This window comes from Bacillus haynesii, assembly GCF_014042035.1.
Taxonomy (GTDB): domain Bacteria; phylum Bacillota; class Bacilli; order Bacillales; family Bacillaceae; genus Bacillus; species Bacillus haynesii.
Window position 1 is genome coordinate 1384118 of the sequence record NZ_CP059494.1, and the last position, 57671, is coordinate 1441788.

58 protein-coding genes and 1 other annotated feature (1 of these 59 cut by a window edge) are annotated in these 57671 nt (G+C 46.8%); of the genes, 4 read left to right on the top strand and 54 right to left on the bottom strand.

Going from position 1 to position 57671, the window contains the following annotated elements:
* The 35 genes from H2R00_RS06800 to H2R00_RS06970 all read right to left on the bottom strand — a co-directional run.
* Window positions 1-161 carry the 5' portion of a TraR/DksA family transcriptional regulator gene (locus tag H2R00_RS06800; protein ID WP_154997773.1) on the bottom strand. Its footprint begins 205 nt before the window's first position, so the window shows 161 of its 366 coding nt (coding positions 1-161); its start codon is at window positions 159-161; the stop codon falls past the left edge of the window.
* Window positions 162-403: 242 nt separating this feature from the next.
* Window positions 404-3172 (bottom strand): isoleucine--tRNA ligase, encoded by a 2769-nt coding sequence (ileS, locus tag H2R00_RS06805; protein ID WP_182070713.1) that lies wholly within the window; start codon window positions 3170-3172, stop codon window positions 404-406.
* Between the two features lie 51 nt (window positions 3173-3223).
* Window positions 3224-3453: a binding site (T-box leader), on the bottom strand.
* 62 nt (window positions 3454-3515) lie between these two features.
* Window positions 3516-4010 (bottom strand): DivIVA domain-containing protein, encoded by a 495-nt coding sequence (locus H2R00_RS06810; protein WP_043928148.1) that lies wholly within the window; start codon window positions 4008-4010, stop codon window positions 3516-3518.
* 96 nt (window positions 4011-4106) lie between these two features.
* A complete protein-coding gene (locus H2R00_RS06815) occupies window positions 4107-4883 on the bottom strand; it encodes a YlmH family RNA-binding protein (protein ID WP_182070714.1) in 777 nt (258 codons plus the stop codon).
* Window positions 4884-5020: 137 nt separating this feature from the next.
* Window positions 5021-5296 carry a YggT family protein gene (locus H2R00_RS06820; RefSeq protein WP_154997779.1) on the bottom strand — a complete coding sequence of 92 codons (276 nt, stop codon included), beginning with the start codon at window positions 5294-5296 and terminating at the stop codon, window positions 5021-5023.
* 7 nt (window positions 5297-5303) lie between these two features.
* Window positions 5304-5756, bottom strand: a complete 453-nt coding sequence (sepF, locus tag H2R00_RS06825) for a cell division protein SepF (RefSeq protein ID WP_003181594.1) — start codon at window positions 5754-5756, stop codon at window positions 5304-5306.
* Window positions 5753-6448, bottom strand: coding sequence for a YggS family pyridoxal phosphate-dependent enzyme (locus tag H2R00_RS06830; RefSeq protein ID WP_182070715.1), 696 nt, complete (start codon window positions 6446-6448; stop codon window positions 5753-5755). The genes sepF and H2R00_RS06830 overlap by 4 nt, the downstream gene beginning before the upstream one ends.
* Window positions 6449-6455: 7 nt before the next feature.
* A complete protein-coding gene (gene pgeF / locus H2R00_RS06835) occupies window positions 6456-7295 on the bottom strand; it encodes a peptidoglycan editing factor PgeF (RefSeq protein WP_234112994.1) in 840 nt (279 codons plus the stop codon).
* A 222-nt stretch (window positions 7296-7517) separates the two neighbouring features.
* Complete coding sequence (locus H2R00_RS06840; RefSeq protein WP_011197962.1) at window positions 7518-7751, bottom strand: YlmC/YmxH family sporulation protein; 234 nt, start codon at window positions 7749-7751, stop codon at window positions 7518-7520.
* An 84-nt stretch (window positions 7752-7835) separates the two neighbouring features.
* The gene (locus tag H2R00_RS06845; protein ID WP_182070716.1) at window positions 7836-8723 is read right to left on the bottom strand and encodes a putative RNA methyltransferase; all 888 of its coding nucleotides are present in this window, start codon (window positions 8721-8723) and stop codon (window positions 7836-7838) included.
* A gap of 265 nt (window positions 8724-8988) precedes the next feature.
* Window positions 8989-9786, bottom strand: a complete 798-nt coding sequence (locus tag H2R00_RS06850) for an ABC transporter ATP-binding protein (protein ID WP_182070717.1) — start codon at window positions 9784-9786, stop codon at window positions 8989-8991.
* 135 nt (window positions 9787-9921) lie between these two features.
* On the bottom strand, window positions 9922-10701 hold the full coding sequence (gene sigG, locus H2R00_RS06855) for an RNA polymerase sporulation sigma factor SigG (protein ID WP_003181576.1): 780 nt from the start codon (window positions 10699-10701) through the stop codon (window positions 9922-9924).
* A 139-nt stretch (window positions 10702-10840) separates the two neighbouring features.
* The gene (gene sigE, locus H2R00_RS06860; RefSeq protein WP_006638262.1) at window positions 10841-11560 is read right to left on the bottom strand and encodes an RNA polymerase sporulation sigma factor SigE; all 720 of its coding nucleotides are present in this window, start codon (window positions 11558-11560) and stop codon (window positions 10841-10843) included.
* Between the two features lie 59 nt (window positions 11561-11619).
* On the bottom strand, window positions 11620-12549 hold the full coding sequence (spoIIGA, locus tag H2R00_RS06865; protein WP_182070718.1) for a sigma-E processing peptidase SpoIIGA: 930 nt from the start codon (window positions 12547-12549) through the stop codon (window positions 11620-11622).
* Between the two features lie 180 nt (window positions 12550-12729).
* The gene (locus H2R00_RS06870) at window positions 12730-17028 is read right to left on the bottom strand and encodes a S8 family peptidase (RefSeq protein WP_182070719.1); all 4299 of its coding nucleotides are present in this window, start codon (window positions 17026-17028) and stop codon (window positions 12730-12732) included.
* Between the two features lie 191 nt (window positions 17029-17219).
* Window positions 17220-18728: a S8 family serine peptidase gene (locus H2R00_RS06875; protein WP_154997793.1), complete on the bottom strand. Its 1509-nt coding sequence runs from the start codon at window positions 18726-18728 to the stop codon at window positions 17220-17222.
* 701 nt (window positions 18729-19429) lie between these two features.
* Window positions 19430-20563: a cell division protein FtsZ gene (gene ftsZ / locus H2R00_RS06880; protein ID WP_182070720.1), complete on the bottom strand. Its 1134-nt coding sequence runs from the start codon at window positions 20561-20563 to the stop codon at window positions 19430-19432.
* 34 nt (window positions 20564-20597) lie between these two features.
* A complete protein-coding gene (gene ftsA, locus H2R00_RS06885; protein WP_076789653.1) occupies window positions 20598-21896 on the bottom strand; it encodes a cell division protein FtsA in 1299 nt (432 codons plus the stop codon).
* A gap of 183 nt (window positions 21897-22079) precedes the next feature.
* Window positions 22080-22433: a small basic family protein gene (locus H2R00_RS06890; RefSeq protein ID WP_003181559.1), complete on the bottom strand. Its 354-nt coding sequence runs from the start codon at window positions 22431-22433 to the stop codon at window positions 22080-22082.
* Window positions 22433-23158 (bottom strand): DUF881 domain-containing protein, encoded by a 726-nt coding sequence (locus H2R00_RS06895; RefSeq protein WP_182070721.1) that lies wholly within the window; start codon window positions 23156-23158, stop codon window positions 22433-22435. The genes H2R00_RS06890 and H2R00_RS06895 overlap by 1 nt, the downstream gene beginning before the upstream one ends.
* Before the next feature lie 25 nt (window positions 23159-23183).
* Window positions 23184-23876 carry a DUF881 domain-containing protein gene (locus tag H2R00_RS06900; protein WP_182070722.1) on the bottom strand — a complete coding sequence of 231 codons (693 nt, stop codon included), beginning with the start codon at window positions 23874-23876 and terminating at the stop codon, window positions 23184-23186.
* A complete protein-coding gene (locus tag H2R00_RS06905) occupies window positions 23873-24661 on the bottom strand; it encodes a cell division protein FtsQ/DivIB (protein ID WP_020451304.1) in 789 nt (262 codons plus the stop codon). The genes H2R00_RS06900 and H2R00_RS06905 overlap by 4 nt, the downstream gene beginning before the upstream one ends.
* 204 nt (window positions 24662-24865) lie before the next feature.
* Window positions 24866-25777: a UDP-N-acetylmuramate dehydrogenase gene (murB, locus tag H2R00_RS06910; RefSeq protein ID WP_154997800.1), complete on the bottom strand. Its 912-nt coding sequence runs from the start codon at window positions 25775-25777 to the stop codon at window positions 24866-24868.
* 28 nt (window positions 25778-25805) lie between these two features.
* The gene (murG, locus tag H2R00_RS06915; RefSeq protein ID WP_154997802.1) at window positions 25806-26906 is read right to left on the bottom strand and encodes an undecaprenyldiphospho-muramoylpentapeptide beta-N-acetylglucosaminyltransferase; all 1101 of its coding nucleotides are present in this window, start codon (window positions 26904-26906) and stop codon (window positions 25806-25808) included.
* 71 nt (window positions 26907-26977) lie between these two features.
* Entirely contained in the window at window positions 26978-28078 is a 1101-nt protein-coding gene (gene spoVE, locus H2R00_RS06920) for a stage V sporulation protein E (RefSeq protein WP_154997804.1), read from the bottom strand.
* Window positions 28079-28130: 52 nt separating this feature from the next.
* Window positions 28131-29486 (bottom strand): UDP-N-acetylmuramoyl-L-alanine--D-glutamate ligase, encoded by a 1356-nt coding sequence (gene murD / locus H2R00_RS06925; protein WP_154997806.1) that lies wholly within the window; start codon window positions 29484-29486, stop codon window positions 28131-28133.
* Entirely contained in the window at window positions 29487-30461 is a 975-nt protein-coding gene (gene mraY, locus H2R00_RS06930; RefSeq protein WP_154997809.1) for a phospho-N-acetylmuramoyl-pentapeptide-transferase, read from the bottom strand.
* Between the two features lie 128 nt (window positions 30462-30589).
* Window positions 30590-32056 carry a UDP-N-acetylmuramoyl-L-alanyl-D-glutamate--2,6-diaminopimelate ligase gene (locus H2R00_RS06935; protein WP_182070723.1) on the bottom strand — a complete coding sequence of 489 codons (1467 nt, stop codon included), beginning with the start codon at window positions 32054-32056 and terminating at the stop codon, window positions 30590-30592.
* 207 nt (window positions 32057-32263) lie between these two features.
* Complete coding sequence (locus tag H2R00_RS06940; protein ID WP_182070724.1) at window positions 32264-34198, bottom strand: stage V sporulation protein D; 1935 nt, start codon at window positions 34196-34198, stop codon at window positions 32264-32266.
* Window positions 34199-34341: 143 nt separating this feature from the next.
* Entirely contained in the window at window positions 34342-36477 is a 2136-nt protein-coding gene (locus H2R00_RS06945; protein WP_182070725.1) for a penicillin-binding protein, read from the bottom strand.
* A 6-nt stretch (window positions 36478-36483) separates the two neighbouring features.
* On the bottom strand, window positions 36484-36837 hold the full coding sequence (gene ftsL, locus H2R00_RS06950) for a cell division protein FtsL (RefSeq protein WP_020451295.1): 354 nt from the start codon (window positions 36835-36837) through the stop codon (window positions 36484-36486).
* Window positions 36838-36868: 31 nt separating this feature from the next.
* The gene (rsmH, locus tag H2R00_RS06955; protein WP_154997819.1) at window positions 36869-37807 is read right to left on the bottom strand and encodes a 16S rRNA (cytosine(1402)-N(4))-methyltransferase RsmH; all 939 of its coding nucleotides are present in this window, start codon (window positions 37805-37807) and stop codon (window positions 36869-36871) included.
* 65 nt (window positions 37808-37872) lie between these two features.
* Window positions 37873-38304, bottom strand: coding sequence for a division/cell wall cluster transcriptional repressor MraZ (mraZ, locus tag H2R00_RS06960; protein ID WP_009328555.1), 432 nt, complete (start codon window positions 38302-38304; stop codon window positions 37873-37875).
* Window positions 38305-38429: 125 nt separating this feature from the next.
* Window positions 38430-40046, bottom strand: coding sequence for a bacillithiol biosynthesis cysteine-adding enzyme BshC (gene bshC, locus H2R00_RS06965; RefSeq protein ID WP_182070726.1), 1617 nt, complete (start codon window positions 40044-40046; stop codon window positions 38430-38432).
* 84 nt (window positions 40047-40130) lie between these two features.
* Window positions 40131-41012: a 2-dehydropantoate 2-reductase gene (locus tag H2R00_RS06970; protein ID WP_154997823.1), complete on the bottom strand. Its 882-nt coding sequence runs from the start codon at window positions 41010-41012 to the stop codon at window positions 40131-40133.
* Between the two features lie 182 nt (window positions 41013-41194).
* On the opposite strand from H2R00_RS06970, the gene H2R00_RS06975 reads away from it, so the two are divergent.
* The gene (locus tag H2R00_RS06975; protein ID WP_182070727.1) at window positions 41195-41674 is read left to right on the top strand and encodes an N-acetyltransferase; all 480 of its coding nucleotides are present in this window, start codon (window positions 41195-41197) and stop codon (window positions 41672-41674) included.
* A 36-nt stretch (window positions 41675-41710) separates the two neighbouring features.
* Here H2R00_RS06975 and gerR read toward each other — a convergent pair whose 3' ends face one another.
* The 3 genes from gerR to H2R00_RS06990 all read right to left on the bottom strand — a co-directional run bounded on the left by gerR (window position 41711) and on the right by H2R00_RS06990 (window position 43184).
* A complete protein-coding gene (gene gerR, locus H2R00_RS06980) occupies window positions 41711-42316 on the bottom strand; it encodes a sporulation-specific transcriptional regulator GerR (RefSeq protein WP_182070728.1) in 606 nt (201 codons plus the stop codon).
* 155 nt (window positions 42317-42471) lie between these two features.
* The gene (gene rpmF / locus H2R00_RS06985) at window positions 42472-42645 is read right to left on the bottom strand and encodes a 50S ribosomal protein L32 (protein ID WP_003181522.1); all 174 of its coding nucleotides are present in this window, start codon (window positions 42643-42645) and stop codon (window positions 42472-42474) included.
* 23 nt (window positions 42646-42668) lie between these two features.
* Window positions 42669-43184 carry a YceD family protein gene (locus H2R00_RS06990; RefSeq protein ID WP_043927555.1) on the bottom strand — a complete coding sequence of 172 codons (516 nt, stop codon included), beginning with the start codon at window positions 43182-43184 and terminating at the stop codon, window positions 42669-42671.
* Between the two features lie 217 nt (window positions 43185-43401).
* Between H2R00_RS06990 and H2R00_RS06995 the strand changes: the two genes are divergently transcribed.
* Complete coding sequence (locus H2R00_RS06995; RefSeq protein WP_154997829.1) at window positions 43402-44652, top strand: nucleotidyltransferase; 1251 nt, start codon at window positions 43402-43404, stop codon at window positions 44650-44652.
* A 19-nt stretch (window positions 44653-44671) separates the two neighbouring features.
* Here H2R00_RS06995 and H2R00_RS07000 read toward each other — a convergent pair whose 3' ends face one another.
* Window positions 44672-45694, bottom strand: coding sequence for a SepM family pheromone-processing serine protease (locus H2R00_RS07000; protein ID WP_154997831.1), 1023 nt, complete (start codon window positions 45692-45694; stop codon window positions 44672-44674).
* Between the two features lie 324 nt (window positions 45695-46018).
* On the opposite strand from H2R00_RS07000, the gene ylbJ reads away from it, so the two are divergent.
* Window positions 46019-47239 (top strand): sporulation integral membrane protein YlbJ, encoded by a 1221-nt coding sequence (gene ylbJ / locus H2R00_RS07005; RefSeq protein ID WP_182070729.1) that lies wholly within the window; start codon window positions 46019-46021, stop codon window positions 47237-47239.
* Between the two features lie 8 nt (window positions 47240-47247).
* On the opposite strand, the gene coaD is transcribed toward ylbJ, so the two are convergent.
* The 10 genes from coaD to H2R00_RS07050 all read right to left on the bottom strand — a co-directional run bounded on the left by coaD (window position 47248) and on the right by H2R00_RS07050 (window position 52088).
* Window positions 47248-47742 carry a pantetheine-phosphate adenylyltransferase gene (coaD, locus tag H2R00_RS07010; RefSeq protein ID WP_003181508.1) on the bottom strand — a complete coding sequence of 165 codons (495 nt, stop codon included), beginning with the start codon at window positions 47740-47742 and terminating at the stop codon, window positions 47248-47250.
* Window positions 47735-48301 carry a 16S rRNA (guanine(966)-N(2))-methyltransferase RsmD gene (gene rsmD, locus H2R00_RS07015; RefSeq protein ID WP_154997835.1) on the bottom strand — a complete coding sequence of 189 codons (567 nt, stop codon included), beginning with the start codon at window positions 48299-48301 and terminating at the stop codon, window positions 47735-47737. The genes coaD and rsmD overlap by 8 nt, the downstream gene beginning before the upstream one ends.
* A gap of 48 nt (window positions 48302-48349) precedes the next feature.
* Complete coding sequence (locus H2R00_RS21365; RefSeq protein ID WP_261763598.1) at window positions 48350-48484, bottom strand: hypothetical protein; 135 nt, start codon at window positions 48482-48484, stop codon at window positions 48350-48352.
* A 109-nt stretch (window positions 48485-48593) separates the two neighbouring features.
* Window positions 48594-48866 (bottom strand): YlbG family protein, encoded by a 273-nt coding sequence (locus H2R00_RS07025; protein ID WP_009328559.1) that lies wholly within the window; start codon window positions 48864-48866, stop codon window positions 48594-48596.
* Window positions 48867-48937: 71 nt separating this feature from the next.
* Window positions 48938-49387: a regulatory iron-sulfur-containing complex subunit RicF gene (gene ricF, locus H2R00_RS07030; protein WP_003181503.1), complete on the bottom strand. Its 450-nt coding sequence runs from the start codon at window positions 49385-49387 to the stop codon at window positions 48938-48940.
* Window positions 49388-49456: 69 nt separating this feature from the next.
* The gene (locus H2R00_RS21370) at window positions 49457-49588 is read right to left on the bottom strand and encodes a hypothetical protein (protein WP_261763599.1); all 132 of its coding nucleotides are present in this window, start codon (window positions 49586-49588) and stop codon (window positions 49457-49459) included.
* Window positions 49589-49665: 77 nt separating this feature from the next.
* Entirely contained in the window at window positions 49666-49905 is a 240-nt protein-coding gene (locus tag H2R00_RS07035; RefSeq protein WP_154997840.1) for a YlbE-like family protein, read from the bottom strand.
* A 14-nt stretch (window positions 49906-49919) separates the two neighbouring features.
* The gene (ylbD, locus tag H2R00_RS07040) at window positions 49920-50318 is read right to left on the bottom strand and encodes a YlbD family protein (protein ID WP_154997842.1); all 399 of its coding nucleotides are present in this window, start codon (window positions 50316-50318) and stop codon (window positions 49920-49922) included.
* 138 nt (window positions 50319-50456) lie between these two features.
* The gene (locus H2R00_RS07045; protein ID WP_154997844.1) at window positions 50457-51500 is read right to left on the bottom strand and encodes a CAP domain-containing protein; all 1044 of its coding nucleotides are present in this window, start codon (window positions 51498-51500) and stop codon (window positions 50457-50459) included.
* A 141-nt stretch (window positions 51501-51641) separates the two neighbouring features.
* Window positions 51642-52088 (bottom strand): CBS domain-containing protein, encoded by a 447-nt coding sequence (locus tag H2R00_RS07050; RefSeq protein ID WP_182070730.1) that lies wholly within the window; start codon window positions 52086-52088, stop codon window positions 51642-51644.
* Between the two features lie 167 nt (window positions 52089-52255).
* On the opposite strand from H2R00_RS07050, the gene H2R00_RS07055 reads away from it, so the two are divergent.
* Window positions 52256-52615 carry a YugN family protein gene (locus H2R00_RS07055; protein WP_154997848.1) on the top strand — a complete coding sequence of 120 codons (360 nt, stop codon included), beginning with the start codon at window positions 52256-52258 and terminating at the stop codon, window positions 52613-52615.
* A 56-nt stretch (window positions 52616-52671) separates the two neighbouring features.
* On the opposite strand, the gene ctaG is transcribed toward H2R00_RS07055, so the two are convergent.
* From ctaG to coxB, 5 genes are read right to left on the bottom strand one after another with little or no spacing between them, the layout of a single operon-like run.
* Window positions 52672-53571, bottom strand: a complete 900-nt coding sequence (ctaG, locus tag H2R00_RS07060) for a cytochrome c oxidase assembly factor CtaG (RefSeq protein ID WP_244958320.1) — start codon at window positions 53569-53571, stop codon at window positions 52672-52674.
* Window positions 53572-53604: 33 nt separating this feature from the next.
* Window positions 53605-53934 carry a cytochrome c oxidase subunit IVB gene (ctaF, locus tag H2R00_RS07065; RefSeq protein ID WP_154996627.1) on the bottom strand — a complete coding sequence of 110 codons (330 nt, stop codon included), beginning with the start codon at window positions 53932-53934 and terminating at the stop codon, window positions 53605-53607.
* 2 nt (window positions 53935-53936) lie between these two features.
* Window positions 53937-54560 (bottom strand): cytochrome c oxidase subunit III, encoded by a 624-nt coding sequence (gene ctaE, locus H2R00_RS07070; RefSeq protein WP_020451275.1) that lies wholly within the window; start codon window positions 54558-54560, stop codon window positions 53937-53939.
* Window positions 54560-56428: a cytochrome c oxidase subunit I gene (gene ctaD, locus H2R00_RS07075; RefSeq protein WP_411802189.1), complete on the bottom strand. Its 1869-nt coding sequence runs from the start codon at window positions 56426-56428 to the stop codon at window positions 54560-54562. The genes ctaE and ctaD overlap by 1 nt, the downstream gene beginning before the upstream one ends.
* Before the next feature lie 32 nt (window positions 56429-56460).
* The gene (gene coxB / locus H2R00_RS07080; protein ID WP_154996631.1) at window positions 56461-57528 is read right to left on the bottom strand and encodes a cytochrome c oxidase subunit II; all 1068 of its coding nucleotides are present in this window, start codon (window positions 57526-57528) and stop codon (window positions 56461-56463) included.
* Window positions 57529-57671: the final 143 nt, after the last annotated feature.

The window sequence follows — 57671 nt, forward strand, 5'->3', positions numbered from 1 at the left end:
TCCTGAAGCTCTTCTTTGACATGATACATAAGTGTTGCCTGCTGATACGAATTGATGCCTTGAGAATCCTGCTGAAAAAAGGAGTATTCAAAAAGCCTTGCTTCCAGTTCTTCCTTCATTTGAAGAAGTTCGGTATGAATTGCCGCCAGCTGATCGTTCACGCCTACATCAACTCCTGCTCTTATCGTTTGTGACCTTAGTGTTACCGACAATGCCGGTATCCAAGCCCAAAAGATTTTTCCTGACGTACAAAACGATGACAGCAATGGCATCCTTTCTGAGGACTTTCACAGGATGTGATGGCGGCAGCGTTCAGGCAGGACGCCGGGGAGGCCTGACAACGAGTGATAGGGTTTGGCGGAATGCTAAAAGCGGTTCGGAAAAACTCCGAACCGCTTCGTGGTTAATTTTGATAATACGTCTTCACAATTCCAGCACAGCGAGGGCAAAGTTCCGGATGATCGGCATCCTGGCCGATTTCTTTAGAAACCATGCGGCACCGCTCACAAGTCTCGCCTTCTGCCTGAGCAACGACGATTTTTCCTGTTTCAAACGTCTGCGCTTCTTCAGGCGCATCGGCTTCCGTTCCGCCGATGGCAAGCTCTGACACGATGAACAGCTGTTTGACGTCTTCCTTGATTGAAGAAAGCAGCGCTTTTGCTTCTTCATTCGGATACAGCGTCAAGCTGGCAACCGAAGATTTTCCGATGATCTTTTCATTCCGCGCAGTTTCAAGCGCTTTAAGAACATCGTCGCGAAGCTTCATGAAGCTGTCGAACTTCGCTTCCGTCTCTTTTGCATTCGGAATGTCTCTTGTTTCCGGCATATCGGTAAGCTGCACGCTTTTTTCCGATACGAATGTGAAGTGGTTCCACATTTCGTCAGCAGTATGCGGCAGGATCGGCGCAATCAGCTTGACAAGCGCAAGCAGCGTTTCGTAAAAAACGGTCTGCATGCTGCGGCGGTCTTTATGATCGGCGTGTTCAATATAAACGACGTCTTTAGCAAAATCCATATAGAATGAGCTGAGCTCGATCGCACAGAAGTTGTGGACAGCATGGTAAATGACCGCAAAATCGTATTCTTCATACGCTTTTTTGACTTTTTCAATGAGGCTGTTCAGCTTGATCAAAATGTACTGATCGACTTCGCGAAGATCTTCCACAGCGATTGCATCATTCGCCGGGTCAAAATCGGCAATGTTTCCGTGAAGGAAACGGAACGTGTTGCGAATCTTCCGGTACACTTCTGCGACTTGTTTTAAGATCGCGTCAGACACGCGGACATCTGCTTGATAGTCGACAGACGCAACCCACAGCCTTAAAATATCGGCCCCAAACTGGTTCATGATTTTTGCCGGTACAACGACATTGCCGAGCGATTTACTCATTTTGCGGCCTTCTCCGTCAAGGGCAAAACCGTGTGACAGCACGCCTTTATAAGGTGCTTTACCCGTTACGGCAACCGCTGTCGAAATCGATGAGTTAAACCAGCCGCGGTATTGGTCAGATCCTTCAAGATACAAGTCCGCAGGTCTTACAAGATCATCACGTTCTTCCAGTACGGCCTGATGTGACGATCCTGAATCAAACCAGACGTCCATGATGTCCTGTTCTTTTGTGAACTTGCCGTTCGGGCTTCCCGGGTGTGTAAAGCCTTCCGGAAGCAGTTCATTCGCTTCTTTTTCAAACCAAATGTTCGAACCGTGCTTCCTGAATAGTTCAGAAACGTGGTCGATCGTTTCATCCGTGATGATCGGCTCCCCGTTTTCGGCATAAAATACCGGAATCGGCACGCCCCATGCGCGCTGTCTTGAAATACACCAGTCACCGCGGTCGCGGATCATATTGTAGAGGCGCGTTTCGCCCCATTCAGGCACCCATTTTGTTTCTTTTACCGCGTCAAGAAGCTCGTCTCTAAAGTCTTTGATAGAAGCGAACCATTGGGCGGTCGCACGGAAAATGGTCGGTTTTTTCGTTCTCCAGTCGTGCGGATAGGAGTGTGTGATGAAATCGAGCTTCAGCAAAGCGCCTTTTTCTTCGAGCTGTTCTGTAATCGGCTTGTTGGCCTGATCGTAAAACAGTCCTTCAAAACCAGGGGCTTCGCTCGTCATATGTCCTTTTTCATCAACTGGGCAAAGCACGTCAAGTCCGTATTTCTGACCGATGATAAAGTCGTCTTCTCCGTGTCCCGGAGCGGTATGAACGCAGCCTGTACCGGCATCTGTTGTTACGTGTTCACCGAGCATGACAAGCGAATCTCTTCCATATAAAGGATGAACCGCAACAATATGTTCCAGGTCTTTTCCTTTAACGGTCTGAACAACTTCATGATCTTCAAAGCCGATCGCTTTTGCCACGCTTTCAATCAATGCGCTTGCCATCACGTAGCGCCCGCCTCCGGCAGCAACGACGCTGTATTCCAATTCAGGGTGTACGGCGATGCCGAGGTTGGCCGGGATCGTCCATGGCGTTGTCGTCCAGATGATGATTTTTTCGCCGTTTTTCAATACACCTTTTCCATCTTTTACATCAAATGCAACATAGATAGACGGCGAGCGTTTATCATGGTACTCGATTTCAGCTTCAGCCAGAGCTGATTCGCTTGAAGGGGACCAGTAAACCGGCTTCTTCCCTTTGTAAATATAACCTTTTTTCGCCATTTCGCCGAATACTTTAATTTGCTGCGCTTCAAACTCAGGCTTTAGCGTCACGTATGGGTTTTCCCAATCTCCTCTGACACCGAGACGCTTAAATTGCGTCTTTTGACCTTCGATTTGCTGCCATGCATATTCTTCGCAAAGCTTGCGGAATTCGGCTACTGTCATTTCTTTACGCTTCACTTTTTTGTTTTTCGTGAGCGCCGTTTCAATCGGCAAGCCGTGTGTGTCCCAGCCCGGAACGTACGGTGCATGATAGCCGCTCATCGATCTCGAACGGACGATGAAGTCCTTCAGTACTTTGTTAAGCGCATGGCCCATATGAATATCGCCGTTCGCATACGGAGGTCCGTCATGAAGCACGAACATCGGCCGGCCTTCGGTTCGTTTCTGAACGAGGCTGTAAATGTCCATATCTTCCCATTTCCCCTGGATTTCAGGTTCACGGTTCGGCAAGTTTCCTCTCATCGGAAAATCTGTTTTCGGCATTAAGAGCGTGTCTTTATAATCCATTACCATTCCTCCAAAACATCTTTTCTAAAACAAAAAAAGCCTTTTCATCCCATAAGGGACGAGAAGGCTTTGATCTCGCGGTACCACCCTTTTAGACAAGCCGATTCGGCTTATCCGCTCAAACATCGTAACGTGATGGGACGTCCTTTCCTACTGGACGGTTCAGAAAGGAAACTTGAGGGCTGATACACAACGATTCCAACAATCCCGGGCTTACACCACCCCCGGGTCGCTTTCATTGTTTTCAGGAATCAATGTCTGTCCCTCTCAAACGTTTTTCACTCAATTTATGAACGTATTATATGCGAACGGATGACGATATGTCAAGATTGCAAACGAAATTCTATTCCTTTTCATCCATTACTGCGTCTACTTCGTATTCAAGCAAATGATCCCAGTCATCGTTTTTCAACAGGTCAAGCTGCGCTTCGATCAGCATTTGGAAACGGGTTCTGAACACTTTTGACTGCTTTTTCAGCTCTTCGATTTCCATCGCGATTTTTCTCGATTTTGAAAGGGACTCATTAATGATCCGGTCAGCGTTTTTCTCAGCTTCACGGACGATGAGCTTCGCTTCTTTCTCGGAATTGCGCTTTACGTCTTCTGCTGCTTCCTGTGCGACAAGGATCGATTTATTCAACGTCTCTTCGATCGTCGAAAAATGGCCGAGACGCTCGTCAAGCTCGTTCACTTTTGTTTCAAGCTCATTTTTTTTGCGCAGAATGATCTCATAATCCTTTCTCACCTGGGCCAGGAACTCGTTCACTTCATCTTCATCATAGCCGCGGAACGCTTTCGTAAATGTTTTATTATGAATGTCATTTGGCGTCAAAGGCATGCTGCCCACCTCCATTATTTTTCTTTATGTACACTTGTCCTAGTCAACATTATAAAGCAAAATTCGACCGGGCGGAGAAAAAACTGTTAAAACTCGTCATTTTTGTTTTTCAAACGTCAATCTCCATTTGCCCTTTTTCGTTTTGCCGTCAATGTTTTTCATCCTGAAGCGGCCAAACCCCCGGATCGAAACCATATCCCCTTCCGCCAGTGCATATGAAGGGTCTTCGATGACTTTCCAGTTCACTTTCACGAGGCCGTTTTTCACGAGAACCTGTGCTTTCTGTCGGGATTGCCTGCTCATTGACGAGCAAATCGCATCAAGCCTCAAAGATGAAACCGTATCATCCCTTATTTCGACATCCTGCTCCGGTACTTTAAGCTTTGAAAGCGGAATTTTTTCAAGGGAAACTTTCACCTTCCCGATTTGTGTCAGCTGGGTAAAAACAAAATCAGCGACTTCTTCCGAACAGATAAACTGCCATGTCCCGTCCGAAAAGATCAGGTCGCCGAACTTTTGACGCTTCAATCCGATGCCCATCAATGAGCCGAGAAGCTCGCGATGCTCGATGGAGGCAAATTTTTGCGGATAGATGACTTCCCAGCCTTGAAGCTGAAAATCTTCGGCAGACGGCTCGGTATATTCGGGGAACAGCACAGCCCTCTTTCGTTCGGCCTCAGGGAAGCCTCCGAAAAATTCAAGCCTCACGTCGTCTGAATGACCGATGACAGATTGCAGGATCACCTGTTCCCGCGGGTCCAAAAAATCGGTCAGCTTCATCCGGTACTGTTCCGCCACGATTCTTTTCCACTCAAGAGCCTGGTCGATAAACGGCTCTTCGTCTTTTCTGAAATGCTGGTAAATATCGCTCATTGTCTTTCCTTTCTATGTAAAGAGGCCTGGCCTACAGCCAAGCCCGATACTCGGCCCGCAAAGATTGAAGGCACGCTCCTGAAAAACGGCGCCGCTGCCGCCGGCAAGTCCTTACGGGATAATCGGCAATGATGTCTTTAAAAAGCGCCGAGCATTCTGAAAACCGCAAGAAGCCCTGCATCTGCGAACCGCAGTATGAAAATCGCCACGAGCGGAGAAATATCAATCATCCCGAGCGGAGGAATGATTCTTCTGAACGGTTCGAGATAAGGCTCACAAAGTGAAGCAAGCACCCGGCCGAATGAAGACTCCCTTGCATTAGGCACCCAAGACATAAAAATGTAAATAATGAGCGCAAACGAATAAACGGTTAGAAGAATACTTAAAACTCTATAAATATAAAATAGGATCATCTGTGATTTACCACCTCTGATGTTCTTCTTCTATGAGCTCGGAAATCGTGCCGGAGACATCGACGTTTTCAGGCGTGCATAAAAAGATGTCCGCTCCGATCCGCTGAATGTCGCCGCCGAGAGCATATACAGTTCCGCTCAAGAAATCAACGATTCTTTTCGCCTGATCGTGCTGAATGCGCTGCAGGTTCACGACGACGGCGCGGCGGTTTTTGATATGGTCTGCGATTTCCTGGGCTTCCGCGTACACCCGAGGCTCACTTAACACTACTTTAGAAGATTTCTGAACGCTTTGCAAACTTACGACATTCTGCTTCCCAGCCGCTTTAGACTGGTAGGCGGTTCTGTCTTTCGATTCATGCTCTTCAGGGATTTCCTCCCTGTCTGTTTCAATGTACTCGTATTCATATTCCTCATCATCCAAGGAAAAAAAGTTTTTAAATTTGTTTTTCAAACTCATGATTGTCCACCTCCAGTTTCATTTCCGACTAAGGAAGATCCGATTCTGACGAATGTCGCGCCTTCATCGACTGCGATCGTATAGTCATTAGACATACCCATCGAAAGCTCGCTGCACGGGGCGTTCCATTGATCAAGCCCGCGAACCTCGTCGCGCAGCTCTCTCAGCAAGCGAAAACAGCTTCTGATTGCAGTCTCATCATCCGTAAAAGGAGCCATCGTCATTAATCCCGCAATCCGAATGTTTTCGTATGCAGACAGCTTTTTTACAAAAGGAAGAACTTCTTCTTTTGCCATGCCGTGTTTTGAAGATTCAAGGGATGTGTTGACCTGAACAAAACAGTCAATCGGTTTTTTTGCCCTCTTCTGAATCTCATCGGCAAGGGAAAGCCTGTCTAAAGAATGGATATATGAGACATGATCAATGATTGCTTTTACCTTTCTCGTCTGCAGGGTTCCGATAAAATGCCATACCGGCTCGCTGTCTTTCAGAGCGTCGAGCTTGTGAAGCAGCCCGGTATCACGGTTTTCACCCAAATGTCTGATTCCTGCATCAAGCGCTGCCTGCGCCCGTTCCGGGGAAACATATTTCGTGACAGCGATGACGGATATTTCGTCGGGCGTTCTGCCCGCTTTGATACACGCTTCGTTGATCCTGTCATTTATATGTCGTAAATTGCTTTTTACATCCACCTGTAAGCTATACCTCCTTTAATCCGATGAAGGACATCATCCGTCCGGTTTTTCCCCGGTCTCTCCGATGGGAGAAAAACAGTGAACGCTCGCAGCTCGTACAAAGGGAACTCACCTTGATCTGGCCGTTTGGAATTCCGGCGTGTACAAGCAGCTGCCTGTTCACTTCTTTTAATTCGAGACGGTACTCCCCTTCTTTTATCGTCAAAAAGGCTTTGTCTTCTTGTTGAAGAGGAAGATTTCTGATTTTGTCTATTACGTGATCGTCGACAGTGTAGCAGCACGCGCCGATCGCAGGCCCGATCACGGCTCGGATGTCTGCGGGATTTGATCCTTCCCGGCTGACCCACGTGTCAACCATGCTGGCGGCGATCCCGAGTGCGGTGCCTTTCCAGCCCGCGTGAGCGATTCCGGCCAGCGAGCGGACCGGATCGTAAAAATAAACGGGAACGCAGTCGGCAAAGCACAGCGCCAAAAACAGGTTTGGCCTGTCTGTATAAAGTCCGTCCGTAGCCTTCAGCGCCGTATCGTATCGGAAAGCGCCGCTGGCGCGATCGCCATCCGTCACTTTTTGAATCCGGTCTTCATGCGTCTGATCGGCAAATACCCAGTCGTGCAGATCAGTTTTTAGGATGTCGGCAACCTTTTTTCTGTTATTGATGACATGCTGTTCATGATCCTGAACGTGCAGCCCTGTATTCAATGAGTGAAAAGGCGGTTCGCTTTCTCCGCCGTTTTTTGTCGTAAATCCGGCTGTGACGGCTCCGCCGGTTTCCGCCGTCTGATTCCATTCCTCAATCAAAAGCATTGACGGAGCATCAAGACGAAAGGGGTTATATGTATTCATGGTGATCAGCCTTTCGACAAACATCGTAGTCTTTCATCATATCGCTCCTATTTTAACACATCTTGATGCATTCGTTTAGTTTCGTTTCAAAAAACTAAACGAAATGTATTGTTTGCAACATTTATCCCTGCTTTTACAGACGGTCTCACCGTTCACAACATTTTGAAAAAAGCAGGCGGATAAGGGCCAGCCGATTGATCAGGCATCATCTCATGTTCTTGATCAGCTAAGTCGCACAAGAATCACATCTTCTCCAATTTTAACAATATTTCGCCACGGAATGACGATTTCCTCTTCTTTTCCGAAAAATCCGAAAACTTTCCCCGTCCCTCCGATGACGATCGCCTGTATTTTGCCTGTCGTTACATTAATATCAATATCGCCGATGCTGCCGAGCTTTTTTCCGTTTGATACGTTGACGACATCCTTTATTTGAAAATCAGAAATATTCATCATGTTCACCGCACGCCTCCTCTGATCAAATCTCCTTTTAAGATTATATGAAAGGCAGTCCTTTATTTAGACTGCCTTTTCAATGGTTTATTTCGTTTTTTTCCTGCCGGCTAAAATGTCGAGATGGACGGTCATAACAACGGATTCCTTCTTTAAAAAGGCATTGATCCGCTCCTTTTCCGCGCGCCATGATAAAGGCGTCATCTTGATGAGCGGCGGGAGGAGGTTTTGGTCTAAACGTTTGCTGTAGGCGATCTCCGTTCTGTCGATCAGATCAAAATGAGACGAGAACCGCTCAGCCGTATCCTCACTCGTATAGGCTTGTTTGTCCAAGCCGTCGTACAAAAATCCCCTCAGTTCTTTCAGATAGCCGCTTTTCGGAATCACTTTCAAAACGATGCCGTCATCTGATAACAGCCGCTCGAATTCCGCGTAATTAGAAGGCGACAATATATTGAGGATCGCGTCGAATGAACGATTCCGAAACGGCGCGGCAGCCAGATCAGCGACACACCAGATCGCCTCCCTTTCTTGCTTAGCCGCCGACACAATCCCGGCTTTCGCCAAATCCAGTCCGACTCCAAGGACAGGCCTTCCGGAACGCGATTGAATCATTTCAGCGATCCGCGCCAAATGCGAACCTTCCCCGCAGCCGGCATCGAGGATGCTGACAAAGTTGCAAAACGGGAGGCCAGCTTGTTCGAGCCGGTCTGTCAACGCGCTGCTCAGCGGTTCAAAAAAGCCGGCGCCTGCTAACATTCCTCTGGCTTCAAATAAATCTTTATCATATTTAACAGATGGAGAATGCGTCGTGACATTGACATATCCTCCTCTTGCGATATCAAACGTATGTCCGCTTGCACAGATCAGGCTTTTTAAATCAGTGACCGCCATGTTCGCTGTGCATATCGGGCACTGAAACATCGTTTCATGCCTCTTCATGAGCGATGCTCTTTTTAATTTTTTATTCATCATTGTTACACCTCATTCATTCACATTTAGATCAATGAAAAAGGCATAGACAAATAAACCCGCTCCTTCGGCATTTTTTAAAGACGAAGGTGTGGATGGTTTAAGTGTTTGTCTATACCTTTCATTATCTGTAGCGAATGAATTGAATGATCATAATGATGAACCCCTCTTTATCATGACGTTCTCTATTATCTTACCAGCTTCTTTAAGATGAGGAAAGCTGAAAAAGAGCCTCCATGCAAGGAGGCTGCCAAAGACATCAGCTGGTTTAAACGTTGAGGTTTGCAAGCTTTTTCTTGGACAAATACGGTCTGCCGTCCGTCCATACGGCCTGGACCGGCATATCGAAAAATTTGGAGAGAACCTCGCCGGACATCATCTCTCTTGTCTTTCCCAATGAAAACACTTCTCCTTTTTTCAACAGCAGCGTTTGGCTGAAAGCAGGGAGAATTTCTTCTGCATGGTGAGTAACGTAAAGCATGGACGGTGCACTGTCTTTTTTGGCAATTTGTTCAACCGTCTCCAGCACCTGCTCCCTCGCGATGAAATCAAGACCGGTTACAGGCTCGTCGAGAATCAGCAGCTCAGGATCGGCCATCAAGGCCCTTGAGATCAGCACCTTTTGTTTTTCCCCCTGGGAGAGCGTTTCATATCTCCTGTCCGCATAGCGGATGGAGCCGAATTCCTCCAAGAGGGCGATCGCTTTCTCCCTGACAGACTGTGAAGGCGATTCATAAAGGCCGATCGATGCGAAAGCGCCGCTTAAGACAATTTCAAATGCGCTGTCTTCAGGATAAAGCTTCTGCTGCAGGGCCGCTGAAACGAGGCCGATTTTTCGCCGAAGCTTTTCGCCCAGCTCCATTTTTCCAAATTCACGGCCTAACACGGTGACTTTTCCTGTTGTCGGAAAATAATAAGCGCACAGCATGTTCAACAGAGCGGTTTTGCCGGCTCCGTTTAATCCGTATAACGCCCAGTGCTCCCCTTTCTTCACCGTCCAATCAATATCCTTTAATATCCACTCTCCGTTTCGTTTTAGTGAAGCACGCTCAAGCTGCAGAACCATCCGAAACCCTCCTTTTTTATGTAAATATTCTGATAAATTAAAATATAATTCTTTTATTATAGCTTATTTATTTAACAAAGTGAATGAGAGATTTTCCATTTTTAGCATGTGAAAAGCCGCAGTCAATCTGCGGCTTTAGTGAATGTTCTTATTCATTTGTTTAATGGCGGCTTTTTCCAGCCTTGAGACCTGGGCTTGGGAGATTCCGATCTCATCAGCGACTTCCATTTGCGTCTTGCCTTGGAAGAAGCGTTTTCTGAGAATCATTTTTTCCCGTTCATTCAGCCGTCTCATGCCTTCTTTTAAGGCGAGCTCTTCGATCCATTGCGAATCCTTGTTGCGCTCATCGCTGATTTGATCCATGACATAAATCGGATCTCCTCCGTCATTGTAAATCGGCTCAAACAAAGATACAGGATCTTGAATGGCGTCAAGCGCAAAAACAATTTCTTCATGGGACACTTCAAGCTCTTTAGCAATCTCCTGAGCCGTCGGCTCCCTGCTTGTCTCACTGATCAGCCGTTCTCTCACTTGCAGCGCCTTGTACGCGATATCCCTGAGTGACCGTGAGACGCGGATCGGGTTGTTATCGCGCAAATATCTGCGGATTTCTCCGATTATCATTGGTACAGCATATGTTGAAAACTTAACATTGTGGCTCAGATCAAAATTATCAATTGATTTCATTAGTCCGATGCAGCCGACTTGGAATAAGTCATCAACATATTCTCCTCTGTTGTTAAACCTTTGAATGACGCTTAAGACAAGGCGCAAATTGCCGTTAACAAGCTTTTCTCTTGCTGTTGTGTCTCCTTCATCCTGCATTTGCTTGAACAACTTTCTCATCTCTTCGTTCTTCAGTACGGGCAGTTTTGATGTATCAACCCCGCAGATTTCAACTTTATTCCTCGACACTTTTTTCCCTCCCTACAGGAGCTGCTGTACAAAGTTCAGTATCTCCTCGGGTGGGAAAAATATGCATCGTTAATTTCCAAAAATAAGAAGATCGAGTCAAAAACCCTTGACTGTCAACGCTTCAAATTTCATAAAAAAATTAAACCATTTTATTGAATTCTTTTCGCAGCCTTTTAATAATTCTTTTTTCAAGCCGGGAAATATATGACTGGGAGATCCCGAGCATATCGGCAACGTCTTTTTGCGTTTTTTCTTCTCCTCCGACAAGTCCGAAGCGGAGCTCCATGATCTGTTTTTCTCTGTCATTGAGCTGTTCAAGCGCTTTTTTCAGCAGTTTCTTATCAACGTTTGCTTCGATATCTTTTGTAATAATGTCGTTTTCTGTTCCGAGCACATCTGAGAGAAGCAGTTCATTTCCGTCCCAATCGATGTTCAGCGGTTCGTCGAATGATACCTCTGAGCGAATTTTATTGTTTCTTCTTAAATACATCAAAATTTCATTTTCAATGCATCTGGAAGCATATGTAGCCAGTTTGATTTTTTTCTCGGGATTAAAGGTATTCACCGCTTTGATGAGGCCAATCGTGCCGATGGAGATTAAATCCTCGATATTGATGCCGGTATTTTCAAATTTTCTTGCGATGTAGACGACCAGCCTGAGATTTCGTTCAATCAAAATCGCTCGTGCCGCCTGATCACCGTCAGGCAGCTTATGGAGAAGCACCTGCTCTTCATCTTTTGACAATGGCGGGGGCAGCGCTTCACTTCCGCCGATATAATAAATTTCGTCGCTTTTCAGCCCCAGTTTGATTAAAAGTTTGTACCATAGATAGGTTAACCTTAATTTTAGTTTTTTCATCTTCCTCCCCCTTCTAAATAAACGTTTTCAGGAGTATGATAATGTAACAGCCTTCAAGTTTAAGAAACGTGTTTGACCGGGTTTCCGGCCAGCATTTTCGGATGGACGATGGCGTCAAATTCGCCGTCAGCGGAAAGCGGTGATGTGCTGATGCCAATCAGGCATTTCGGCGCTTCAATCACCTCTCTTTCCGTACAAATGAGCACATGATCCGGCTTTAAGCAGAGCAGAAACTGATGCTGATGGCCGACCCCGCGGTACGGAATCAGGCGGATTCGCCCGATATAAGGCAGTGTTTCATCAAGTTTCCCGACGGCATCAAGCGGGCTCATTTCCTTGATGATCACACTCGCCTCTTCTCCCAATACACCTTTCAATTTTTCAATATTGACGATCATGACGGGCGTTTTTGTGATTGGGTCGTAGAGCTGGTTTCCGGAGTCAATCAATCCGGTGAAATGAAGCGTATGTTCATCAATGCAGGCCTCTAGGCGGACGCGTTCTTCGTATTGAATTTTCTTCGTTTCGGCATCTTCAAAACGCTTTTTTGAAAACAGCCATACAGCCGGAAAACCCACACCGACAAACAGCCAGCTGACGGGGTCTCCAAAACCGGACCAACTCGTCATAAAGACGCCGTTTTCCATGATCGAATCCGTTTCAAGCAAAGAATGCGCTCCGATAATCCCCCCTCCCATTAAAAAAGTGGCAAAATAAAAAGAAAACAAATTCTGCAAAAAAAAGCGGAACCGCTTAAAACCAAATGTCACAAGAACAATCACAACCGAAAACGACAGTTTGCCTGCAGGATGAAGGACGTACGGCGAAAAAGGTGTAAACATAAACAGAACGATGCTTGACGCGACAAACGCCCCTAAGATCAGCCTCCGCTTTTTAACCCTTCGCTTTAAAATAAATGCGGTCATCATTAAAAGAAGCAAGTCAAAACAAAAGTTTAACAGCCATATCGCATCTAAATAGATTTCCACATCCTTCCCCTTTCTGCGGCTCGATGACCTTAGTGTGTTTTCCTAAGTATAAATCAAGCCCAAAGGTAAAGTCTGTCAATTAATGTTGCGCAAATCGTACATTTTTTGAAGTTTTCGTACTGAATTTGTCGATCATAAAACGAAAAAAACGCTGCCATTGAAGACAGCGTCTTTTCACCTTTATTTTAGCTTTTCATTGATATACAGTTTGCCTTTTGCCGTTTGTCTCGTTTCATTGCCGTAATCATCCCGGACAATGACCTCGATTTCCGCTCCTTTTGCTTTTGCGGTTGAAGTCGCAGTCCAATATCCTTCATACTTGCCTTTTGAGACTTCTCTGATCGGCAGCTCCGTTACGTTTTGGGCGGCGGTTTTGAAATTGGTAAGCGGCATTCTGATCACAAAGACAGCATCCAAATCAGCGGCGCTTTCAAACTCGATTTTCACGGTTTCTCCCGTTTTGAGCTCGAGATCTTCGGCCGGTTTCAAACCGGTGATTTGCGGCGCTTCAAAGTTGACATCTACCGTGACTTTTTTGGTCGTTTTGTTGCCTGCCGCATCTGCTGCCGTTACGTTGATTTCATTTTTGCCGTTGTCAAGCATAATCCTCGCAGAATATTCGCCATTGTCAACAGCCGCTTTTTTGCCGTTTACATGAACAGATTCCAAGTGGTCGTCTGATACAGTTCCTTTCACGGTGACAGTCTCTTTATTGAGTTTTGAGCCGCTTTTCGGCGTATCGATCGTAAGCTTCGGCTTTTTCTGATCAAGGACGATGCGGACCGGTTCTGAAGCATCCGTCGTGCCGGAAGCCGATGACGATTTGGCGGTGATCACATTTTCTCCTTTATTCAACGGAATCTCTTTTGAGAAAGTGCCGTCCGCCCCAGTTTCCGCCGTTCCGGCTTCTTCATCTCCGTTAAAGAGATGAACGGTCGTGTTCGGAGACGATGTCCCTTCGATGACAGCGTTCTTTTTATTGGTGATGAATCCGTCTTTAGGAGACGTGATCACAGGCACCGCCAATTCATAGTCGACCAAAGCGCGGATCATAAAGTTGCCTTGGTCTGATGGCGCTTTTGACCATGAGCCGTCCGTATACTGCCAGTTGCGGCCGGAATATTCCCCGTCTTCGTCTGTAGCAAGTCCAGGTGAGTTGGCCAGATCTTCTGTCTGGATGTACACGAGGTAAAAGTCTTTTTCGACGATGATGCCTTCGTCACCCAAATCAACGGTCGTCCATTCGCCTGTGCGGAGCGCTTCAGCCTTGAACGGGCCGGCGATTTTTTTGCCCGGAGAGCCTTTTTCACCCGAAGCATCGTAGACTTCGACTGCAAAATCAGTGCCGCCCGGATCAGGGAATTCTGTATCCCAGAATTTAAACAAACCTCCTTGCAGCATGGCTTTTTCCTGCCCGTTTTCGAGCGTCATTTTAACGGCCAGCCCGTTGCCGGATTCATAGAAAGCCCAGGCGTTTTCCCCGGTTCCGTCGTCATAGCCTATTTCCCCCGGATAGCCGATGAAAGGATCGAGCTCGATATCTTTCGAGACATCTCCTTTTAAATCAACGGCAAACTCGCTGCTGTAATATCCGTTTGCAGAGACCTTTACCGTATACGAGCCTTCATAGGCCGTTAATGAATAGCTTCCGTCGCCGTCCGTCTGGACTGGTTTTACAGCTGCATCTTCAACGATATACAGCTTTGCATGTCGGACGGGTTCGCCCGTTTTTTTGTTTTTTATCGATCCGGTGACCGTCCCTTTCTTCAGTTCTTTTAAGACAAAGTCTGCCGTCGTTGTCTTGTCGGTCTCGATTTTTACGGTTTGGGTATTTGATTCATATCCGTACGCTTCTGCTTTCAGCGTATAGGTTCCAGGTGCATGAGCCAAACTGTATGCGCCTGTTGCCTGGTTGGAATATGTCGATTTGCCCGTCTCCAGCACACTGACCTGAGCGCGCACCGGAAGAACCGCAGGAGCTGCTTTTTTCGTCTCAGGATGTTCTTGAACGGCTTCTGCCGGTTTTGCTTTTTTCGGATCAATCGTTTGTTTCTTCGTTTTCTTATCCTTCATTTTGGCCGGCTGTTTTTCAACGCCCAGTCGTTTTTTCGTACCAGTGCTCTTCACTTCCTTGACAAGCGCTACATCATCGATATACAGCCCGTCACCCTCAATGCTGTCGTCAGATTGAAGGTTGAACATGATCTTAATCGTCTGTCCCCCGTATTCCGACAAATCGATCTGTCCGTCTTTCCATTCTGATGTCTTGCCGCTGTACTCGGCAGCCGGGATCCATTCATCTTTTCCTTCAGGCTGTACGTAAACGAAGCCGTAATCAAAGTCCTCTTCAATATCGTGCCAATATTTGTATGTGAGATAAAGCTTTTGATTTTTTGGAACGCTGACAGGAGGCATGAGAAGATTCATATTGGCCGAACTTTCATACGGCCCTGTCAGATTTGTTGCGAATACGTTTTTTCCCGATGCTGCGGCGTTCGGGCCTGACTGAGGAACTCCGCGCTCCCATGAATTCTTCACGCCTGATGTGAGCCAGCCGCTGGCGGAATTCTCGAAATCTTGTTTATACCCTGTTGTCACAGCCGGGGAAATCGGGATTTCGTACACTTTGGATTCCGTTTTGTTTCCTCCGAAGTCGGTGACAATCCACTTGTAGGAAAGGACTTTCCCTTCAGAAACGGATGCGGCTGCCTTGTACGTTCCTTTTTTATAATCGCCGGAAGTTTGTTTGGCAGCGATCGTCTCCCAATCTGAAGTATCCGTTTTATAGCTCAATTTGACCGATATGATGCTGACATCATCTTCCACATCAACTGTAAGAGGCGTTTCCGAGCCTGAGTAAATTTCATTGATCTCTTGATGGTGTAAGACCGGCGGATTTTTGTCTTCGCCTTCTTTTCCGACTTGTCCTTCCGCTCTGCCCAACCCGTCTGTGACGGCGGACACCGCGTCAAACACGTTCACGAGCCCGTGGCCGTATCCGTTGTTCGGCGATTCGGTAAATTTGCTGTCTGTGAGCGGTGTTGCAGTTTCCATCAAAATCTTTTCAGTCTCATCAACGGTGATCGATGAATCGGCTTGCTTGATAAGAGCGGCGGCGGCGGCGACATGCGGGCCAGCCATTGAAGTGCCGTCCCAGCCGTCTTGATAGCCGCTTCCAGGTACAGATGAGCGAATATTGACGCCAGGCGCCGATATTTCAGGCTTGGTCTCATCATACGGGGAAGGACCTTGAAGTGAAAAGTCGCCTAAGCGATTATCGATGTCTGTCGCTCCAGTCGCGAACGCTTCGGGGTAGTTTGCCGGATTGGCAATCGAAGCAGGTCCTCCCGGATTGGCGAAATCAACGTTCCCCGCAGAGAATTCAGGGAAGATGCCTGCAGCCCGCCACGCTTTTACGATATCCCTGTAAAACTCATCAATCCCGGCTCCCCCTGACCACGAGTTATTGACAACATCCGGAGCCATTTCAGGGTGCGGGTTGCCGTCTTTATCTTTCGGCGCCAATATCCATTCACCCGCTGCAAGAAGATCTTCGTCCGTACCGCCTTCATCTCCAAAAGCTTTCACGGCAATCCACTTTGCACCAGGCGCCACACCGATTTGGTTTTGACCGTCAGGCTCTGAACCGACCATCGTCCCGGTCACATGCGTGCCGTGCTCCAGATCGTCAAACGGTTCAGAAGCGCCTGAAACCGCATCATACCAGCTGAATTCGTGATCAGGCTGATCAGGATGCTGCGGGTCATATCCGCGGTATTTTTCTTTCAAGGCCGGGTGATCCCACTGCACACCCGTATCAATTGACGCGACAACCGTGCCCGTTCCGTCATATCCCATTTTCCAGGCTTTTGGTGCGTCGACTCGATTGATATTCCATTCGATTTCTTTTTCATCCTTAGCTGCTGATTTTTTTACAGACTGTTTAGCCGGTTTGATCAGCTGCCTTTTTTCGTTCGGGAGCACCTTCTCTACTTCCGGAAAAGCCGCTACTTGTTCCATGACCTCTTTCGTCGCATGGACAGCCATGCCGTTAACAATATAATAGGAGCGGATTTTTTTTACGTTCCCCTGTTTTTCCTGCTTTTTCAAATAACGTTTCAGATCACTTTGCGTCTCATCCGCTTTGACTCTTAAAGCGGAGACAACAGCCGAGCGCTTTTGATATTCTGTTTTAGCCGCGCTCAGCGACTTTTTCTTCGCGTTCTTTTCCGCCTGCTTGGCCACTTTTGGTGTATCGACTTGATCTTTCAGTTTAATCAAAAATGTGACTTGATCTTCTTTTTTGAACTGTTTGACAAGAGATTTCGAAATTTTTTCCTTACTTGCAGCTGCTTGTTCTTTCATGGAAGTAAGCGCAGGCTTTGCCGCGGCATCTGAAACGGCGGGCATGAACAGCGAGCCGATTAACAAACCGCTTAAAATGGTGGAAAACGCCTTTTTTCTCAGTTTTCTTTTCAAATGAACATCCCCCTTTTTTATGAAATTGGCTGGATTTGTCCGTCCTCCCCTCCTTGTGGATGCCTTGTCTGACTTTGATGTAACTTAAATATAGTAAAAAATGGTTAATTTTTTTGTCGGTATTTGTCAAGGCCATGTTTAAAATTAGATAAAAAAAGGACAAAACCTTAAAGCGGTTTTGTCCTTTTTTATCATTTTGTTTTTTTAGCTGCGTCAAAAGCTTTTAAAGCGTTGACTAAGCCGTATCCGTAGCCGTTGTTCGGCGATTTTTTAAACGTTTTGTCAGTCAGAGGCATCGCCGTATTCAGCAGGATGCGCTCGATTTCATCGACTGTGAGGTCCGGATTGGCTTCCCTCATTAAAGCGACGATGCCGGATACATGCGGGGTCGCCATCGATGTTCCGCTCATTGCAGCATACTTGTGTCCCGGATAAGCAGAGCGGATGCTGACGCCCGGTGCGGAAATATCGGGCTTGATTTCGTCATATGGTGAAGGCCCTTGCAATGAAAAGTCGGCTAGCGCGTTTGCGCTGTCAACTGCGCCTACCGCAAAAGATTGCGGATAGTTGGACGGGTTCTCAACTGAACCCGGTCCGCCCGGTTCAAATTCGCTGACATTGCCTGCTGCGAATGCAGGAAAGATATCTGCTGCCCGCCAAGCTTTGACGATATCCAAATACCATTCATTGAGTCCGCGTTCCCCTGCCCATGAATTGTTGACGACATCGGGAGCCTTTTCAGGGTGCGCTTTTCCTTTCGCATCTTTCGGGGCCAAAATCCATTCCCCTGCAGCCAAAAGGGATTTTTCATCTCCGCCGTCCTCTGAAAAGGCCTTGACAGCGATCCATTTCGCCGTCGGCGCGATACCGATCTGGTTTTTACCGCCGGCTTCTGAGCCGACCATCGTGCCTGTCACATGTGTGCCGTGGCCCAAGTCGTCATATGGGGTTTTCTTATTGCTTGTCGCATCAAACCAGTTGAACTCATTGTCGGGACTGTTCGGTTTAGAAGGGTTGTAGCCCCTGTACTTTGTTTTCAACGCCGGATGATCCCACTCAACGCCGGTGTCAATTGAAGCGACGACGGCGCCTTTGCCTTTATAGCGCTTTTTCCAGACATCCTGCGCATGAACCTGCTGAATGTTGGAAGCAGGGGTGCGATCCGCGGATGTTTTTGATTCTACCGTAGGTTTTTCGGTGTTGCCCAGCTTAATTTTTTGATTGGGCAGCACTTTTTCAACCTCAGGAAATGAAGCCGCTTTTTCCATCACATCCTTTGTCGCCGTCACGGCGATGCCGTTTACAATATAGAAAGATTCCACTTGCTTTGCTGTTCCTTTTTTCTCTTCCTTTTCCAAAAACGATTTCAAGTCTTTTTGAGTTCGCTCAGCTTTTGTACGCAGGGAAGTCAGCACGGCTGAACGTTTGATTTCTTTTACTTTTTTCACTGTCATAACGCTTGCTTTCGCCCGCTTTTCAGCCGCTGTTGCCGCTTGCTGAAGATTCGCCTGGTTTTTCATTTTAATTAAGAAAGTCACTTTATCTTCTTTCTCAAAACGTTTGTAAAGAGCGCTTGATATTTTACTTTCTTCCTTGGCCTTCGCTGCAGTGCCTGTTTCAGCCTGCACGGTCACCGGAGCGAGAAGTGAACCGACGAGTGCAGCGCACATGAATGTGCGGAATAATGGCTTTTTCTTCACATGACATCCTCCTTTTAGCAATAGCAAATATAGTCGTTTCTTGCGTTTCTTTGTCTAGAAACAGAAACTATTAATAATGGTAAAAGAAAAGACTTGTAGATATTGTCGTATTTTGTCATTTTTCCTCTATCGGTTTGTAAATTCGTTCTTTTTACATATGACTTGTTCACCGTTCATAGTTCGGTCAGATGACAAGACGAAAGGAAAATCCGTGCATCCAGGAGAAAAGAGAGGGGTTAGATGCAAGTCTTTTGAGGGAGATGCTTCGACCTGGATGACAATTGATGCTTTGGGAGGAGCATTTATTCTTCGTGGACTGTTTTCACGCCTATAAGGTGAACTACAGATTAATTGTTAATTTGTATTTGGTTTAATTAAAAATCAGTTATCGGAATTCTTTAAATTAGGAGTCTAGAAAGTTGTACTGAGTGGGGAATTCAGTGTGGCACAAGCGATTAGCAGAAATAGCTAAGAATGTTTAAAAACAAATTAAAAGAAAAAATAATTTAACAAGTTTTGTCATATACATTGCTAATGTTTTTAGATCTGCTGATTAATTTCATTACATTTAAATAATAAAAGGCTGCTGATTCGATATCAGCAGCCTTTCTTTCTCTTCACTAACACTATTTGTTTCCCTGAAAGCTGATCAATTTCTTTATACTTTTAATTAGTATTTATAAGTACAAATTAAATTTTAATCAGCGTTTATTGCGGTTTCTTAAGAAAGTCGGGATGTCAAGCGTATCCTCGGCAGGCTGAGATGGGCTGCGATGCGGCATGCTTGGCTCCTCGCGCTTCGGCTCCCGTTTCGGAGCAGGCTGATGATGCTGTTTTAAGCCTTGGTTTAAAGTTCTCTGCGGCTTTGTTGCATCTTGATCCTGTTCGATAAAGCCGGTCGCGATGACCGTAACGACGATCTCGTCTTTTAAGTTTTCATTGATGACAGATCCGAAGATCATGTTGACGTCCTGGTCAGATGCAGCTGCAACAATGTCCGCTGCTTCCTGAACTTCGTAAAGGCTTAAGTTGGTTCCGCCTGTAATGTTCATCAGCACGCCTTGGGCGCCGTCAATCGCCGTTTCAAGCAGCGGGCTGGAAACAGCTTTTTTAGCGGCTTCTGCAGCGCGGTTCTCACCTGTCGCTACACCGATACCCATCAGTGCAGAACCTTTGTTGGACATGATCGTTTTGACGTCAGCAAAGTCAAGGTTGATCAGTCCAGGTGTTGCGATCAAGTCTGAAATGCCCTGAACACCTTGGCGGAGAACGTTGTCCGCTTCGCGGAACGCTTCAAGCATCGGTGTGTTTTTATCGACGATTTCAAGAAGACGGTCATTCGGAATGACGATCAGGGTGTCGACGGCTTCCTTCATTGCTGAAATACCGCCTGCTGCCTGAAGCTGTCTTTTTCTTCCTTCAAAGGTAAACGGCCTTGTTACAACGCCGACAGTCAATGCGCCCAGATCTTTTGCGATTTGTGCGATGACAGGTGCTGCGCCCGTTCCTGTTCCGCCGCCCATTCCGGCTGTGACGAACACCATATCTGCACCTTTCAGCGCTTCTTCAATTTGTTCTTTGCTTTCCTCTGCGGCTTTTTTGCCGACTTCCGGATTGGCTCCGGCGCCGAGTCCGCGTGTCAGCTTCGCACCGATCTGCATTTTCGTTTCCGCTTTTGAAAGGTTGAGAGCCTGAGCATCCGTGTTGACTGCGATAAACTCGACTCCCTGAACGTCATTTTCGATCATCCGATTGACGGCATTGTTACCGCCGCCACCTACTCCTATTACTTTAATCGATGCTAAGCCGTCTATATTTGTTTCAAACTCTAACATGCTAAATCCTCCTAATCCGTCGAATGACTAATCTCTATTCCCAAAAGAAGTTAAATATTTTCTTCATTTTGCTCGGCTTTTTCTCAGCTTGAGCCTGCTGCTTGGATTTTGGCTTCGGTCGCTGCTGCACTTCTTTTTGATGTGTTGCCGCGACTTCCTGAACCGCTTGTTCCGGCATCTTAAAACCTACTTTTCTGCCTTGGATTTTTGCGTTGCGGTAAGCGAATTGGATGAGGCCGACTCCTGTCATGTATTGAGGTTCTCTTACACCGATATAATTCGGGCTAGCCACTCTGACGTTATTTTGAAGAACATCCTGTGCGAGGCTGAGGACCCCCGGCATTCCAGCCTGTCCCCCTGTAAGCACAAACCCTCCCGGCAATTCTTTTATTCCCATGTTCCGCAGTTCCTCTGCCACGAATAAAAAGATTTCTTCGAGCCTGGCTTCTATAATGTCTGCCACTTCCCGCTGAGTAAAGGTCTGCTTTTGGTCTGTCCCGATCACAGCGACTTCAAATGATTCCTCTTCCGACGCTTCTTCATAGAAAGCATGTCCAAACTGCTTCTTCACCCGCTCAGCTTCGTCTGTGGAGGTGCGCAATCCGATTGAAATATCCTTGGTGATGTTTTCTCCTCCCAGGGGTATGACACGGGTCGCAAGAAGGTGGCCGTCCTCAAATACGGCAACCGTCGTCGATCCTCCCCCGATGTCGATTAAAGCCACTCCGAGGTTCTTTTCGTCCTTTGATAAAGCGACCGATCCGGCAGCCAGCGGCTGAAGGCAAATATCCGTTATTTCAATTCCCGCTCTTTCCACACAGCGGAGCAGGTTATGTAAAATCGTTTTTGAGCCCGTGATCAGCGATCCTTCCACTTCAAGGCGGACGCCGAGCATCTTTTTCGGATCTGTGATATCGCCTCTTCCGTCAACGATAAACTGTCTCGGAATCACATCGACGATCAGCTGTTCAGGCGGGATGGAAACGACTTGAGCGGCCTCCATCACCCGGCGCACGTCTTCAACGTGGATTTCTTTATTCTCGCTTGAGACAGCCACAACACCGTTCGTTTCTTGAATATGGATGTAGTTCCCATTAACCCCGACGATCGCGTGGGTCAGCGGAAAACCTATCATTCTTTCTGCTTGTTCAAACGCTTTTTTTATAGAATGAACCGTTTCATCTATATCAACGATTGATCCTTTTTTCAGCCCCTCTGAGGGAACATTTCCGACTCCGATAATGTTAAGAGAATCGTCTGACATTTCACCGACGATCACTTTAATATTGGACGTACCGATGTCTAGACTGACGTAAAGTTCATTGTTGTTCATTCTATGGCACCTCCTCACATTTCAGTCAATTCTATTCTATTATTTGCCGAACAACAATACAATGAATCTGGTTTTACAAGTGTGTAACAATCAATACAAACCAATACGCTTCGTTTTTAGTTTTAGGATTACTGTGAATATTCGTGATATCCTATGTATATCCTCTTTTAAAACCGATTTTTTTTAATTTTTTCTCCTCGAGGCCGTCCATTTGGCGAGCAGTATTCTTCTGATGACCGCGATGTTTTGAAAAAGCCTCACGCCAAATGCAAACATACCGACTAAATACAAGTCTACACCAAGATGAACGCCCAGAAAAGCCAAACTTATGGCGAGAATAATATTGAAGAAAAAGCCTGTCACAAAAACTAGTTCATCATATACACTTTCCAAATGGGCCCTTATTCCCCCGATCAAAGTATCGAGCGATGCCAGAATCGCCAGGGACAAATAATTTGAGTACTCATCCGGAATGGTGAAGTTCGTGCTGAACCCGATTGTAATTCCGAGCAAAAGCCCTAAAACCGGAAGCCACATTAGGAATTCTCTCCTTTTGATTTTTCGAGCGGTTTCAATGGCGCAACTTGCATTGAACCTTCGTAAGCTTTGATTTTGATTTGTTTTTCAGGCCTTTTGATTTGCAAATCCAGATTTTCTCCCGCGAACAGATCCTGCAGGGATGAAGCATTCATTCGGCTATATAGTTTATCGGCGTTTTTGCCGATGACTTTTACCGTTATCGGATAGTTGTCCAAAGGATATCCGTCTATTTTGGTTGTTCCGTTGATATCCCGGATCACCGTCGTGTTGACGACCCTTCTGTCATTGATGGATATTTCTTCCGCTTCATACATATTCAGTTCATTAATCAGCTTTTTCAGAAGGTCGGGAGGGGGATTTTGAATGGGTTCTCCCGTCAGTTCTTCCGAGAAGAGCTGAGAAATGGTGATGATGATTCCGTTCCCTGTAACATCTGTGAAACCGGCCTGTTTTTTTAAGTTTTGAAGCGTTTCATTCAACGCTTTTGTCCGCGAGGTTTCTTCTTGATGACTGTATGTGTTCAGCATTTTTTCATACTTGTCAATTTCGCTGATCAGATCAAGCTGTTTTTTCTGTTCTTCCTTCAGGTCTTCCCTGAGGTCCCAAATGTCCCGCGTATCGCGGACCTTCGGCGCTTTCAGCGAATTGAACTGCACGGACAGCATAATTCCGAAAATGAGCATCAGGATGCTCAAACTGATGAAACGATTATTTTTCTTCAACGTCCGCCCACCAACTTTTCAACGTTCATTCCCCCTGCTTTAAAAGGGGCTCCATCTCGATTTTATCTTGTTTTTCGATGCTGACTGAAATATGATCGCGGCTCAGCTGATCCACAAGCCCCCCTGCAATGTTCAGCGCCGGCATCAGCACATCCGCATCCCCGATGGCAGAAATGACAAACGGCGCCGGATACTGGTTACCGTCAACCGTAATGACAGGGCCGTTGCACGATATATAGGAATGATGTGTCACGCGCTGCCCGTTGATCGACACCGCGGCCGCCCCGGAAATCCACAGCTCATTGAGCAGGCGGAAAATGTGGCTTTCATGGACGATATAGTTGTTGACATTCTCACCTTCCGGTATGTAAGAAGCGTCTTTCAGCGTCACTTTGATCCCTTCGCCCTGAACGCCGATTTCCCCGACGAACATTCTGTACCTCTCAACATCTTCCACAATATTGTAATACTCTTTTTTTTCCTTTTTCAAAGCCGCCTCTGTTTTCTGTACTTCCTGCTGTTTTTTGTAAAGCTCCTGTTCCAGCTTCTTATTTTGCTTTTCCTGGGAAATCAGCCGGTCGCGTAAGGAATATTCCTCTTTCCAATTTTCGGCGGTTTCTTCATGGTCTTTGTTTTCCCTGGCGAATTGATAGGAGAAAGACAGCAGGAACCCGAGGACAAGCATGGCGAGTGAAAGATTGACTGTGTGTCTCTTCAATTTCCGTCTCCCTTTTTGCTTTCATCCGTTTTTTTCAGAGGTTCAAAATAAGTCGCGACTTCCATATGGATAATGCCTTTTTCCCCTTTCGGCAGCTCTTTTACGATCGCCGGATAGCTGTTCATTTTCTGTCCGAACGTTTTCAGCGAAGCCGTCACGATATAACCGTCATTCATATACAGCCTGATCAGCCAAGGGTTTGATTTTTGAGGCGTATAGTTGATCTCGGAAATCGATTTTTTCACGGAATCGGAAAGCTTGTTCAGCTGTTTTGCCATTTGAACGAGCTTTTCGTCTTCCTCCCAGTTATTAAGGGTCGGTCCGATGTCAGTCGGCGTCACCTCTTCAGGAAGCACCGTGCCGTTTTCAAGCACGGAGTAGTACACATTGTGTTTTTGCAAAAATGCAATGCTTTTATACTCTTCGATGGAGATGGCGATTTTGTTGGGCAGTTGTTTAGAAATTTCGGCTTTTTTGATCAGTTTATTCTGCTCGATCTTTTCTGCGGCTTTTTGCTTGCTCAGACTCCAGAATTCCGTCTGTCCTTTATGGATCGAAGAGAGGGAAATGATCTGGTCTTTTGAAACGTTTTTGTTTCCTTTAATCTCTACCGTCGAGACCTTGCTGATCGGCGTCTGCAGGTAGATGATGATCAGCATCATCGTGAAAAAGAGCAGAATAAACGTGATCAGCCGGCGGTTTGCCTTTTGCTTTCGCTGTTCTTTAATTTTGGGAATCCGTTCTTCTATATTCACTACTTTTTCTTTATCAATACCGGGTTTCACGTAGGCTCACCTCAGGTTAATAAAGCAGACAAAAAGATTTTTATTTGCTTATTTTTGTTCGAAAAAAGACGCGCTTCCCGACATATGAAAGCACGGGGCAAGCTAAAAAGCTTCCGTTTAGCGAAACAAACGACATACTAGGATGCCGTTTGCTTGTTTGTTTCATACATTATATCATAAGGCGATCTGAAGCAGAGAGGCCGTTTACCGTTTTTCTCCGATAATTTCGACCTCAGTGTGCATGTCGATATCGTATTTTTCTTTAATCGTTTTTTGAATGAATGCAATCAAATCAAGGACGTCTTTCGCTGTTGCACCGCCTGCATTGACAATGAAATTGCCGTGCATCTCTGAAACCTTTGCCCCGCCGATCTGATGACCTTTCAAACCTGCCTCTTCAACTAGCCGGCCCGCATGTTCAGGCAGCGGGTTTCTGAAGATACTGCCTGCGCAAGGGTTGGACACAGGCTGCGTTTCTTTTCGGTAGTCTTTGTTTTTCTGCATCTGTGCGACGATCTCATCGCGTTCTTTTTGCTCCAATTGGAGAACGGCTTCAAGACAAATGCCCGGCCGCTCGTTTTGAAGAATGGACGTGCGGTAGCTGTATGCCATCTCTTCATTCGTCAGCCATTCGATCGTTCCGTCTTCAAAAAGGATCAATGCTTTCACCAATACCCTGCTGATATCAGAGCCGTGGGCGCCGGCATTCATGTAAACCGCTCCGCCGACCGAACCCGGAATGCCTGCGGCAAATTCAAGGCCGGAAAGCCCTTTTTTGCTGATGCCTGTCGCAAGCCTTACGACAGAGTAGCCCCCGCCGACCGTCACTTGCTCGCCGTCGATTTCCATATGGTCAAGTCCTTGGCCGAGCTTGATGACGACGCCTCTTATCCCTTCATCGAGGACAAGCAGATTCGAGCCTCTGCCGATGGCCGTCCACTTGACGCCGTGCTTCTTGATCACCTTCATCGTATCTTTGACAGCTTGAATGTTTTTCGGAACCACCAGCACATCAGCCGGTCCTCCGATTTTAATCGTTGTATGGTTGCTGAGCGGCTCGTTTTCCAGAACTTTGCCGACTTCAAGTTCTTTTAATTCTTGTATCACCTTATCCATCGAAAACCTCCAAAATCCTTCTGACTTATCATTTTGCATGATGTTTCAGTTCTTTCAGCACATTGTACAAGCGTTCCGCGGCGTCCGGCACGCCTAGCGATTTCGTACGGCTGCTCATCTCTTTCAACGTCTTTTCGTCTTGTAAAATATGATCGATCGCCTGAATTAAGCGGTCTCCATTAAGCTCTGATTCTTTTAAAACGACTGCGGCGTTCTGCTCCCCTAGTGAGCGTGCGTTCACTTCCTGGTGGTTGGCCGTAACATACGGACTCGGAATCAGAACGCTTGGAATCCCGAGCGCGGTAATTTCCGCTATTGTCGTCGCACCTGCGCGCGCCACGACGACATCGAACTCTTTTAAGTACTCGGGCATTTGATGGAGAAACGGCTGAACGACCATATTCTGAGCGGCGCCTTCTTTGTCAAGCGCAGCTGTGACTTTATCATAGTGAACTTCCCCTGTGACATAAAGAACCTGGTAATCCCGCTTTTTTAATTCGTTTTGCATCGCGATGACCGCTTCATTGATCGGAGCGGCACCGCGGCTGCCTCCGAAAATAAGGACCGTTTTTTTGCCTTCTGAAAGACCTAAAGCGGTCAGGGAACGGCCCCCTTTTATAGAGACGACTTCAGACGCCCTCGGGTTTCCTGTAAAAACAACTTTTTCAGCAGGAAAATGTGTTTTCGCTTCATCAAAACAAATCGCTACCTTATCAACATATTTGGATAAAAACTTATTGGTGAGTCCGGGAAGGCTGTTTTGTTCGTGGATAATCGTCGGGATCCCCAGTTTTGAAGCCGCGTACACCACGGGTCCGCACACGTAGCCGCCCGTGCCGATCACTGCGTCGGGCTTAAACCGTTTTAATTCTTTTTTGCATTCTTTTACGCCCTTTAAAAAACGCATGACGGTTTTGACGTTTTCAAATGACAGTTTTCTTTTAAAACCCGTAATTTCAATCGCTTTAAAAGGGATCCCTTCCCGCTCGACGATATTTTTCTCCAGGCCTTTTTCGGTTCCGATATATAAAAACTCAACATCTTCGTGATGCCTTTTCACTTCTTTAATAAACGCAAGGGCGGGGTAAATATGGCCGCCCGTTCCGCCTCCGCTAACAACAATCCGCATCTGTTCTCCCCCTTATTCCTTATGTACATGCCGATAACCCTGCTATCTCGCAACAGGGTTATCGCCGAAATCTAGTATCTAGAATACCTGCTGACATTCAGCAGCACGCCGACCGCCATGAGCATCAAGGTCAGTGATGAACCGCCATAGCTTAAAAACGGAAGCGTAATGCCTGTAACAGGAATCAGGCCGGTCACGACGCCGATATTGATCATAACCTGAATCGCTATCATCGAAATGACGCCGACGGCGACAAAACTGCCGTATAAATCGGGCGCACCGAGCGCGATTCTGATGCCTCTCCACAGTAGAACGCTGAAGAGCAAAAGAATCAGCGATCCGCCGATAAAGCCGAGCTCCTCTGATAAAATCGCAAAAATAAAATCTGTCTGCGGCTCAGGCAGATAAAAAAACTTTTGCCTGCTCTGGCCGAGGCCGAGGCCGAACAGCCCGCCGGGCCCCACCGCATAAAGAGACTGAATGATTTGAAAGCCGCTTCCTAAAGGATCTTCCCAAGGATTCAAGTATGAAGTGATCCTTTTGATCCGGTACGGCGCCGACAGCACAAGGCCGACAAAGCCGCTCAGGCCTAGAAGACCAAGAAAAACGAAGTGCGAAATTCTCGCCCCCGCGACAAAGATCATAATGATGCATGTGCCGACCATCACGGTTCCTGTTCCGAGGTCAGGCTGCATCATGATGATCAGAAAAGCTGAAAAGACAATGCCCAGCGCCGGCACAAAGCCTTTTCTAAACGATGTAATCTTCTTTTGCTTTTCAGATAAAAACTTGGCCAAAAATGCGATCATCGCGAGCTTCATAAACTCGGACGGCTGAATGCTGAAAGCGCCGACTCCGATCCAGCTCCTCGACCCGTTCCGTTCCATGCCGATCCCGGGAATCAGGACGATGATGAGCAGAAAGAAACATACAATGATCAGTATTTTCGCATAAGTCCTCCACGTCCAGTAGTCGACGTTCATGATGAAAAACATGGCGATGACTCCGACGCCGGCAAACAAAAGCTGCCGTTTCGCAAAGAAAAAGGAGTCGTCGTATTTGTAAGTCGCCCATACCGCACTGGCGCTGTATACCATAATCAGTCCAATTGTTAAAAGCAATAGCGTAATGATAACCAGCAAAAAATCCGGTGACGTTTTTTTTGTTTGCAAAGCCGAACACCCCAAGCTCTAATTCTTAGGGCTATCTTTACGAGACAAGCCCTTATTTAAGCATATGCACGGCGTTTACAAACATGTCACCACGTTCTTCAAATGTTTTGTACTGATCCCAGCTCGCACAGGCCGGGGACAGAAGAATGACATCTCCTTCGTCTGACAGGCTGAACGCCGCAGTTGCTGCTTGTTCAACATTATCGACACGTTTAACCTGTTGTATTCCCATTTCTTCGGCCAGCTTCTCAAACTTCGGCGCGGTCTCGCCGAATGTGATCACCGCTTTGACAAAAGACATATGCGGCTTTAGTTCATCAAATTCATTTCCGCGGTCAAGCCCCCCTGCCAGCAAAATGACCGGCTTTTGAAAGGCGGACAGCGCTTTTTTCGTCGCAAGAATGTTTGTCGCTTTGCTGTCATTGTAAAACAGTCTGTTTTTGATCGTCGCGACGTATTGCATCCTGTGCTTTACACCGGTAAAGCTCGTCAGCACCTTACGGACGGCCTCATCGGAGACGCCTGCGGTTTTAACGATGCAAAGGGCGGCCAAAATGTTCTCCAAATTGTGCTCTCCCGGCAAAACGACGTCTTCCACCGGCATGACCGGTTCGCCGTTAAACATGATCACGCCGTCTTTCACGCACGCTCCGCGCTCAAGTGTCCGGCGGACAGAAAAATACACCTTCTCCGCTTTTGAACATTCGGCGAGCCGGACGACTGTCTCATCGTCCAAATTGACAACGGCAACGTCTGTTTCCGATTGATTTCGATAGACCTGCTGTTTGGCAAGCTCATAATTTTGGCGCGAATGGTGATAATCGAGATGGGCATCAAATACGTTTAATAATAATCCGATTTTCGGTCTGAATTGATAAGTCCCCATGAGCTGAAAACTTGACAGCTCTGTCACAATCCATTCGTCTCCCCTGGCCTGATTGGCCATTTCGCTTGCCGCCGTGCCGATATTCCCAGCAACGAGCGCTTTTTTCGAATCGGCTTTCAGCATTTCATAAACAAGCGTTGTCGTTGTCGTCTTACCGTTTGAACCGGTAATGCCGATGAACGGGGCATCTGTCAGATGGTAGGCAAGTTCAACCTCCGTCCAGACCGGTATACCCCGCTTCAGCGCTTCTTCGACCATCACGTTTTCATAGCGGATGCCCGGGTTTTTAATCAGAATGTCGATCGAATGAAGATCAAACAGTTCCGTCGGATGAGAGCCGCAGACGACTTCCACCCCTTTTTCCGCGAGAATCCGCGCAGGTTCATTTTCCTCAAAAGGCAGCTGGTCATTCACGACAACCTTTACGCCTTTCTCATGAAGGATCGAAGCGGCAGCATATCCGCTTTTCGCCAGCCCGAGTACGAGCACATTTTGATTTTGCAATAAATCTTGAGTATCCACTTATAACCACACCTCGATGTAAATTCCTAAGACGGCTAGCAGAAGCCCCGCTGTCCAAAAAGTGACGACAACTCTCCACTCAGACCATCCGACAAGCTCGTAATGATGGTGAAGAGGGCTCATTTTGAAAATTCGTTTGCCGGTCGTTTTAAATGAAATAACCTGCAAAATGACAGACAGCGTTTCAATGACGAATACTCCGCCGATGATGACAAGCAGGATTTCCAGTTTCGTTAAAATCGCAATCGTCACAATCGCGCCGCCGAGGGCAAGCGACCCTGTATCTCCCATAAAGACTTTCGCGGGGTGCGCGTTAAACACAAGAAATCCTAACACCGCTCCGACAACGGCAACCGCGAAAATGGCGACATCGTATTGCGACTGGTTCCACGCCAAAATCGCAAACGCACCGAACGCGATGGCGGCGGTACCCGACAACAGACCGTCAAGCCCGTCAGTCAGGTTAACGGCATTTGAACCGCCGACAAGCATAAAGATGACGAGCACCGGATAAATCCAACCGAAATCAAACGACAGCTCTGTTCCCGGAATGCGGATGTCAGTCGGCAGCCCTTGGAAGTGGTAGACGGCATAGAATACCAGAGCAATCACGATTTGGCCGATCAGTTTTTGTTTGGATGTGAGTCCAAGGTTACGCTTCATCACGACTTTAATATAATCATCAAGAAAGCCGAGCAGACCGTATCCAACCGTAACAAACAAGAGGAGGATCATGTTCATGCTCACTTCGGAAAATTTCATCGTCATAGCAATGGTCGTCGCGATAATCGACAATATGATCATGACGCCGCCCATCGTCGGCGTTCCCGATTTTTTCTGATGGGATTTCGGACCTTCCTCACGGATGCTCTGCCCGAATTTCAGCCTTCTTAAAAACGGAATGAAAATCGGAGATAAAAGAACGCTGATTAAAAAGCCCATGATAATGGTAAATAGAATTACTTGTTCGAGCATCGTTCTTCTCCCCTTTCCGCTTGATATAAGAAGCAGCATACGCATTTATCATATTCACTGTTTTTTTTCATATGTTGATTTATTTCATCCATCAATTTCAACAACTCTTTCCTGTAGTTCTTTTTCGATTATTTCAGCTCAAGAATGGCTCTTTTGGCCACTTCAGCGTCATCAAAGTCAAAAGTTTGACCGCCGATCTGCTGGTAAGTTTCATGGCCTTTGCCTGCGATCAGGACGACATCGCCTTTTTTGGCGTTTGCAATGGCAAAAAAGATCGCTTGCTCGCGGTTGACGATGCTGTGATAGTAAGCCCCTTTTACGCCTTCTTCCATATCGTTTAAAATGGCGAGCGGGTTTTCGCTTCTCGGGTTATCGGCTGTAAAGACCGGTTCATCAGCAAGGTCAACGGCGATTTTCGCCATTTTCGGACGCTTCGTCTTATCACGGTCTCCACCGCAGCCGACGACGACAAACAGCTTTCCTTCCGTTAAGCCTCTGCACGTATTCAAGACATTTTCGAGGCTGTCAGGGGTATGGGCATAGTCGACGATCACCGAAAAGTCCTGGCCTGCATCCACAAGCTCAAATCTACCTCTGACGCCTTTCAGCCCTTCAATTCCTTCCGTAATCGTAGCAAACGGGATATCCGCTGCGATCGCGATCGCGGCGGCCGTTAAAACATTGTAGACGTTAAACAGGCCGACAAGCGGGATCGTCACTTGGGCAGAACCTTTGGGCGTCACCATGTCAAAGGTTGTCCCCTTCGGAGCCATTTTGATATTTTCAGCCTTGACATCGGCATCATTTTGAATTCCGTATGTCAAAAGGTGTGCTGACGTCACTTGGGCGAAATAGGCTGATGCAGGGTCATCCGCATTCAGCACGGCCCACTTCGGTTTTTCGTGGTTAAAAGAACCGCCGAGCTGCGAGAAAAGCAGACTTTTGGCATGTTTATATTCTTCCATTGTCTGGTGGTAGTCAAGGTGGTCCTGGGTCAGGTTCGTAAATGCGGCGATATCGTAATCACACCCGTGTACCCGGCCCATGTGGAGAGCGTGTGAAGATACTTCCATGACGGCTGTATCCACATCCTGATCAACCATTTTTCTAAACGTTTTTTGAAGTGTGACACTTTCCGGCGTCGTATTTTTCGCATCGAACGTTTCGTCATGGATTTTCGTGTACATCGTGCCGATCAGTCCTGTACGGCTCCCGGCTTTTCTGAAGATCTCCTCCACCATGTGAGAAGCCGATGTCTTGCCGTTTGTGCCTGTAATGCCGATCAGCTTCAGCTGTTTCGTCGGCTGGCCGTAAAAAGCGTCCGACAGCACGGCAAGCGCTCTCTTCGTATGACGGACGATAATCACCGGCACATCAGCGTCGACTTCCCTTTCCGCCACGATGGCGGCAGCCCCTTTTTCAGCGGCTTGCCGGGCGTAGTCATGCCCGTCGACTGTATAGCCTTTTATACAAACAAAAAGACTCCCTGTCTTGACTTCCCTGGAGTCCATCTCAATTGAAGTTATATCAGGGTCTTCTTGGCCGGCATAGGAAGGTGCATTTTTTAAATATGTAAGAAGCTTTGTTAATTTCATCGTATCAAACCTCTCAAGTCTAATCATTCTTCATTCGTTGTCATATTTTCCTGCGTTGATTCGCCGCACGAGCTTCGTGCAGACATACAGTTCATATTTTAGCGTAAAAAAGAGGATACATCCAGCTAATCCTTTAAAATCTATATATTTTTTAGGAGGAACGGCCCCATACATCCAGCCAGTTGCCGCTCCTTATCATGATCCGAATTAATCAGAGGCTCCGTCTTCGCTGTCAAGGTAAATGCGAACGGTTGATCCTTCTTTTACTTTTTCGCCCGGCTTAGGGGACTGCTGAACGACGACATCGCCTTCTCCGGAAGCTTTCAGCCTGAGGTTGATCAGCAACGGTTCAAGCTCTGTCACGGAAAGCCCTATAAGGTTCGGGACCTCGATCAGCTTTTTGTCCAGCCACTGATATTCGCGTTCAATCTGATCTTTCCGCTTCTCAACACCGAGCTGCGGAAGGCTGTCTCTCATGATGTTTCCGACGATCGGCGCTGCAACCGTACCCCCGAATTGAATCGTGCCTTTCGGGTTGTCGACGGCGACGTAGACGACGAGGCTTGGATCATCTGAAGGAGCCGTTCCGATAAATGAAACGATATGGTTGTTTTTTAAATATTTCCCGTCTTTGACTTTTTGCGCCGTACCCGTTTTGCCACCCACCCGGTAGCCGTCGACGAAAGCGTTCCGCCCCGTCCCTTGGGCGACAACGCTCTCCAGTGCGTAACGGATCTGTTTGGACGTCTCTTCAGAAATCACTTTTCTTTTGGCGATCGGCGTCTGTTTTTTTACTGTTTGTTTTGTCACGGGATCAATCCACTCTTTGGCAATATACGGCGTATACAGCGTTCCGCCGTTGACAGCTGCAGAAACAGCTGCGACCTGCTGGATCGGTGTCACCGATACCCCCTGGCCGAAAGCGGTTGTCGCCTGCTCTACAGGACCGACGCGGTCAAGAGGGAATAAGATTCCCGTTCCTTCGCCTTGCAGATCGATTCCGGTTTTTTGTCCGAAGCCGAAATTTTTAATGTAGCTGAACAGTTGTTCTTTGCCAAGCCGCTGACCAAGCTCAACAAATCCTGGGTTGCACGAATTTTGGACGACTTCAAGAAACGATTGTGCGCCGTGTCCGCCGCGCTTCCAGCACTTCAGTCTTGCACCGTCAACTTCAACTGAACCTTTATCATAGAAGTGATCTTTTTGGAGGTTGACTTTGTTCTCCTCCAAAGCTGCGGCAAGCGTGATAATTTTAAAAGTAGAACCGGGCTCATATGTGCTCCATACAGGCAAGTTCCGATTATAGACTTTAGGATCGATTGATTTGTAGTTTGCGGGATCAAAGTCCGGCCGGCTGACCATCGCCAATATCTCTCCGTTTTTCGGGTTCATCGCCACACCGACCATTCCGTCCGGATTATACTTCGCTTCTGCAATATCAAACTCCCGCTCCATGATCGTCTGCACCTTTGAATCGATCGTCAGCTTCATATCAAGCCCGTCTTTCGGCGGGGTATAGTCATCCGCCTCACCCGGCATCCTCTTGCCTTTTGCGTCAGAATAAAATTTCACATAACCTTTTTCACCTTTCAGCTCTTTGTCATAAAAGGCTTCGAGGCCGAGCAGACCTTGGTTGTCAATGCCCGCGAATCCGAGCACGTGGGACAAATAGCTGCCGAAGGGATAATGGCGAACGGAGTCTTCTGCAATATACACGCCTTTCAAGTTGAGATCTCTGACTTCTTTTGCTTTCTCATGGGAAATTTTCCGGCCCTCGGGATTGATCCTTTCAATCGATGTTTTTTTTGTGACATGTTTGTACGCTTTTTCTTCCGACATATTCAAAACGCTGGCCAGCAGTTTGCTCGTTTTGATCGGATTTTCAACCTGCTTCGGAACAACCAAAACCGATGGCGCGCTTTGGTTTGTCGCCAGCTTAACGCCGTTCCTGTCCAATATTTCGCCCCTTTCCGGCTCAAAAGGAAGGTTCCGGCTCCACGAATCTTTTGCTAAAGTCGTCAGTTTATCCCCCAGAACGAACTGAACGTATCCTAGCCTTGTATCAATAATCAAAAAGATGATCACACCAAAAAGCAGAACGAATATTAAACGTTTTCTGACCGTTACATTGGAAACGCGCAAGAGACCGTTCACTCCTTATTTAGGCTTGTTTCATTTTATGCCTTGGAGCGTTTTGATAGAACGGCCCGATTTTTCATATGTTCAAGGCGCCGCGCCCAAACGGAAGGCTATCGACTCTGAGCCGATAGCCTTTTAGACGGGATCTATTCGTTTTTCAATCTGACTTTTACGACCGAGTTTGCTTTTAATTGTTTGCCTGCTTTTACATTTTGACTGTTCACATAACCCTGGCCGCTCGTTTCGATATGAATGCCTGCCATGGCGCCGAAGCGAAGGGCGTCCCGCTTTGACCAGCCCGTCATATCAGGCAGTGTAATTTTCCCGTCGGCCTTCAGGAAGACCCGTTGATTCGTCAGGACGGCTTCGCCTGCTTTCGGGTACTGTTCTTTCACAGCCAAGCCGTCGCCGATCGTAACAGGAACAAGACTGCTGTCTTGTGCCTCTTTTTCGGCGGATTTAGCTCGTTTGCCGGTGAAATCAGGCATTTCCAGCTGTTTTTCTTCCTGCTTTTCTTCTTTTTTGGTCTCTTTCGGTGTGATATTTAAATAGTGAAGACTGTTTTTCATCACCGGATTGAAAATTTTTGATACCGGAGCAGAGCCTGTTTCCGTAGCCTTTAATTGCGGCTGCTGCACGGCCACATAAACGAGAAGCTGCGGATCGTCCTTCGGGGCCATGCCCATGAAGGAGAACACGTAGTTTTCGCGGCCGGTCAAATATCTGCCGTCTTCTCCGGCAATTTGCGCCGTACCGGTTTTTCCGGCGACATCAAATCCTTCGATCTTGTACGGCTTCCCCGTTCCTTTTTCAGATGTGACGACTTTTCCCAACAGGTCGCGCACTTCTTTTGCTGTTTTGGCAGAGATCGGCTGGCCGACTTGTTCCGGTTTATTTTGATAAATCGTTTTGTTTTTGTCAGAATCAACGACATGATCGATGACATAAGGCTTCATCATTTTTCCGTTATTGGCGATCGCCGTCGCGGCCTGAAGCTGCTGGATCGGCGTTACCGCTGAACTTTGACCAAAGGCAGTTGATACTTTATCGCGCAAATATTCAAAATTGATTTTGCTGTTCGCTTCCCCAGGCAGGTCGATGCCCGTTTTGTCGTAAAAATGGAACTTCCGCAAATATTGATTGAAGCGGTCCGTGCCGAGTTTATCATTGGCAAGGATCGCAAACGCGACATTTGAGGAGCGTTCAACACCTTCATTAAATGTGATCGGACCCCAGCCGTTTCCACCGTTATGGTCTTTGATCGGCTTATCTTTTTTAGAAACCGAATATGATCCAGATTTGTATTGTTCTCCTCCATTATATACGCCTTCTTGGATGGCCGCCGCCAATGTGAAAATCTTCATCGTCGAGCCCGGCTCAAAGCTGTAGGAGACAAGGTCGTTGTAATAGTTCGTGACATCGCGCACGTTCGGGTTGAAGCTCGGCCTTTGCCCCATCGCGAGCACTTTGCCCGTTTTCGGATCAACGACCGCCGCCATGATCTTCTTCGGCTTGTACTCTTTTTGAACGGTCGTCATGCTGTCTTCCAAAAACGCCTGGATTTTTTGATCGATCGTCAAATACACGTTGTCTCCGTTGTTAGGCGCTTTGATCTTTTCATTGCTGTTCGGCAGACGCCAGCCCGTTCTGTCGGTATCGTACGTCATGTATCCGTCCGTTTCTTTCAAATAATCGTTCAGCGTTTTTTCAAGGCCCATCATGCCTTGCATTTCACCTGTTTTTTCGTTGATCTGCGAATAGCCGATGAGATTGGAAGCAAAGATTCCGTTTGGATAGTAGCGCTTCGTATCGCGGGTAAACACGATGCCCGGCAGCTTCAGCTTTTCGATTTTCTCTTTTTGGGCGTATGTCAAATCCCGTCCCGCCGATCCGAATTCGACCTGAAACGGTCCTTTTTTATTGAGAATATCGAGCACTTTCCCCTCATCCATGCCGAGGATCGGCGCAAGCTTCTCAGCTGTCAGCTGCTTGTCTTTAACGTATTGAGGCTCCATCTTTTCGCTCAAAATCGCGACAAGCTTATATGTCGTAGTGTCTTCGGCAAGCACTTTTCCGTTCCGGTCAAGGATCGATCCCCGGTGGGCTTCGATCGTCCGCTTTTTCTCATACTGTTCGTTCGCCTTCTGTGCAAGCACTTCGCCGTTCACTTTTCCCGTCGCTTGAATAAACGCAAATCGTCCTACGATGACAAAGAAAAAGAGGGCAAAACAAATACTGAGAATTGCCGCTCCTCTGTTCATGAATTTATTTTTTTTCGGCATTGTACATCATTCCTGTATGTCTTTCACTTTTTTATCTCCCAATTTAAGGCCTTTTTTCCGGGCGATGTCCATGATACGGTCAGGCTCTTTCAGCATATCGGCTTCTTTTTCGAGGTCACCAACTCTACTGCTTTCCGTTTCAACCTTCTTTTCGAGCTTTTGAATTTCAATATTGGTCTGATACGCGGCAAAAGCCTTTGAAATCATAAAAAGTGAAGCGCTGAGTACAGCCAAGGCGAAAAGCACAATCAGTACTTTTTCTCCCAGCGTGATCGATGCTCTTCTCCGGATGATAACGGATTGTTCTGCACTGTTTGTCTGTCTTTGCTGTTTTTCTACTTTATAAGCCAAATTGCTCATAGACTGATGACCTCCTTTTTATTCGTACAGCTCACTCTCGTGCTTTTTCCGCGATGCGCAGCTTCGCTGAGCGCGCACGGTTATTGTGTTCAAGCTCCTCTTCGGAAGCTGTGATCGGCTTTCTGTTGACTAACTTTAATTTCGGTTCAAACTCCTTGGGGATCACGGGCAGTCCGTGAGGCAGTTCAGGAGGCGACGACATCTCTTTAAATGTCGATTTGCAGATCCGGTCTTCCAGCGAGTGGAACGTGATGACCGATACCCTTCCGCCCGGCTTCAGCACCTCAATCGCCTGCAAAAGCGCTTCTTCAAATACTCTCAATTCATCGTTTACCGCAATTCGAATCGCCTGAAAAATCCGTTTAGCCGGATGCCCGCCGCTTCTTCTTGCCGGTGCGGGAATTGCCTCTTTGATGATATCGACAAGCTGGCCCGTTGTTTCAATAGGCGATTGTTCTCTTGCTTTTTCGATTTTCCTGGCAATTTGCTTGCTGAATTTCTCTTCTCCGTATTTAAAGAAGATTTTCACGAGATCCTCATAAGGCCATTCATTGACGACTACCTTTGCCGAAAGGCCCGCCGACTGGTCCATTCGCATATCAAGAGGTGCATCATGATGATAGCTGAAGCCCCTTTCAGGTGTATCCAGCTGAGGAGATGAGACGCCTAAATCAAATAAAACACCGTCCACTTTCGTGATGCCGATTTCGTTTAGACGGTCTTTTAAATACCGAAAATTGCTTTTTATGAAAACGACTTGTCCTTCATAATCCGCCAGTTTTTCCTTCGCATGGCGGAGTGCGGTTTCATCCTGGTCAAAAGCGACCAGCTTTCCTTTTTCAGACAGCTGCGAAAGCAAATATTCGCTGTGACCGGCACCGCCTAATGTACAGTCTACATATGTACCGTCTTCTTTTACATTTAAACCGTCAACTGTTTCTTTTAATAATACTGTTGTATGCTGAAACATTTCTTTACTAGTCCCACCTTTTTCAAATGAACTGATTGCAGAAGCGCCGCATGCGCAAAGATTCATTATATATCAAATCCGATCATGTTTTCAGCTATTTCGGCAAATGAATCTTCCTGCTCTTCTACGTATTGTTCCCAAATCTCTTTACTCCACAATTCAATTCGATTTGAAACTCCGATGACCACGCATTCCTTCTCAAGCTTTGCATAATTTAAAAGCGGCGATGCAATGTTGATCCGGCCCTGCTTGTCCAATTCACATTCGGTGGCTCCGGAGAAAAAAAAGCGGGTAAAAGCGCGTGCATCTTTCTTCGTAAGAGGAAGGGCCTTCAGTTTTTCTTCGATGAGTTTCCATTCGGACATCGGGTAGCCAAACAGGCACTGATCAAGCCCGCGCGTCAAAACGAACTGCTCGCCGAGGCCTTCTCTGAATTTCGCCGGAACGATCATGCGGCCTTTTGAATCAATCGTATGCTGGTATTCACCCATAAACATGATCTCGGCCCCCACTTTCGTTCCTCAACTCACCACTATCCACCACTTCTCTCCACAAATTTATTTTACACTGTTTTAGAACAAAAAAAAACCCTGAACTACTCAGGGTTTTTTAAAAAATTATTTCAAAGTTTGACAACTTGATGCATGTTTTGAAATGAATATGGCAAATCCTTGTATTTTTCCAAGAAATTCGGACCGTATTTGTTCAAATAATACACGATGTTCCAAATTCTCTCCTGCGGAGCGTCTAAAGGCTTGATGCTTGTTTGAATTTTGTCAAAATCACGCAAAATATAGTTTTCTTTTTCTTCAATCCTTCTGATGACCGTTTTCTCTAAAAATTCGAGCTGATCTTGAATGAAGCCCGCGTTCTTTTCTAAAAGGGGGCCGAGGCTCCCGTCGATTTCGAGGGCTTCTGCGCGCACCGCGGAATGGACGTTTTCGATTTTTTCTTTTGCCTGTTTAACCGAATCGGAAAATCCGCTCGGAACCTTATCTTCAAAATACTGCTCTTTTTTAGCGCGCGCTCCCTTTTCAATCGATTCGCGGAGTTCGATTCCCCGTTCACCCAGCTTTTTTTCGATGTGCCGTTCAAGGAAAGTAACCTGGAGCCTCGGTACGACAGGCGGCATTTTATAGCCCATGACCTGAAAAGCGCCTTTCAGCTCGCCCCAATAATTGATCTCTCCGGGACCGGCGATGAACGCCAATGTCGGAAGAAGATATTCCTGCATAAGCGGCCTTGTTACAACATTATTGCTGAACACTTCCGGCTTTTGGCAGATCAAATCACAAAGCTCTGCTTCAGACCACTGAAGATGAAGCTCTTTTATAAAAAACGCGCCGTTTTCTTTTTCGATTAAAAACCGCTCGCCGTCGTGCTCATAAAAAAGGTTCGCATGTTTTGCGGCACCTTCGATGATCGGTGTGTAGCCCAGTTGTTTCATGAATTCCTGCTGCCGTTTGACAGAATCGGTCAGCTCATCGTTTTTGTTCAGCAACTGCCGGAAAAAACGCGCTTCAAGGGCTCTGATGCCCGGGTCGCCGGAATTCAGAAGGATCAGGCCGTCTTGTGCAAACATGTCGGCAACAAGCAATTCGAAAAAATCGGTGAAGGAAAGAGACTGCCTTAAACATCGGCGCAAATGGCCGAGTAGATCTTTCGTATACTCCGTTTCCTCAAATGAAGCAAAAATCCCGTCCAGCCACTTTTCAGCTTTCTCGACATCGAGCGCCGTTTTTGCCGCCTGGCTTTTTTTCCAGTGGGACTGCGGGAGCTTGTGCTTTTTCACCTTGCCGCCGTCAGAAATGTGGACGTGATTGATTTCTTCCAGATCGTGGTCTTCCCCCGCAATCCAGAATACCGGAATGACCGGAACGTTCAGCTCTTGTTCTTTTTGCTTTGCAAATACAAGGATTGATACGATTTTATGTATAGTGTAAAGAGGACCCGTTAAAAGGCCGGCCTGCTGCCCTCCGACAACGACAACGCTTTTCGGATCGCGAAGGCGTTCGATTGTTTCATTCATGCTCGCCGATTGAAATTTGCTGTGATAGTCGAGCAAATAGTCGGCTAAAGAATCGCGGTCATACGTCCGGGAGGAAAGGTCATCCAAACGGACACTCCAACTTTCATTGCTCAGGCCGTAATCAAAAAACGGCTCCATCTCCTTTTTTCCATTTATATAGTCTCGCACAAAAGGGTTTTGACTTTGTATGGAAAGTTCAGTAAGCTGCATCTTTAGAACTTCCTTTCTCCAGTAAATAGTTAGCTTTCCGAAACGAGTATAGCACGTTCCGCGATTCGGTCAAAAGATTTAGCTTCATTCGTGTTCAAGCGCCTTGATGCTGCGATGCAAAAAGGTAAGATGCGGGGCAGACTCCCCTGACTCTTTTGCACGCTTCAGCAGATAGCCCATGATCGCATCGGCTTCCGTTTTTCTTTCTGCCAGCACATCGGCAAGCATCGAAGACGTGTTGTTTTTTGTCCGGCGGCAGACGGAAAGAACATGGTCCCACGCTGCTTGGCGGTCTTCAAGTTCCAAAATCCGGCTCGCTTCTTCAAAGACAAGCTTCATATAGGCCGCATACATCGGCTCTTCAAGCAGCGCGCCGTTTTTCACCCGCAAAAGAGCCGTCAACGGATTGATGCACGCATTGACAATCAATTTTCCGGCGAGGGTCTTATACCAGTCTTCACACCAAATAAAAGGGAATGCTTCATGCACCGAACCGAGCTCTTTTTTCAACCGGGCGGTAGATTGGCTTCGAAACGCGCTCCATTTCACGGCCCCTTTTCCCGTGTGCCGGAATGTGCGGTCATCCACCCTGACAGCTCCGTGTTCTACAGATCCCGTATAGATGCGATGGCCCGTCTGCCATTTTTCAAGCACGGGAATATGGGCCATTCCATTTTGCAGGAACATGATATCAAGAGGAGCCGCCTGCTCCAGTTCGGACAAAACGGCTCCGAGCTGATGCTCCTTTACGGCAACAAAAAGAAGGTCGCAGTCCGGATCAAGTTCCGTCCTGCCCCTGACGTTCACGGTCATCTCTTTCCCGTCTTCAAGAAGGCGGATTCCCTTTTCTTCAATCGCTTCCGCCTGTTCCTTTCTCCGTGCGATCACCGTCACTTCGTGGCCGAACGAAAAATAGTATGCAAAAAGGAGGCCGACCGAGCCTCCTCCGATGACTCCGATTCTCACATTCTCACACCCTGATTTTTTCATATACTGTATATCATAGCAGAAATTTTCGCCGTTGACTTGTCAGTTGTTTCAAATATTCAGAGCCGCTTCGCTTCATTATATTAGAAAATTTTTATCATTTGGATTTTTTGAAAAAAGCGTTTACAATAGAAGTAGACCACAAACAAGGGGGTAACACAATGGTCAAAGTTGAACGTTTGCTGATCAACTACAAAACGCTTGAAGAATTTAAAAAGTTCAGGGAGTACGGGATTCAAGAGCTTTCCATGCTGGAGGACCTTGAAAGCAACATGATTGAAAACGACAGCAACTCACCGTTTTACGGCATCTATTACGGGGATCGGCTCGTCGCAAGAATGAGCCTGTATAAAGCGGATGGAAAATCAAACCAATACTTTGAAGAAGGCCAAGATTACCTCGAGCTCTGGAAGCTTGAAGTTTTGCCGGGGTATCAGCGCAACGGCTACGGAACGATGCTGGTGGAGTTCGCCAAATCTTTCGGACTCCCGATTCGCACAAGCCCGCGCGTCAAATCATCCGATTTTTGGAGCAAGATGGGCTTTACACCGGTTAAATACGATATGGCCCGGGATAAAGGGGAAAATCCGCTCGTTTGGCATCCTGCGAGCGAACCTAATCAAAGTTCTGAATCAGCATAAATGAAAAAAGCCGGCCGAAAGCGGATGGCCGGTTTTCTATTTTTCAAGCTTCTCGAGATTTTTATTCGGCTCCGGCTGGAGATTCGCCTTTTTATTTCGTTCGTCTTCCTGAAGAACGACCATTTTTCGGGCTCTCTCCATGATTTCAATCAAGGCTTTATAATCCTCTTCCGTCAATTCAAGCCGTTTTTTCAGCGATTGATTTTCGCTTCGCAGCTTTTCAACTTCTTGTTTCAGCTCATTGATTTCTTCAGCGAGCTTTTTCTTCTCATCTATAAAGTCTTTTTGAACCGGGGCTTCTTTCAGCTTTTCCAAGTATTGAATGACATCATCGAGCGTCAGGTTTTCCGCATTGTTTCCGGAAACCGTTTTGACAGATCCAGGTAAGTTTGCGGAATGGATGCCGATTTTTTTGCGCAGCTCTTTGCGCTGCTTCTTTGCCAGCTCAATGCCTGATTGGTATTGCTTTCTGACAAAGGAATTCCAGCGAAATCCGCAGGCAGCGGCGGTTCTGCTTAAAGCCTTGCCCACTTCTTCAAAGGCTGAAAGCTGTGTGCCGCCTTCCCGAATGTGCCTTAAAACGACCTCAGCCAGCAATATATCTTCATCCTGTGTCCATGCATCCTGTCTTGTAATCGTCAAATGTTATCCCCCTCCATGACTTTATGAATTTACCTCATACATATGCGGCTGATAGAGTAGATAGACTATTTTCTTTACAGGAAATAAAAGGATGAAGGGAAAACGGGTATAAAAAAACACAAGACCCTGAAGTCTTGTGTTTTCACTGTTGACGATTAGTTGCTTTTTACGTCTTTTCCTTTGTATGATCCACATGCTTTGCAGACGCGGTGTGAAAGTTTCATCTCACCGCAGTTTGGGCATTCTACCATACCAGGCACTTGCAATTTAAAGTGTGTACGACGAAGTCTTTTTTTCGTTTTAGAAGTTCTTCTAAAAGGTACAGCCATTATTCCCACCTCCTTAAAGAGCGTTAAGATTCATCTTCTTGTTTTAAGAGCTTCCCGAGTCCGGCAAGTCTCGGATCGATCCGGTCTTTCCGGTCATCTTCTGTAATGACCTGCCAATCCTTGCCCTCCTGCGGAGCACCTTCTTCTTTTTGAACAGACTCACAAAAGATTTGCATAGGGATCTCAAGAAGGATTTCTTCTTTCACGACCGGAGTCAAGTCGATGAGGTCATCTTCAACAATATGGACGTCTTCATCTTCCAATTCCTCGGTCTTATGAAATATAAACAGTTCTTTTGTAGAAATACTGAATGGATAACGAACATCAACAAGCGTTCTTGAGCAAGGCAAGATCATCTCGCCTGAAATGGTAAAATCAAATGCAGCCTGCTTTGAGCGGATTTCCGCGCGCCCTTTCACCCGCACCGGTGAAATGCTGCGTATTTCCGAGCTTTGAGAGAGTTCGCTTAAATCAACTGTTTCATCAAATTCAAAGTCTTTCTTCGGCATTTGATTCAGCTGATGTATCGTCCATTTCATTGTATCACCTCTAAGTGAGCAACAAACATGATTATAGCTTTCATCATGTTTTTTGTCAATATTTTTTCTTTACAGATATGCGCCTGCGCTTTTCATTCGTTGACATCGTGAAGAACAATTCATACACTTAGAAAAAACGCTGTTTTCGCGAGGCGTCTGGACATTCCATGTGTAAATGTATCATAACTATTTCAAGAGATGCAAGAGAGGTGAAAAAATGAAAGCGGTCGGCCTTGTTGTGGAATACAACCCATTTCATAACGGACATTTATATCATATAAAGGAAGCAAAATCAGAAACCCGGAGCGAGGTGGCGGTTGCCGTTATGAGCGGCTCCTTTTTGCAGCGCGGTGAACCCGCCATCGTCTCAAAGTGGGCGCGAACGAAGATGGCGCTCGCATCTTATGCCGATGTCGTCGTTGAACTCCCTTACATATTCGCCGTCCAAAAAGCGGAAACATTTGCTGAAGGCGCCGTCTCAATTTTAAATGAATTAGGGTGTGCTTCTCTGTTTTTCGGAAGCGAGCACGGCGATATTGAGGCGTTTCTCAATACAGCCGTACACACGATAGAGCAAGAAGACGGGCTCAATGAAGAAGCAAAAAAACAGATAGCATTTGGGCTGAGCTACCCGCAAGCGATGGCAAAAGCGTTCCGGGCTGTAACCGGAGACAGCAGAAACATTGTTGACCTTTCAAAGCCGAACAACATTCTCGGATTTCATTATGTGAAAGCCATCATGCAAAAGCAATTAAGCATGAAGCCCGCAACCGTCAAGCGCCGATCCTCAGGCTATCACGATTCAGCATTCCCGGAAGCGGACCGAATCGCAAGCGCCACAAGCATACGCAAGTCGATCTTTGAAACGGGAAGCCTTGCGGACAGCCGCTTTTACCTTCCAAAATCATCGGTCGATGAGCTTGAGGAATACGCCCGGACTTTCGGTATGTGGCACTCACCTGAAGATTATTTCCCCTTTTTGAAATACAGCCTCCATACTATGGATACAGAAGACCTGAAAGGGATTTATGAAGTGGAAGAAGGCCTTGAGCACCGCGTCAAAAAAGCGATCCGGAAAGCAGGCTCTTTTAAGGAATACATGGAGCTTTTGAAAACGAAGCGCTATACGTGGACAAGGCTGCAGCGGATGAACACCCACATCCTCACAAAAACGAAGAAAGCCGACGTTAAGCACATGTTAAGCGAAACGCATCCGGCATATATCAGACTTCTCGGAATGACAAAAAAAGGGCAGGCCTATTTGGCTGAAAAGAAAAAAAGCTTGAGCGTACCCCTTATTACAAAGACGGGATCTTTTTCCCACCCTTCCCTTCAGCTTGACATAAAAGCGGGCCAAGTATACAGCGCCCCCCTCAAAGAGCCGGAGCGGACGATGCTGACAGAGCAGGAATATTCCCTTTCGCCGATCAGGTATGATGAAGACAGCCGGATATTTTTGCGCAAATAAAAACACCTGATGGACATCATCAGGTGTTTTTCACTTTATCTTCCAAATAATGAATCGCATCATCCATCGTGTCGACAGGGACGATTTTCATATCGGTTTTAATATCTTTTGCCGTTTTGACCGCTTCTTCATAGTTTGATCCTTTTTTTCCGCCTTCGTTCGGGGCAAAAAAGATGTCGGCTCCCGCCTTGTCTGCAGCAACGATTTTCTGGCTGATGCCGCCGATCGGACCGACTTTACCTTCGTCATCGATCGTTCCGGTTCCCGCAATATGGTGTCCTTTTGTCTCGTCTTCTTTTGTCAGCTGGTTATAGATCTCCATTGACATCATCAGCCCTGCCGAAGGGCCGCCGATGTTTTCGATGTCCATATCGACCTCCGGCTTCACCTTGACATTGCGGTCTGTGATGAGGGATACGCCGAGCCCAGCTCTCTTCGGATCTTCTTTAAATGTTTTCAGCTTCATCTCATATGTTTTTTCTTCTTTATCCCGTTCAACTATGATTTTCACGCGGTCTCCGGCTTTTTTTGATTCGATGTAGCGGACGAAGCTCTCCGCTGACCGGAACGTTTTTCCGTCCGCTTTTTTAATTTTGTCCCCGACTTGTATTTTTCCTTCTGCAGGCATGCCGCTGACGACCGACATGGCATATACGCCGTTAAACGTGTAGCTGACTTCTTTTCCGGCCCGTTTATAAGCGGCGATCATCGCATTCTCTTGGGAATCTCTCATCATTTGTAGCTGGCGCTTCATATATTCCTGATCAGATTCGCCTTCTTGTTTGAAATTTTCTTCCGGAAGAATTTCGTGATAAGGTCGCACTTTTGCCCATATGTATGTTAGCGGATTGGCAGGGCCGACTTTAACTGTCATTAAAGAAAAGCTCCCTTTTTCAGAATAGCCGTTATCAACTTTAATTAAAGGGTTCAGCTCGGTCGCTTCGCCAGGTTCGGTGATGTAATAAGGCAGCTTCACAAATGACAGCGCAGCCATGATAATAACGATCAATAATGCGATGCGTATAATTCTTTTTTTCAGCATGAAAATGTAACCCTCCATCTTTATTTTCACCGGCTCACCTCTTGGGCCGGCTCCAAATTTTCAGCCTGCATGAATTCACAGATGTATGAAATACCTTCTATTGATGCTTATCAAGGAGAAGGGTTTCCGCGAGTATAAAGCAGCTTCCGGTTCATTTGTTTCATCACCGATCTGCAATCTGGTGGTCTAAAATGAGGACCAGCCTTCGTATAATGATAAAGAAGTTTCACGGAGAAGGCTTCCGCACAAATCGGGCAAGCTTTTCGTTTATTTTATCATGATCCTGTTTCCAATGTGTATTCACAGCCGCAAAGGGGGTTAGAAATGGACATGTCAAAGGTAAAGACACTCATGATTGCCGTTTTGCTGCTTTCTTTTACAGCCGCCGTCATTACCCATCCGCAAGAATCATTTGACGCTTCTAAAAGTGGACTTGCCATGTGGTGGGAGGTCGTATTCCCTTCCCTTTTGCCTTTTTTTATTTTATCAGAGCTCTTGATCGGGTTTGGTGTCGTCAGGTTTGTCGGGCTGTTGCTCGAGCCTTTCATGAGACCTGTATTCCGCGTCCCCGGCGTCGGAGGGTTCGTGCTCGCGATGGGAATGGCATCGGGAAACCCGGCCGGCGCAAAACTGACTTCAAGGCTGAGACAGGAGCGGCAGATTTCCCGGGTCGAAGCAGAGCGGCTCGCTTCATTCACCAACTCATCTAACCCGCTGTTTATTTTCGGAGCCGTTGCGGTCGGCTTTTTCCATAATCCTTCTCTTGGCGTCGTGCTTGCGGCGGCCCATTATTTGGGCAATTTCGCAGTCGGACTGACGATGCGTACTTACGGAAGAAAAGAAGAAAACCGCACCGCCGTGCGAAAGAAGCTTCCTGTGCCTTCAATTAAAGAAGCCTTAAAAGCGCTCCATCAGGCAAGACTTGAAGAAAAGCGGCCGCTCGGCAAACTTTTGAGCGATGCTGTCATCTCTTCCGTCCAAACACTGTTAATGGTAGGCGGCTTCATTATTCTTTTTTCGGTTTTTAATAACATTCTTTCTGTGATGCATATCACCGACATTCTTTCGCACGCCACACGAATAATTTTGACGGCCCTTCAATTCCCCGGTGATTTTGATAAACCTTTATTATCGGGGTTGTTTGAGATTACGCTCGGCAGCAAACTGGTCAGCGCAACGGATGCGGCGCTTCTCCAGCAAGCGGTGATCGTCAGCTTTATTTTGGGTTTCAGCGGCTTCTGTGTTCAGGCGCAGGTTGCAGGCATTCTTGCTGAAACGGATATTCGCTTTAAGCCGTTTTTTATCGCCCGCATCCTCCAGGGAATTTATGCAGCGATCTTTGTTCTTATTCTTTGGAAGCCTCTTTACACATCGTTCTATTCCCCGACGGAGCCGGCCTTCTCCTTTCTGACGGCCGGGAAAACGGAATCTTTCTTTCTGCAGATGTGGAACACTTTAGCAGAGATCGGTCCGCTCCTTACGATCGGCACCCTTCTCATCTACATCATTCTTTATGCCAAAACCTACGCTCCTGCTAAAAAATGAGCAGCCGGTTACGGCCGCTCATTTTTTGCGAACTTTTTTTCAAGTGCAGCCTCGACCGCTTCCGGCACGAGTTCTGCGACTGAACCTTTATATTTTGCCACTTCTTTGACAATGCTTGAACTGAGGAATGAGTATTGGTTATTCGTCATCATAAAAAACGTTTCAATATTTTCATCAAGCACTTTGTTCATCGAAGTTCCCTGCATCTCGTATTCAAAGTCAGATACCGCTCTAAGCCCCCGCAGGATGACGTTCGCCTGCTTGCTCTTTGCATAATCAATCAAAAGCCCCTGAAAAGATTCCACTTGCACATTCGGGATATCCTGCGTCACTTCACGAAGCAGCCCACAGCGTTCTTCCACCGTAAACAGCGGCTTTTTCGAAGAATTGTTCAAGACGCATACATACACTTTGTCAAACACTTTCGCCCCGCGCCTGATGATATCCAAATGTCCAAAAGTCACCGGATCAAAACTTCCGGGACAAACGGCAATGCTAGCCATCCCCATTCCCTCTCTTTCTGTATATGGTCACGCCTGTTAAGCCGTATATTTCCTGCCGGGCAAGCTGAAGTCCGCCCACCGCATCCGGCAGCATGACTTCCTTGGCATGCTCAGCCACAATAAACCCTCTGTCAGTCAGCATATCCGCTTCATCAATCATCGATAAAAGCGCTTCCAGCTTTTGCTCTCGATATGGCGGGTCCAAAAAGACGGCATCAAAGCTTGCGCCCCTTCTCACCAGTGCATGCAGGGCCCGTTCCGCGTCATTCCTGTAGACCTCGGCTCGTTTTTCCAAACCCAGCGTTTTCAAATTCCCTTTTACGGTTTGAATCGCTTTAAAATCACGGTCGACAAAAATGAAGCGGTCAAACCCCCGCGACAGCGCTTCAATGCCCAATCCGCCGCTTCCCGCGTACAGATCAAGGCCGGTGCCGCCTTCAAAATACGGGCCGACCATATTAAAGATGGATTCCTTTACTTTATCGGTCGTCGGCCTTGTCGACGTGCCGGGAACCGCTTTTAAGACACGTCCCTTATACGTCCCAGAAATCACTCTCATACTTCCACCACTTTTTCTTAAAACTCGAAAAAAATCATTCCTATCTTATCATAAAGTGTTTTCTGGCACAAACACCCAAAGTGCAAATTCATATGTATAGCAAAAAGGGTCAGTGGTGATAATAATAGCAACAGCATCGATTGATGTTGTTGCCAACCGCGGAGAAGACTTACGTTTCCCCATAAGTTCTTCCTCCGGTTTCTCCTCTCCCTTTGCCTTCTCCTTAATTTTTTAAGGAATAGAAGGACCCCGCAGAGGTATTTCTGCGGGGATTTTTTTAACATAAACCAAGTCAGAGCCCGGCTTTATAGTCGTATTCTTTCGCTTTATCCTGCTTGGATTCAAACTCCATTTTCAAGAACGGTTTGTATGAAAGATCCACCTGTTTGACAAAAGAGTACGAACGTATTTTAGCGATGATTCTTTCGGCATCTTCCATATTGCAATACACCACTACATATTTCAGCCGCTTTGAAACGTAATGAACATTTCCGAATTTCCTGAGCATTTTCGCCTGCTTCAAGGAGTGCAGCCAAACGATTAAGCCTTGACGCCTGATTTCCAAATTGTTCACCTGCCTGTCGCTCTGTGCATGAAGTTCTATAAAAAAACGAGACTCGGGACGACCGAGCCTCATCAGGAAACTTTACAGCCGCAGCTTCCGCCTGACCCGCAGCCGCCGCCGCAAGATGAAAGATTATCAAAATAAGGGTTTCCAGTCGGTACTTTGATATGTTTTGACACAGCATGACCGATTTCCACGCTAACTTCATCAAGTATGGATTGCAGCTCGGTTTCCGCCTTTTTAAATTCGGCTACTGTATCGTGAAGGTCAAGCTCCCGTTTGATTTCCCTCATTTTCTTGGATATCTCTTTATAATCAGGATGATACTTGCCAAAGCGCTGTACATCCTCATACTGTTCTTTTATTTTCGTAAACGAAGCGATAATGCGTCCGGCCTCTTCATCTTCGCGGAGACGCTTGTAGCATTTTCTGTAATGTTCAGCTGCCTCAGATTGAAGAATCATGTTGGCCAAATCATATGCTTCATTTTGAAGCCGCAACGATTCCATTGTGGCAAACATAGACATGCACCTCCAGCTATAGTGTATCACAAATCAGTCGTTTTCAAAAATGTCTATGCCGCCTCCGAACTATAATTTTCCAAAAACTTCGCTTTCGCAAGCAGCTTCGCGCCAATCTGATAAGCCCTTGGGCTTTGGTTTATGGGTGGCGCAGCCGGCCAGCAAGAGGCACAGCAGCATCACAAGCCAGCACTTCTTCATCACAGATCAACTCCTTCACACCTAGCTTTACCAGAATGGCGCGATTTATCATCATAAAAAAACACTCAGGCATTAAATTAATCCTGAGTGCGCATCGCATGAAACATTTGAAGCATCATCTGGGCCATCTGAATGCTGCCTGATAACTGGTTGACCCTGTGAGGAATCGTTTTTTCATAAAAATTCATCATATCGAGATGAAAGGCTGACAGGTCATTCGGATTCCGCGAAAGCTTGCGGTACCAGACCGGCTGCTCACGGATGAACCGGCGGCGCTCTGCATCGGCGAACACATACTCCTGCACTTCTTTACGCATGTCTGACTCCTTCCCTAATCTTTTCGGAAAGAAAACGGATGCTCGCCGCCGCTTTGATTCTGCTGTTTTTGGCTTCCGCCCGAAAACTGGCTGAGCAAGCTTTGCAGCGAAGAAATAGACTGGCTCATTTTATTGATCTGCTCATTCATTTGATTGGCATCCATCTTTCGGACGGCAGTCACCACTTTAGAAATGAAATCATTTCTGTCGCCAGCGTCCGGCTCCTTTTCTGCCGAAGCTTCTTTATCCCTGTACGGATCCCAAATCGAATCGTCTTCCCCGAGCAAAACCCAGTTTTCATATACTTCCTGCCAGCTTTTTTCTTGTTTCCGCACTTCGGAAATCAACTTAGGATGCCGTTTGATAAATTGCTTAAATTCATCAATGGATGATTGCGCATTTTGATTTGCCAACGTCTACACCCCCTCCGAAAACATATGCCTACTATAGTGTAATCCGCCCCGGCAAAATGTGTTCGCCTAAAATTCCTCTTTTTCGCCGGCATTTCAGGATTTCTCAAAAAACGAAAAGCCCGGATATTGTCCCGGGCTCTATTGCCATTCTTTAATAAAGTTTTGCGTATAATATTTCTCGTCCACCCCGACTCCGAGATGGGTATAGTCGGCATTTAACAGCGCTTTTCTGTGTCCTTCGCTGTTTAACCAGCCTTCAACCGCCGCAGGCCCGTCGACATAGTTGAGCGCGATATTTTCCCCCGCCTGCTCAAAGTTGACTTTTCCTTTTTCAAGCCTGTCTTTGAGGGTGCCTTCCGTTTTTGACACATGGGAGAAATAATGGTGCTCTTTCATGTCGCTGCTGTGGCCGTAAGCAACTTTTGATACGCCTTCATCCCAAGAGAGCTGAGACAGGTCGTGTCTTGCGCGGATGACGTTCGTTATATCAAAAATCTGCTTCTCATTTGCTTTTTCAATTTTCTTCCAATCTGATTCTGTCAATGCTTTAGGTTCGATCAGGGTGCCTCTGTAGACAACTTCATACGGCCTTTGCTTGATTAAAGTCGGCGCATCAAATGCCCTGATGCTTGAAAGTGTTCCCTCGAATTTATCCATGTACAGCTGAACATAGATGTCTCCGACTTTCACTGTCGGCCTTGTATTCATGTCTTCTTCGGAAAACTCAAAACGGTATGAATTGCCTTTATATTGAACATTGACATACGGGGCAATCTGGGTGGTTTTGAAAACATCCCTTGACGGCCTTCCAATTTTAAACGGAGCGGTGTTCAGCCCGTCGCCTGTCGCAAACAATGTCACGGCCTTGCCGCCAAGCAAGCCGATTTGAACGTACTGTTTTTCCCCTTTGTTATAGACCCACCATTCATAATCATATGCTGACGGATCGACTCTGTCCGGTTTCCCCAGTTTCTTTTCGATCGTCTCAGCCGATTCTCCGATAAAAGAAAGCAGGCCGGAATCGGGAATGTTCAAGGACTTCTCTTTTTTCGCATCTTCGTTTGAGACTTGCGGCTTGTCTTCCTTCGCAATTTTCTCAGGCGTTGAACCGTATTGAATAAACAGCGTGTATGAAGCCGCAACGATGAGAAGGATCACGACCGCTCTTAATATATTTTTCAAACTTTCACCTCCGACTGACGGATCAATCTATCCATAAAACGGCGCACCGCATCAAAAACTTGCCTTTAGTGTCATTTAAACAGAACTGACATGAATTTTCAATGATAATACAGCCTATTAAGATTTGAGACAAAATATGTTTTAATGAAGAAAATCTTCAGGCCTCTCTTCGTTTTCTGATATAAATGTCAGCGCGTCACCAGCCTGACGGTTTGATTCTTGATGAGTTGAAATATCGCCGAGCGTAATGATGCCGGCAAGCTTTTTTTCCCGTGTAACCGGGACCCTTCTGATCTGATAATCTCCCATGAGATCAACCGCTTTTTCAATTGAATCGTCTTCACTTACCGTAATGAGATCCGTCGTCATGAGATTTGTAATCTTTTGCGAATTCGGTTTTTTAGCTGCGATTCCCCGCAGCACCAAATCCCGGTCAGTGACGATCCCAACCAGTTCCAAGCCGTCATCAAGCACAACCGGAATCGCTCCGACATTCCCGTCTTTCATTTTCACGGCAGCCTCGTACACATTATCAAGAACCGTACAGTATAATATTTCCTTTGTCATGATATCTTTCACACGTGTCAATCAGAAGACCTCCTCTTGTCTTTCGTTTGTTCATATTGTCGTCAAGCCGCCCGCGATTCATACTGTTCACAAAAATATTTATATATCGGCTCAGCCAGGATTGAAAGTTTAACGCTTTCATACTATGATTGTCAGTAAAGGTAATTTTTTTAAGGGGGTTTTACGGGATGAAATTTGAAGAATCCGGTATTGAAGGATTGACTGCTGACCTTAACCGGTTAGACGACATCATGGAAAACGTAGGGTTCGTAAGAGCTGGACAATGGGATTATGAACGCGTCACATATGACCGCAAATTCGATATGGTGGAAGGTAGGTACTACCTCCGCGTGTTCGGATATGCCGTCGAAGGTGATGTGGGCGCCCGGCGCGCGGTAATTAAACTGATGACACCGCTTTTGGGCAAATATTATTATCCCCATGGAGTGGAATACGGTGAAGACGAACACTTTCCGCCGCAGCTCCTCAAAACAAGCAAAACGGTGTTGAATTCGATCAAAGAAAAAGTTTCAGCGCTTGAAGTGTAGAAGGCGTACATAAAAAGGGTACAGCCCCTCGGGTGAGGCTGTACCCTTTTTTCATCTTAATGAACCGTAGACGGAGAGTATCGTTCTTCTTCCAGTTCCTTTTCGTCTTTGGCTCTTTCCTTCTTCGCCCAGCCGAAAAAGATAATCGCCAAAAATGTCCCGTACACGATTTCCTGTAAAATTTTCATGACGATCGCGCCAAGCTGCTGATCTTCCAGAACAGGCATGCTGCTGAACATTTCCGGACCTGTAAGCGTCATTCCGCTCAGCGTATCGAGAGGAACGCACAGTTTCATGGCCTCCGCCCATGCGGACGGATCTGAATATGTCGAATACAGAGCCGTATCGCTGAACATGATTAACGCGCATGCCGGTGTCAGCAAAATGCCATCAGCCATAATGTAGCCGAGTTTCAAAAGTCCGTTCATCTGCGGAAGCTCCTCGACCTTGTGAACGAGCGGCCACCACATGAAAAACGCTGCAATAAAGATCAGCACCGTAATAACGGCATGATAAACGGCATCTGTCTTAATAAAATCAAACACCAATGGAATGTGATACATCGAAAATAAACCGTTAAATACGATAATCGCGATCAATGGTTTGGAAAAAAACCGGAACAGCGGCTTGACGATCGGCAGAAAAATGACCTTTTTCCAAAACCAAGTCGGTATGCCAAGGATGATCAAAGGCGGCACGATCAAATACAAAACCGCCATTTGCGCCATATGCGCGCTGAACATAATATGTCCCAGCAAATCAATCGGACTGCCTTTGGACACGTATAAAAGAATCATTGCCGTCAGGAATAAACCGATTTCTTTCCTGGATACCCGCTCTTCTTCTGATCCTAAACGTTTCATCAGAAAAAAGTAAAGGGCGGTTATGAAAACGACAGCCCCTAGGAAATAGGGGCTCCAAAGGGCGCGAAAACCGAATATTTCAAGGCTGCCCAACATGAGCATCCTCCTTTCTGTATGTCGGTTCGATTACCACCAAATAAGCGTCACAAAAGCCAAAACGGTAATAAAAGCGACCAAAACGCCCGAATAAAGGAACAAAGTCGGCGCTTCATGCCCCCGCTGACTCATATGCATAAAGTAATACAGCTGAAACGCAACCTGAATGACGGCCAGCAGCAGAATGAACGGGACAGTAAACCATACTCCGGCATCTGAGGCGACCGTTAAAAAAGCGACAATGGTCAGGCCGATCATCAAACCGAATGAAATAACCTGATATCTCATGTCCTCCGCGTTTTTCTTTTTGCGGTAGGCAAGATCTGTTTTGGGATTCCCTCTGTTTTCGTTATTCACCATTTTTATCCCACCATCCCCATCAAGTATACAACGGTAAAGATAAACACCCAGACAACGTCGATAAAATGCCAGTAGAGACTTGCGACAAAAAACTTCGGCGCATTGTAAAGGCTTAATCCGCGGCGCGCATTTCTGATCATCAAAGAAAGAATCCAGAGAAGCCCGAAGGTAACGTGTGCTCCGTGCGTGCCGACTAGCGTATAAAAAGCGGAGCCGAGAGCCGAGCTCTGAATGGTGAACCCATATTCGTGAATGTAATGCGTAAACTCATATATTTCAAGCGCCAGGAAGCCTGCACCGAGCAGAACGGTAATTCCGAGCCAAACCTGCATCTTTTTAAAAGCGAAGTTCTTCATATGATACATGGCATACACGCTCGTTAAACTGCTCGTCAAAAGGAGCATTGTCGCCAGAAAAACCAGCCCCATGTCAAACATCTCGGTCGTTTTCGGTCCCCCTGCATTCGAATTCTTCAGCGCAAGGTATGTTGCGAAGAGAGACGCGAAAAGAACCGTCTCTCCCCCGAGAAATAGCCAAAAGCCGATAAACTTATTTTTTCCTTCTAACGTAGCTTTTTCAGGAGAAGCCGGGAAGGTTTCAGCCGTCAATTTCTCTTCTGTATGCATTATGCCTTCACCCCTTTGTCGTCATCATCCATCAGCTCTTCTTTATGAATATGGTACCCGTGGTCATCAATTACAGACCGGAGTAGCATCATAAATAACGTGATCCCTAATCCGATCAGAATGACAGGCAGCCCCCAGGCAAATTCCGTCCGGTACATAAAGCCGAAGGCGGATATAAACAGCCCGAGTGACATGATGAACGGAAGAATCGATCCGTTTGGCATATGGATGTCCTGAAGCGGCTCCGCGGCGGTCATTGACTGCTTGCCGGCTCTTTTTTCGATCCATAAAGCATCAAGGCCTCTGACCAAAGGCAACTGTTTAAAGTTGTATTCAGGAGGCGGCGAAGAAACGGCCCACTCGAGCGTTCTTCCGTCATGCCAAGGATCGCTGCCGACTTTTTCCCCTTTGGCAGTCGTCACGATAATATTGATCACGAGTATGATGACCGCAGCCGCCATAAACACAGCTCCGATTGAACTGATCAAGTTTGCCATGTCAAATCCCTGATTCGGCAAGTAAGTGAACACGCGTCTCGGCATTCCCCACAATCCGAGCCAATGCTGGATGAAGAAAGTGAGATGGAACCCGATGAAAAAGAGCACAAATGTTATTTTACCCAACGCTTCACTCAGCATTTTTCCGAACATTTTCGGCCACCAGTAATGAGCCCCCGCGAGGATGGCGAACACCACTCCGCCGATGATGACGTAATGGAAGTGGGCCACGACAAAGTACGTGTCATGGAACTGATAGTCAGCCGGTGCAGCAGCAAGCATTACACCTGTCACCCCGCCCATGACAAACGACGGGATAAAAGATATCGCGTAAAGCATCGGCGTTGTAAACTTAATGCTCCCGCCCCAAGCCGTGAGCAACCAGTTGAAGATTTTAATTCCGGTCGGGACGGCGATGGCCATCGTCGCCACCGCAAAAATGGCGTTCGCCACAGGCCCGAGACCCGTTGTAAACATATGGTGTGCCCAAACCATGAAGCCTAAAAAGCCGATCAGTACGGTCGCAAATACCATTGAAGAATAGCCGAATAGCCTTTTTCTCGCAAAAACCGGAATGATTTCCGAAAAAATTCCGAACGCCGGGAGTACGAGAATATAAACTTCAGGGTGCCCGAAAATCCAGAACAGATGCTCCCAAATGATCGTATTACCGCCTAATTCCGGATTGAAAAAGCTCGTTCCGAACAACCGGTCCAGCATCAAGAGCGCGATGCCTACGGTCAGCGGCGGGAACGCGAACAAAATCAAAGCCGAAGCGACAAATGTCGTCCATGTGAAAAGCGGCAGCCTCATGTATGTCATGCCCGGCGCCCTCATGTTGATAATCGTCGCAAGAAAGTTAATCCCGGCAATCAGCGTACCGATCCCTGCAATTTGCAGACCGAGAACATAGAAATCGATCCCGTGCCCTTCGGAGTGAAGGGAAAGCGACGCATATGACGTCCAGCCGGCATCGGGTGCCCCTCCCAAAAACCAGCTTAAATTCAGAAAAATGCCGCCGAAAAGAAACAGCCAAAAGCCGAGCGAGTTCAAGAATGGAAACGCGACATCCCGCGCGCCTATCTGCAGCGGGACGACGGCGTTCATCAATGCAAACAAAAGCGGCATCGCTGCCAGGAAAATCATCGTTGTGCCGTGCATCGTCATGATCTCATTGTAGACTCCGCCACTCATGATGTCATTGTTGGGTATCATCAGCTGAAGCCTGATCAGCATCGCTTCGATTCCACCGAGCACAAAGAAGAACCCGCCGCCCAGCAAATAAAGGATGGCAATCTTTTTATGATCGACAGTCGTTAAATAGTCCCATAATACAGCCCCAAAACCTTGCTTTTTCTTAAGCGTACTCACAATGTAACCTCCCTCATTCTCCCTTTGAAGCGTTAGTCTTCCGTTTTTAACCCCTTTAAATATTCAGTCAGTGCATCAAGTTCCTTGTCGCTCAAATCAGGGTATGTGCCGGTCATTTTGTTGCCCGGTTTTATGCTTTCAGGATCCTTGAGCCACGCTTTCAAGTTTTCATCGTTGAATTCCTTCACACCGGCGATCGTCGACCTGTCTCCAAAAGTCGCGAGGTTCGGAGCCGTTCTGGCCGCTTCCGCCCTTTGGTCTTTTGAATCGGTTGCATGACAGCTCAGGCAGTTTTTCTCTTTGAAAACTTTTTCTCCTTCAACAGCGAGATCGGTTTTCGCCCCCGCTTTATAGTTTTCCATATCGCTCATCCATTTCTTGAACTCATCCTTCGAAACCGCTTTAACTTTAAAGTCCATTAAAGCGTGGGAAGGTCCGCAGAGCTCGGCGCATTTCCCGTAGAAATAATCTCCGGCTTTTTCCGCGCGTTTTGAATCGAACGTTAAGAAGAATTTGTTTTCATTGTCTGTGTTCGTATCAATCTTACCCCCGATAGAAGGAACCCAGAATGAATGTTTGACATCGGAAGCTTTCAGCTTGAAGTAAACGCGTTCATCGGTCGGCACGACCAGCTCCTGGCTCGTCACCACGCCGTAGTCAGGATATTCGAATTCCCACCAGTAAAGGTTTGCCCGGACGTTGACGACCAGCGTCTTCTCCGGATCCCTGTTTTTCTTATCCATCGGTTTTGTATCAGCAAGATCAAAGGTCTGTGCAACAACAGGAACAACCAGGATAAGAAGGAGAATAATCGGAATAACAGTCCATAAAATTTCTAAATTGCGGTTTCCTTCAACCTGTTTCGGGATGTGGTCATCACCGAGCTTAGATCTTCTGTACTTGACGATGACAAATACGAAAATGAAACTTACCACTACTACAACAACAACCATGATCAACGTGCTGAGAATCATTAGGAAATACTGCTGATCAGCCACCTCGCCCGCCGGCTGCAGCGTTGATATGAACGGTTCTCCGCACCCTGCTAAAACGAGCGCCAAAATAGTGAACAGCGACATCAGACGCCATTTCTTTAACATTTCTTCCCAACCCCTTTTCAATCAATCCTTTTGAAACTTTCACTGTTCAAACGTTTATAGGACACCTATTCATTCATCTGACTCCCCACTCCAATTAAAGCACTTACATTTCCTCATTTCTTAAATAATGAGGTTTTTTACTC

What these genes read in the sequence shown, in the direction of transcription:
- ileS (WP_182070713.1), bottom strand. Translation starts at nt 3,172, where the DNA reads ATGGATTATAAAGACACGCTCTTAATGCCGAAAACAGATTTTCCGATG.
- H2R00_RS06810 (WP_043928148.1), bottom strand. Translation starts at nt 4,010, where the DNA reads ATGCCTTTGACGCCAAATGACATTCATAATAAAACATTTACGAAAGCG.
- H2R00_RS06815 (WP_182070714.1), bottom strand. Translation starts at nt 4,883, where the DNA reads ATGAGCGATATTTACCAGCATTTCAGAAAAGACGAAGAGCCGTTTATC.
- H2R00_RS06820 (WP_154997779.1), bottom strand. Translation starts at nt 5,296, where the DNA reads ATGATCCTATTTTATATTTATAGAGTTTTAAGTATTCTTCTAACCGTT.
- sepF (WP_003181594.1), bottom strand. Translation starts at nt 5,756, where the DNA reads ATGAGTTTGAAAAACAAATTTAAAAACTTTTTTTCCTTGGATGATGAG.
- pgeF (WP_234112994.1), bottom strand. Translation starts at nt 7,295, where the DNA reads ATGAATACATATAACCCCTTTCGTCTTGATGCTCCGTCAATGCTTTTG.
- H2R00_RS06840 (WP_011197962.1), bottom strand. Translation starts at nt 7,751, where the DNA reads ATGATGAATATTTCTGATTTTCAAATAAAGGATGTCGTCAACGTATCA.
- H2R00_RS06845 (WP_182070716.1), bottom strand. Translation starts at nt 8,723, where the DNA reads ATGATGAATAAAAAATTAAAAAGAGCATCGCTCATGAAGAGGCATGAA.
- H2R00_RS06850 (WP_182070717.1), bottom strand. Translation starts at nt 9,786, where the DNA reads ATGGTTCTGCAGCTTGAGCGTGCTTCACTAAAACGAAACGGAGAGTGG.
- sigE (WP_006638262.1), bottom strand. Translation starts at nt 11,560, where the DNA reads ATGAAAAAACTAAAATTAAGGTTAACCTATCTATGGTACAAACTTTTA.
- ftsZ (WP_182070720.1), bottom strand. Translation starts at nt 20,563, where the DNA reads ATGTTAGAGTTTGAAACAAATATAGACGGCTTAGCATCGATTAAAGTA.
- ftsA (WP_076789653.1), bottom strand. Translation starts at nt 21,896, where the DNA reads ATGAACAACAATGAACTTTACGTCAGTCTAGACATCGGTACGTCCAAT.
- H2R00_RS06890 (WP_003181559.1), bottom strand. Translation starts at nt 22,433, where the DNA reads ATGTGGCTTCCGGTTTTAGGGCTTTTGCTCGGAATTACAATCGGGTTC.
- murB (WP_154997800.1), bottom strand. Translation starts at nt 25,777, where the DNA reads ATGGATAAGGTGATACAAGAATTAAAAGAACTTGAAGTCGGCAAAGTT.
- murG (WP_154997802.1), bottom strand. Translation starts at nt 26,906, where the DNA reads ATGCGGATTGTTGTTAGCGGAGGCGGAACGGGCGGCCATATTTACCCC.
- mraY (WP_154997809.1), bottom strand. Translation starts at nt 30,461, where the DNA reads ATGCTCGAACAAGTAATTCTATTTACCATTATCATGGGCTTTTTAATC.
- H2R00_RS06935 (WP_182070723.1), bottom strand. Translation starts at nt 32,056, where the DNA reads ATGAAATTAACAAAGCTTCTTACATATTTAAAAAATGCACCTTCCTAT.
- H2R00_RS06945 (WP_182070725.1), bottom strand. Translation starts at nt 36,477, where the DNA reads ATGCCGAAAAAAAATAAATTCATGAACAGAGGAGCGGCAATTCTCAGT.
- ftsL (WP_020451295.1), bottom strand. Translation starts at nt 36,837, where the DNA reads ATGAGCAATTTGGCTTATAAAGTAGAAAAACAGCAAAGACAGACAAAC.
- rsmH (WP_154997819.1), bottom strand. Translation starts at nt 37,807, where the DNA reads ATGTTTCAGCATACAACAGTATTATTAAAAGAAACAGTTGACGGTTTA.
- mraZ (WP_009328555.1), bottom strand. Translation starts at nt 38,304, where the DNA reads ATGTTTATGGGTGAATACCAGCATACGATTGATTCAAAAGGCCGCATG.
- bshC (WP_182070726.1), bottom strand. Translation starts at nt 40,046, where the DNA reads ATGCAGCTTACTGAACTTTCCATACAAAGTCAAAACCCTTTTGTGCGA.
- H2R00_RS06975 (WP_182070727.1), top strand. Translation starts at nt 41,195, where the DNA reads ATGGTCAAAGTTGAACGTTTGCTGATCAACTACAAAACGCTTGAAGAA.
- rpmF (WP_003181522.1), bottom strand. Translation starts at nt 42,645, where the DNA reads ATGGCTGTACCTTTTAGAAGAACTTCTAAAACGAAAAAAAGACTTCGT.
- H2R00_RS06990 (WP_043927555.1), bottom strand. Translation starts at nt 43,184, where the DNA reads ATGAAATGGACGATACATCAGCTGAATCAAATGCCGAAGAAAGACTTT.
- H2R00_RS06995 (WP_154997829.1), top strand. Translation starts at nt 43,402, where the DNA reads ATGAAAGCGGTCGGCCTTGTTGTGGAATACAACCCATTTCATAACGGA.
- H2R00_RS07000 (WP_154997831.1), bottom strand. Translation starts at nt 45,694, where the DNA reads ATGCTGAAAAAAAGAATTATACGCATCGCATTATTGATCGTTATTATC.
- ylbJ (WP_182070729.1), top strand. Translation starts at nt 46,019, where the DNA reads ATGGACATGTCAAAGGTAAAGACACTCATGATTGCCGTTTTGCTGCTT.
- coaD (WP_003181508.1), bottom strand. Translation starts at nt 47,742, where the DNA reads ATGGCTAGCATTGCCGTTTGTCCCGGAAGTTTTGATCCGGTGACTTTT.
- rsmD (WP_154997835.1), bottom strand. Translation starts at nt 48,301, where the DNA reads ATGAGAGTGATTTCTGGGACGTATAAGGGACGTGTCTTAAAAGCGGTT.
- H2R00_RS21365 (WP_261763598.1), bottom strand. Translation starts at nt 48,484, where the DNA reads ATGGGGAAACGTAAGTCTTCTCCGCGGTTGGCAACAACATCAATCGAT.
- ricF (WP_003181503.1), bottom strand. Translation starts at nt 49,387, where the DNA reads ATGTTTGCCACAATGGAATCGTTGCGGCTTCAAAATGAAGCATATGAT.
- H2R00_RS21370 (WP_261763599.1), bottom strand. Translation starts at nt 49,588, where the DNA reads ATGAAGAAGTGCTGGCTTGTGATGCTGCTGTGCCTCTTGCTGGCCGGC.
- H2R00_RS07035 (WP_154997840.1), bottom strand. Translation starts at nt 49,905, where the DNA reads ATGCGTAAAGAAGTGCAGGAGTATGTGTTCGCCGATGCAGAGCGCCGC.
- H2R00_RS07055 (WP_154997848.1), top strand. Translation starts at nt 52,256, where the DNA reads ATGAAATTTGAAGAATCCGGTATTGAAGGATTGACTGCTGACCTTAAC.
- ctaF (WP_154996627.1), bottom strand. Translation starts at nt 53,934, where the DNA reads ATGGTGAATAACGAAAACAGAGGGAATCCCAAAACAGATCTTGCCTAC.
- ctaE (WP_020451275.1), bottom strand. Translation starts at nt 54,560, where the DNA reads ATGCATACAGAAGAGAAATTGACGGCTGAAACCTTCCCGGCTTCTCCT.
- coxB (WP_154996631.1), bottom strand. Translation starts at nt 57,528, where the DNA reads ATGTTAAAGAAATGGCGTCTGATGTCGCTGTTCACTATTTTGGCGCTC.